The following is a 56,388-nucleotide window of genomic DNA, read 5'->3' on the forward strand; positions in this document are numbered from 1 at the left end:
ACGTCCCTCTTTCCACACACCCCTTACCCTGGGTGACACTTCGCGTTCTCGTGATCGGCACAACCTTGATCAACGGAAGATTTGGCACGTCGAGCGTCCGGATCCTCCGTTGTCCCGAAAGTGGCTGTCGCGACACGGCCAGATAACCGCAGCCTGCCGGTACTCTGCATTCGGACATCGGAAACTCTGCCCCAGAGGTTCACATGACGACGAGGAAGATGTTGGTCTTACTGACTTGTCTGGTGATACTCGCCGTCGCGGTCGGCCTACTTTGGTACTACGTTTGGCGTGAGCCGCCGCCCAGAAGGGTCTTCGTGTGATCCTTCAGACGACCTCGAAGTTCGCCATCATCGCCATGTCCTCGTGTTCGGCGTTGTGGCAGTGGAAGACGTACCGCCCGCGGTAGCCGTCGAAGCGCGTGATCACCTCGACGGACTCGCCCGGGGCCAGGTCCACGGTGTCCTTGATGCCGCCGTCGAACGGACCCGGTTGACGCCCGCCGCGCGAGAGGATCCGGAACCCCACCAGGTGCAGATGCACGGGGTGGTGGATGTCGGCGACGAACCGCCAGATCTCCGCGTCGCCGAGACGCGGGCTCGCCGACATCAGGTCCGGCGAGAACGGTTCCCCGCCGATGACCCAGCCCGCGCGACCGTGGACGGTGCCCGCGCGGAACGAGAAGTCGCGCGTGACCGTGGCCTGCTCGCGAGTGAGCGGCGGGATCACACTGAGTTTCGCGGGAACCCGGCTGTCGTCCGGTGCGCGACGGGCGACGACGAACCGCATCACCTGGGCGGTCGAGCCGGAGCCGAGCCGGTTCACCAGGGTGACCTCGGTGCCGACCGGATACCGGCCGAAGTCGACGACGACGTCGTACCGTTCCGCGGGCCCGATCGGAAGATGGTCGTGTTCGCGCGGCGCGTCGAGGAGGCCCTGGTCGGCGCCGATCTGGACGAAACCGCCCCCGCCGGGCGGTGGCGGGTCCAGCGCCAGGTCGTAGCGGCGGGCGTTGGACCCGTTGAGGATCCGCAGCCGGTACCGCGCGGCCGCGACCTCGTGGACCGGCCACGGCGCGCCGTTGACCAGGATGACGTCACCGAAAACGCCCTCCACGTAAGCACTTTCCACTCCCGGCGTGGTCCGCAGCGTCCGGTCGAGGGACGGATACGCGAAGGCGCCGTGCTCGTCGAAGGAACGATCGGCGATCATCAGTGGCAGCTCACGGTCCCCGGACGGGAGCCCGAGCGAGTCTTCCTCGTCGTCGCGGACCAGGTGGAAACCGGCCAGGCCCCGGTACACGGCGGGACCGGTGAAGTCCATGCGGTGGTCGTGGTACCACAGGGTCGCGGCCCGTTGCCGCAACGGGAAGACGTAGTCGCGCTCGCCGTCGGAGATCCGGGCGCGGGCGTCGACCATCCCGTGGCCGGCGTGCCCGGCGTCCCAGCCGGACTTCGGCAGGACGAGGTCGGTCGGATACCCGTCGGAGTCGGCGGGCGTGTGCCCGCCGTGCAGGTGGACCACGGTCGGGACGGGAAGTTCGTTGCGGTGGCGCACCACGGTCGTCCGGTCACGCCGCGATTCGATCGTCGGACCCGGGAAGATCCCGTCGTAGCCCCAGATCGGCGTCCGGACACCGGGCAGGATCTCGGCCGTGGCCGCCCGCTGCGTGATCGCGTAGTGATCCGCGTCCGCTGTCCTTTGTGGACGCAGGACCGGCGGGATGGGCAGCGGGACCTGGAACGGCCGCGGCAAGGGGAGTCCGCTGCGCAGCAGCTCGCCGGTCCCGGGCGAACCCTGCGCGATCAGCCGGGGCGCGGCGATGCCCGCGGCGACGAGGACGCCGGCCCCGCCGACGAGGCCGAAGAAGGTCCGGCGGGGCATCGGGCGGCTCATCGGCTCGCCCGCCAGGTCTGCGGCCGCCAGACGGCGACCGTCGTCAGCACCATGCCGGTGACCAGGGCGACGCCGAGCGGGATGTGCAGATCGAGCGCGCCCGCCAGCCCGGCGAAGTACTGCGCGGTCTCGCCCGCGGCGAGCAGCAGGCTGACCCAGAACAGCCAGCGTGGCCCGCGCACCAGCCAGAGGGCCAGCGCCGCGAAGAGCTGCGCGTACGCCACGAACGACACGGCGTCGGCGCCCAGGCGATGCAGCGAGAGCATGTCGTAGGCGCCGCCGAGGTAGCCGCCGGCGAACACCGGCTGGCCGATGATCGCGACGGCGTGGATGCTCACGAGCACCCGGTTCACCACCAGCGTCCCGCTCGCCTTCCGGCTCGGGCTGGTCAGGGTTTCACTCACGTGACCGAACGTAAGAGCGGACGCCTTATGCTGTCCAAGACAAGTTCGGTTATCTGTTCATAACAAGCGAGGTATCAACGGTGGATCTTCTGGCCCTCCGGTACTTCCAGACGGTCGCCCGGCTCGAACACGTCGGCCGCGCCGCCGAGAAGCTGCGGGTCGCGCAGCCCTCGCTCAGCCGGACCTTGGCCAGGCTGGAAAACGACCTCGGCGTACCCCTGTTCGACCGGCACGGCCGCCGGATCCGGCTCAACCGGTTCGGCGCCGCGTTCCTCCGCCGCGTGGACCGGGCGCTGGCCGAACTCGACGACGCCCGGCAGGAACTCGACGACGCCGCCGGGCTGGAACGCGGCACCGTCACCGTCGCGGCCGAAAGCCTGCTCGTCCTCACCGAACCGCTGCGCACCTTCGTCCCCGGACATCCGCTGGTGGACGTGCGGCTGTCCCAGGCGTCGGGGGAGGGAATGGCGGAGAAGCTGCGGTCGGGCGACGTCGACCTGTGCGTCACCTCGCAACCGTTGTCCGACGACGACATTCGGAGCCAGGTGCTGCTCGATGAACGCGTGATGCTGTGCGTTCCGTCCGGTCACCGGCTCGCCGGACGCGGCCGCGTCGCACTCTCGGACCTCGCGGGGGAGCCGTTCCTCACCACGCGGCCGGGCTACTGGCAACGCGCTCTCGTCGAACGTCTCTTCGCGAAGGCCGGTCTGGACCTGCACATCGTCTGCGAGGGCGACGAAGCCGCCGTACTCTTCCAGCTCATCGACGCGGGTCTCGGCATCGCGTTCGTGCCTTCCCTGGGGCTGCGTGCCGACACGAGCACGACCGTGGTCTGGCTCGAGGTCGACGACCCTGAATGCCGGCGCGTGCTCAGCGTCGCGTGGCGTGAGGACACCTATCTTTCCGCCGCCGCCCGGCGTTTTCGCGACCACGCTGTCGAACACTTCCACGCGCAGGCCGAAGCCGGGTCCCGGTCGGAATGACCAGGACCCGGCCTCGGAGAGGTGCTTACGGGTTGAGCGCGACGCCGTAGGCGCTCATGGCCTCGCCGATCGGCTGGAAGTACGAGGTCCCGCTGCCCTTGCCCGAGGTGATGCCCAGGCCGACGCTGCCGGAGAACAGGCAGCCGCCCGAGTCACCGGGGTTGACCAGCGCGTTGGTCTGGATCAGCTGGTAGACCGAGCCCTCGGAGTAGTTCACCGTGACGTTCAGCCGCTGCACGGACCCCGAGGTGAGGCGGGTGGTGCTGCCGCTCTTGCTGATCCGCTGCCCGACGGTGGCGGATCCGGCGGAGGCGATCTTCTGAGTGGAGCCGTTCCACAGGGTGACCGCGCCGGGGCCGCTGCCGCTGGTGTTGCGGATCAGGCCGTAGTCGTTGTTCGGGAAGCTGGCGCCCTGCGACGGGCCGACGTTCCACTGCGACACCGCGCGGGTGCAGTGACCGGCGTCGAGGATGTAGTTCTGGCCGCCCTTGTTGGTGTTGAACCCGACCGAGCAGCGCGTGCCGCCGCCGGTGATGGCCTCGCCGTTGTAGATCGCGGTGTGCATCTCGCCGGTGGTCCGCTCCACCCGGACCCGGTCGCCGAGCGCCTTGGCGGCCTTCACGAGGGCTTCGGAGCCCTTGGCCGCGTCGGACACCGTCAGCACGACCTGGTTGGCCTTGGGGTCGAGGCCGATCGACGTGTGCGTGACCGTGGGCAACGCCTGCAGGGAGTCCTGCGCGCTCGTCAGCGCGGCGGTGGAGTACTTGACCACCCGGGCCTGCGCCCCGCTCGCGGTGACCTGGTCCGCCGCGGCCTGGTCGAGCACGTTCACCACCGGCTTGGCGGCGTCGTCGAGATAGCCGTCGGCGGCCCTGTCGCCGAGGGACGCGGTGATGTTCTGCAGCGTCGCGACACTGGCCGTCTGCGTCCGGAGGAACTCGACGGCGGCGGCCTGGCTGATCCCGGCGTCCGAGGAGAGGGACGTCACCGCCTCCTGCTGCACGGTGGCGGAGTAGCCCTCGATCGTCGTGGCGGTGGCCGTCGACGGCGCGAGGAAACCGACGGCCGCGGCTGCGGCCACCAAGGTGATGGCGGTACGGGCTAAGGGGTTGGGGCGCATACCGGTGACTCACTTTCGCGAGGGAGGATCCAGCGCGAAGGGTGGCCGCACTGGACACAGCGGGGTCGCCGGGCACGGCCAAGGTGACCCGGCACCGGTGATCCGGTGCCGATCATGGTGGAGCCGCGCGGCCGACGGGGGATACCGACTTTCGTTGGACAGGAAGAAAGATAGGTACCCCGCCGTTCGGCCTACCGACGTATTCGCGCACAGCAAACGGAGTTCGTCACGGTCAGGTTCACACACCTGGCCTAGCGCCTTGAGTGGCGAGAATGGTTTGAACCACCTGTACCACTCAAGAGGCCCACGTACCTCCGTCGCCGAAAGCGAGCCGCGTGAAGCGCTCCCCCATGAGCCGATGCGTGGCCGCGTCCGGGTGGAGGTCGTCGGGCAGGGGCAGTTCGACGTGGTCCGCCTCGCCGTACAGTTCGAGGCCGTCGAGGTAGTGCAGGTTCGGATCGGTCGCGCTTCGCTCCTTGACGATGCGCGCGAGTTCGCCGCGGATCGTGGTGAGCGTCAGCTTCCCGGCCGTGACCTCCGCGGGATCACCGGTGGCGATGAACCGCACCTTGCCTTCGCGCATGGCTTCCGGGTCGAACGAGCAGGGGCCCGGGGTGTGCTCGTGGATGGGGCAGTGGATCGGCGAGACGACCAGCAACGGCGTCGTGGGATGCCCATCCCGGATGGTGTCGAGGAAACCGTGCACGGCCGGGCCGAACGCGCGCATCCGCATCCCGTCCGAGTTGACGAGGTTGATGCCGATCTTGACGCTGATCAGATCGGCGGCCGTGTCCCGCATCGCGCGGGCGGTGAACGGGTCGAGCAGCGCGCTGCCGCCGAAGCCCAGGTTGACCAGATCGACCCCGGCGAGGGTCGCGGCCGTGGCGGGCCAGGTCCCGGTCGGGGTCGCCGCGTTGGAACCGTGGCTGATGGAACTGCCGTGGTGAAGCCAGGTGCGTCGGCCGTTCGACGGTGCACTGTGGACGGTCGCGTCGGTGCGCAGAGCGACCAGCCGCGTCGATTCGTCGTGCGGCAGCCAGATCTCGACGTCCTTGTCCTCGCTCGGCAGACCGGCGAAGCGCAGGGTGCGCACGGGGCCCGGCGTGGACTCGGCGGTGCCGGTGGACATGTCGATGGTGAGCGTGTCGCCCTCGGTCACGCTCGCCTGTCCCGCGAGCCGGCCGTCGACGAGCAACTCGTAGACGCCGTCGGGCCTGGGCGGCACGCCGACGTAGACCCGCTTGGTGGCGATGACGTCCAGTTCGACGACGGTGGCCGCGGTGCGGAAAGCCAGCCGCACGCCGGACGGCTGTGCTTCGGTCATGGCCAGCTGGCCGTCGGGGATCTGCCGCCTGGCTTGCGGCGGAAGCCGGTGGGGGAGCACGCCGCGTTCGGTGTACTCGAGGTCCAGGGCGCCGCGGACGAGGGCGGCGGTGATCGGGGTCGTGAGCATTTCCTCTGTCATTTCCTTCGGGGCCAAGCGCGCAGCAGGACGTCGAGCGCGTCGAGGATCTCGGTCCAGCTCTCCTGCGAGCCGGGGGAGCTGTGGCTGAAGCCGCCTGCGGCCTCCAGGCCGACAAAGCCGCTGAAGACACTGCCCAGCAGCCGGACCGCGTGCGTCTGATGCGGTTCGGCCAGGTCGTAGCCGCGCAGGATCGCGCGGATCATCTCGGCGTGCCGGGCACCGGCGCTGGTGGCGGCCTGTTCCGGCGCGAGCCGGAACCTCGCGGCGGTGAATCTGCCGGGATGTTCGAGGGCGTAGTCGCGGTGGACGTTCGCCAAGGCGACCAGCGCGTCCTTGCCCGCCAGGCCCGCCACCGCGGCGGCGGCGAGATCGGCGAGGTCCGCCAAGGCCAGCAAGGCGATCCCGGTCTTCAGCTCGTGGGCGTTCTTCACATGCGAATACAGGCTCGCGGTCTTGACGCCGCACCGTTTCGCGAGCTCCGTCGGGGTCACCTGTTCGAAGCCGATCTCGTCGGCCATCTCCGCGCCCGCCTGGATCACGCGCTCCGTGGTCAGTCCCGCTCGTGCCATGACCACCACGTTACCATAGTCCATTCTGGACTTGCCTAATGCTATTAGGCTTGAAACCTGGGTTCGGTAGCGCGGGCCGCGCCGGAAGCTGGACGTGATCCGAACGGAGGTGAGCGTCATGAACACGGTGGACCCGGAGCGGGCCCGGCACGATCGGCTCGAGCGACTGCGGGGAGACCGCCGTCTGCTCGTGGCCGCCGTCCTGGCGTCAATGGTCACCCTGGCCTGCGGTTTCGTGGCCGGACACGGCTTCGGTGAACTTCTCGAGCAGTTCCGGACCATGGCGATCGACAGCGTTTTCGACGACCGCGGTGACGGCGAACCGCCGTACGGGCCCGTGTGGGGGACCTTCGGTTTTCTCGGCTGCCTCGCCGCGGGCGGTCTCGCCGGTGCCGCCGCGCGGCGCTATCAGGGCCGGCCGTCCGCGCCTGCCTTCCTCGCGGTGCCTGCCCTCGCGGCCAGTACGCTCGGCATCTGGGAATCGTCGCGAGGATGGCTGCCACCGCTCGCCGTCGGCACGGCGGTCGACCCCGTCTTCCACGAAGACGAAAAGTGGGGGTTCGGGGCGTGGCTGATGTACTACGCCGACCGCTGGGCGCCCGCGCTTCTGTTCGTCTTGACGGCGCTGGTCTCGTGGTATGCCGTCCGGGCTTCGCGCCGGTACGCCGAGATGGTCCGGACCAGGGACCGGCTGCTGCGACACGGACGCCGGGCGCCCGCCGAAATCGTCGAAGTGAAGCTGCGCCTGACCGGGGACGAGTCGGGCACGCGTGTCGTGGGCGCGAACGTGACGGTGTCGTTCCTCGACCTCTCGGGCGTCCGGCACTGGGCGACCCGCCGCACCCGGGACACCACGATCGCGACCGCCGAAGTGCTGTTCGACCCGGTTTCACCCGACGACGACAAGAAGATCTTCGTGGCGCTGCGGCGCCACCCCACCCTCGGTGACTGGCTGCCCGCGGCCTGATCTCCGCCCCGAAAAGTCTGGAGACACGTTCATGTCGGCTGTCCGAAGAGCACTCGTACTCGTCCGCGGGTTTCTGGCGGGGGTCGTCATCGGGACGACGCTGTGCGCCTTCGTCGTGGGCATCGTCATCGAGTACGTCCCGCTGATCATCGCCGGGCTGGGACTTCCCGTCGTCTACGGGATCCTGCTCTACCTGGCCGGGGCGCCGCGGCGAGCGCGCGAGGCGAGAGTCGCCCCGGTGAACGCGCTCGCGAAGATCGAAAGCCTCCGGGCGGGCGGGACCGAGACCGGGGACATCCCGGTCGACTTCGTCCTCACCGTCGCGCCCGAGGGCGCGGCGACGCACCGCGTGCGGATCACTCACGGCGTCAACCTGGTCGACATCCCGGACTACCGGCCGGGCGGGATCCTCGTCGTCCAGTACCCGCCGGACCGGCCGTGGAAGGCGAAGATCGCGGAGCGGCTGTCCCCGGAATGGGAGCGTCGCGTGGCCGACGCCGTGATCGAGTCCGCTCCGGAGTCCAGCCTGATCCAGGAGCCGCCGGAGGGCTGCGCGTTCGGCGCGCTCGGCTTCCTCGGCCTGCTGCTCGGCGCGGCGCTCGTGTTGTTCCTGTTCCGCGCGGAACTGTTCGCGCCGGAAACGCCCTCCCGAGCGGAGGAAACGCAGTCCAGCGTGACCACTTCCTCGTCGGGATCCGCGACCGTGGACGTCGACAGGTCGCTGCTGGGCGAGGGGGAGTTGCGCCGGGCGATCGACGGGCTGGCGCAGGCCGCGGACGTCTCCCAGGTGATCACCGTTGTCGTCGAGGAGCGACGGCTGACCGTGGTCTTCGCGCCGACCGAAGCCAAGGTACCGCGGTTCGACCTCCGCTCCCTGGCTGTCGACCGTGTCCCGCCCCTGGTCCGGAGGGCGATGGCCACGATCGACGTCGGGTCGCCGCAGAGCTGGCAGGTCACGATCGTCCCGTTCGGGACCGTCGTGAGCAGCCGCGTGATCGTGACCGGTCCCGACGGCAGCGGTTCCCTCGCGGACGGAGGCTGAAGTGTCCAACGCCTGGCCCGCCGTTGAACAACTCGCCCTACGGCTGGACTTCCCCTCGCCCCACCGGTAGACCAGAACCCCGTGACCTCCGCCCCACGCCGCCTCGCCGGCGTCCTCGCCGCCCTGGTGCTCACGATGGCCGGTGTCGCCGCCCCGGCCGCCGCGGCCACGAATCTGACCGTGCTGAGCTTCAACATCTGGATGCAGGGCTCGCACGGCGGGATCGGTTCGGTGGTCGACCAGATCCGGAAGTCCGGCGCCAACGTGGTGGCCCTGTCGGAGACCGGCGGCGGCGCCACCGAAGCCATCGCCGACGCGCTGGGCTGGCAGCACACCGAACCCGGCTGGGACATCGACGTGATCAGCGCGCTGCCGATCCAGGCCACCGACTGGAAGTCCTGGAACGACACGGGCGCGCGGGCCATCACGGCGAAGATCGCCGGCGTCTGGGTCTACGCGATCCACCTCGACTACACGAAATACGGCCCGTACAACGCGTGCTTCGACAAGGACAGTGTCAGCACGATCCTCGCCGACGAGACGAACCGCCGCCGGCAGGCTGAACAGATCGCCGAGTGGACGGGCAGCAGCCCGGGCATCGTCGCGGGCGACCTGAACAGCCCGTCCCATCAGGACTGGACCGCGGCCGCCAAATCCCGGCACTGCGGCTACGAGGTGGCCTGGCCGACCACGAAGGCGTTCACGGCTCGTGGTTTCACCGACTCGTACCGGAAGCTGCGGCCGGACCCCGTCGCGGATCCGGGCGACACCTGGTCCCCGGTGGTCAAGGACAATCAGGGCAGGCCGGAACCACAGGACCGGATCGACTTCGTCTTCTACCGCGGCGGATCGATCACGCCCCAGAGCACGCGCACCTTCGGCGGCGGGACGGGCTGGCCGTCGGACCACCTCGCCGTGCTGAGCTCGTTCACGGTGTCCTGACCGGAGTTCTCGTCGGTAACGTGTGATCATGACCGACGAGATCCTGCCTGCCATCGCCGGAGAGATCCTCACCGGAGAAGCCGCCCTGTCCGCCGCCGGGCGGGACTGGGGGAACCTGATCCACGCCCGGCCGGGCCTGGTGGTCAGGCCCGCTTCGGTGACCGATGTGGCCGTGGTGCTGAAGTTCGCCGCTGCGAGGGGACTTCGGGTCGCCGCCCGCGGCGCCGGGCATTCGCCGTACGGCCAATCACAGGCCGAGGGCGGGATCGTGCTGGACATGACCTCGTTGCCGCCACACCGGGTGGTCACCGGTGATCTGGTGTCGGTGGACGCGGGCGCCCGCTGGCGCGAGGTCCTGGAAACGACCCTGCCGCACGGGCTGACTCCGCCGGTGCTCACCGACTACCTCGAGCTGACCGTCGCCGGCACGCTGGTGGTCGGCGGGATCGGTGGCGCGACCCAGCACCACGGCACGCAGACCGACTGCGTGGTGGAGCTGGAGGTCGTCACCGGCACCGGCGAGGTGCTCACCTGCTCCCGCGAGATCAACCGGGAACTGTTCGACGCCGTCCTCGGCGGCCTCGGACAATGCGGGGTGATCACCCGCGCGGCCCTGCGGCTGATCCCGGCTCCCACGACGGCCAGGCGGTGGAAGCTTTACTACGACTCTCTTCCGGCCTTTCTGGCAGACCAGCGAACAGCAGTCAGGGACGGCCGCTTCGACTACCTCGAAGGACAGTTGGTTCCCGGGGACGACGGCCGGCGGTACATGCTGGAGGCGGTTTCCTTCTCCACACCACCTGACGAGCCGGACGAAGACGCGCTGCTGGATTCGCTCGCTTTCGGCGAGTCCGAGAACGAGGAGACAACGTACTTCGGCTTCCTGAACCGGATGGCGGACGGGGAGGCGGCCCTGCGGGCGGAGGGAAGCTGGTTCCATCCACATCCCTGGCTGGACCTGTTCCTCCCCGATGACGCGGTCGAGGAGGTCGTCGCCGAATTCCTCGCCACCACCGATGAATCCGAATTGGGCGCGACAGGACTGGTCCTTCTTTATCCGGTGCGGAAAGACCGGTTGACGACCTCGCTCTTCAGCGTGCCGGAGGGTGAGATCTCCTGGCTCTTCTCCCCGCTTCGCACCGGCTCGCCGGACGACCCGCTGCACAACGCGCGCTTGATCGAGCTCAATGTGGACCTTTACCGGAAGGTGCGGGATCTGGGCGGGAAGGCCTACCCGACGAACGCGCTGCCGATGTCCACGGAGGACTGGCGCGAGCATTTCGGTCCTGTGTGGCCGAAGCTCGCCGAGGCGAAAGCCCGTTACGCGCCGGGGAACCTGCTCAACCCGGGGCAGCGGCTCATGGACGGTTGAGGCCGCACTGGTAGAAATGTCCGATGCGGGATTTCTTCAAGGGTTTCGGGATGTTCTGGCAAGGCCTGGGCATCCTGCTGCGGTCGCCGAAGCTGCTGCTGATCGGGGCGCTGCCCGCGGTACTGACGACGCTGCTGCTGCTCGGCGGAGTCGTCGCCTTGGCGTTCTGGATCGACGATCTCTCACTGGTGCTCACGCCCTTCGCCGACGAGTGGTCGCCGCGGTGGCAGGTGCTGATCCGGGTCGCGGTCGGGATCGGGGTGTTCGGCGCGGTACTGGCGATCTGCCTGATCGGTTTCACCGCGCTCACGATCGCCGTCGGCGGGCCGTTCTACGAGCACATCGCGGAGAAGGTCGAGGACGACCTGGGCGGAGTGCCCGGCGCCGTCGAGTTGTCGTGGTGGCGCCTGCTGGTGATGGGCCTGAAGGACGGGCTGGCGCTGGTGCTGCGCTCGCTGATGTTCACGATCCCGCTCCTGTTCGCGGGCTTCATCCCGGTGGTGGGACAGACCGTCGTCCCGGTCCTGCTGGCGCTGGTCACCGCGTGGTTCCTCGCCCTGGAACTGATCGCCGTGCCGTTCTACCGGCGCGGGATGGGCCTGAAACAGCGACGCCCGATCCTGCGCCGACGTCGCGCGCTCGCCCTGGGTCTCGGGCTGCCGGCCTCGCTGTTGTGCCTGATCCCTTTCGCCGCGCTGATCGTGATGCCGGTGGCGTTCGTCGGCGGCGTGCTCGTCGCACGTGAGGTCCTCGTGACGGACGCGGCGGATCAGCCGCTCCGAGCGGCCTGAGCCTCACGAAGGACGTCGAGGAGGACGTCGGCCGATTCCGCGCCGGAGACGCCGATGGTGCGGTCGATCACGAAGAACGGCACGCCATCGGCGCCCAGCCGCCTCGCTTCACGGGCGTCCTCCCGGACGGCGTCCGCGTAGTCGTCTCCGGCGAGGACCCGACGCGTTTCTCCGGCGTCCAAACCGATCTCGACCGCGAGGCGGACCAAGGTCTCCGTGTCGTCCAGGATCTCGCCGTCGACCAGCAGCGCGCGTAACAGCCGTTCGTGGGCGGCCGCTCCGAGCCCGTGCCGCCCCGCGAACTGCGCGACCCGGTGGGCGTCGAAGGTGTTGCACATGTACGCGCTGTCGAAGTCGTACGTCAGGCCTTCGGCCCTCGCGGGCTCATCGACCCTGGTGACCATCGACCGGACCTGGGCGAGGGTGCCGCCCATCTGGTCCATGAGAGCCTCGTAGAGCGGTCGCGCGGCGCCCTGGGGGTACTGCGGGGCGAGTTGGAAGCTGCGCCAGACGACCTCGACGCCGCCGTGTTCGAACCGGCCGATGGCTTTTTCCAGCCGTCGTTTACCCAGATAGCACCAGGGACACCCGACATCGGACCAGACTTCGACGCGCATTTCTTCCTCCCGGGGGCCTCTGTGGCGGAGACGATCTTCTTCACGAATGATCTGGGACTAACATGACGAGATGACGGACTCGGCGATCGGCGCGCTCCCACAGGGGCTGGAGGACAACCTCGGCTGGCTCCTCGGGCAGGTGTCCCGGGCACACGGAGCCGTCCTGGCGAGCGCGGTTTCCGAGCTCCCGCACGGCTTGCGTGGCTTCCAGGCGCTGTGCGGCGCGGTGCACGGGAGCGCGCGGAACCAGGCACAGCTGGGCAGGCAGCTGGACATCGACCGAACCGTGATGGTGTACCTGGTCGACGACCTGGTGGCCGCCGGTCTGGTGGAGCGCGTGGTGGATCCGGGCGACAGGCGGAACAAACTGATCCTGGGGACCGAGGCCGGGCGGAAGCTGCTGGAGAAGACCAAGGCCGCGATCCTGGCGGCCGAGGCCGAGGTGCTGGCCCCGTTGGCGCACCAGGACCAGGACCGGTTCCGGGAGATGCTGCGCGCCGTCGTCGCGCATAACCTGGGTGGCCGCTAGTGGGAGTTCACGCACGGGAAAGGGAATCCTTCCGTGCCGGGATGAGGACGAGCGCGGCGAGCAGGGCCAGCACGACGAACGCCGCGCTGCCCGAGTAGGCGAGCCGGAAGCCGGACGCTGCCGCTTCCCGTTGTCCCACAGAGGTTTCCGTCAGCGACGCGGTACGGGAGGCGGCGACGGCCGCCAGTACGGCGGTGCCCATCGCGGCGCCGATCTGGAGGGTGGTGTTCACCAGCCCCGACGCGACTCCGGAGTCCGACGGCGTCCCGGTCGACATCGCGGTGCCCAGCACGGCGGGTACCGCGGCGCCCATCCCGATCCCGGCCAGCAGGAGCGGCGGGAGCACGTCGGTGAAGTAGTCGCCGTCGACCGAGGCGCGGGTCAGTAGCGCGAGCCCCGCCGCCGCGACGAGGAGCCCGCCGGCGAGAACCGGCCGGGCGCCGAGACGGCCGATCAGCCGAGGCCCGAGCCAGAGCGCCACGACGGCGTTCGTGACCGGCGTCGGCAGGAAGGCGAAGCCGGTGGTGAGCGCGTCGAATTCGAGAACCTGCCGCAGGTACAGGGCGGTGAGGAACTGGAAGCCCATCATGCCCGCGACCATGAAGATCATGACGACGTTCCCGCCGGTCACCGGGCGGGACCGGAACAGGCTCAACGGAAGCAGGGGAATCGGCGCGGTCTTCTGACGGAGGACGAAACCCGCCAGCAGGAGCACCGCGAGCGCGAGCAGCGACCAGCGCCGGACGGGAGCCCCGGTGTCGACGATGACGTAGACCAGCAGCATCGCGCCCGAGGTCACCAGTACCGCCCCGAGCAGGTCGACGCCCGCTCGCAGGCCCGCGCCCTCGTCCCGTTCGATGAACACGAACGTCGCCAGGACGACGGCGAGGCCGAGCGGGACGTTCACGAGCATGGTCCAGTTCCAGCCGAGGCTCTGCGTCAGCACGCCGCCCAGGATCATGCCGAGGGACGCGCCGCCCGCCTGCACGAAACCGAAGAGCCCCAGCGCCTTGCCCTGTCCGGGTTGCCCGGGGAAGAGCGTGACGATCATGCCGAGCACCACCGACGAGATGAGCGCGCCGCCGACGCCCTGCACGGCCCGGAAGGCGATGAGCGTCGCCTGGTCGGTGGCCAGACCGCAGAGCAGGGACGCGGCGGTGAAGACGCTCAACCCGATCAGGAACACCCGCCGCCTGCCGATCAGGTCGCCCAGCCTGCCCGAGAACAGGAGCAGACCGCCGAAGGGCACGAGATAGGCGTTCACGATCCAGGCCAGATCCGCTGGGGTGAAGCCGAGATCGGCCTGGATGGACGGCAGGGCCACCACCACGATCGTGCCGTCGAGCACCACCATCAGCGACGCCAGGCACAGCACCACGAGTGCGAGCCGTCGTGACCTGCCGGGTTCTTCGAGCATCGTTCGGCCCCTCCAAAACTAATCTGTAAACCAGATCATCTGTGAAACAGACTATATTAGTGAGGAGGTCGTGTTGCCAAGGCCTTCGCGGTCCGCCGGGTTGACCGGCTGTGCAGGCTTCCTGTCCCGGCGTGTACTCAAGGCTGGCTTTGGCGTCGCGGACCGGCGAGGATGACCGCGTCGGTGACGAGAGGGAGCGCACGACATGGTCAAGGTGCACGGCAAGGCGGAGGCCGAGCGGATCCGCGACGAGCTGCGTGGACAGCGGGGGCCGACCGGCCGGGTCGCCGAGGCGGGCGAGGTCGCGAAACCGTCGGGCGAGGGCGCGGCGGCGATCGTCGCCGACGGTTCGGACCGCATCGAACTGGACTACGCGGAGATCGCGGACGCCCAGAAGAAGCTCGAAGAGCACCAGCGGAATCTCGAACGGCAGCTGGCGGACGCCCGGGATCTGGGGACGTCGCTGGCCGACGGCAAAGGCCCGGTGTCCGTCCCGATGAGCCGGTCCTTCGCTCGCCGGGGTGGGGTGGAGGAAGGCGGGGTCCAGTTCGCGCTCCGGTCCTACCTGGCCGAGCTCGCCGCCTTGCGGACCGCGATCGGCCTGGTCGCCGAGCAGCATCGTCGCACCGACGAAGCGGCCGCCACCGCCGTCGAAGCCGTCGCGAGGGGGACCGATGAGCGGTGAGTACTACACGGACAGACATCCGCTGAGCGCCCGTGCGCGGGCCAAGCAGCGAAAGCTGGTCCGCAGCCGCAAGGCCAACCTGAGGGACGACGCGCTGGGGAAGATCAACTGGGAATGCTACGAGCATCGCCAGTTGTGGGACATGATCAAATCGGCCGAGCCGCCGAAACTGGGCGAGCGGGCGCACAGCTGGGCCCGGCTGGCCGAGGAGATCGGCACGGAGGCCGCCGCGGTCCGCGAGATCGTGCAGAGACTGGTGCTGTCCTGGCACGGGCCCTCCTCGGCACAGGCCGCCGGCTCGGCGCACCTGCTCACCACGTGGGCCACGGAGGCCGCGAGTACTTCGCGGGAAATCGGCGACGGCCTCGACGCCTACACCTCGGCGGTCTCCGAAGCCGGCCGGAAGATGCCGGAGCCGGTGCACTACACCGCCGAACGCTGGTTCGAGCAGGGTTACGCGGTGAAGGCCCTCGACGGTCCCAACGGCGCGTACATGATGGACGACCTCCTCGACGACAAGCTCCCGACCAAAAAGGAGGCGGACCGGGCGAAGGCCGAAGCGGTTCGGGTCATGGAACAGTACGAAGCGGCGAGCCAGGGTGTCCGGCACCGGCTGCCGCCGTTGTTCTCCGCGGCGCCGAAGACAGCGGACGTCCAGGACCCGGCGGGACCGCCGTCGCCCGTCGTCCCGCCTTCCGATCCCGAACCCCCTCGGCGCCCGCCGGTGGAGCAGGGGCGGGAACCGGAACCACCGGTGCGGGACCCGGGTTCGTCGAACGTTTCCGGTCCAGGCACGGCGAATCACGAAGACGGCACCTACACGGCTTCGGCCGGGGTCATGGACTTCCCCGCCGGGGCCACGACAGGCTCCACCGGATTCGGTCAAGGCGCGGGACACGGCCCAGGACCGTCCTCTCCTGGCGGCGTTCTCGCGGGCGAAGACGCCGCCAGGAACGGGCGAGGTTTCGCCGGTGGCTTCGGCCAGGGTGGTTTCGGCCAGGGTGGTTTCGGGCAGGGTGGTTTCGGGCAGGGTGCCGTGGCGGCCCGGGGCGGCGCCGGGGGAGCCGGATTCGGCATGTACCCCCCGATGACCGGCACGCAGCGGGAAGAGGACAAGGAACATCGCGACCGCTACGGCAGCGGCTACGACCTCCTCGACGATCTCCCGCCCGCCTATCCGCCGGTGTTCGGCGAATGAGTGGCTACCGCGCCCAGCCGGACCTGATGCGAGAGCTGGCCCGGCGGCTGGAAGACGTGTCGGGAGAGCTGGGCGAAGCCGCGCGGCTGACCGACGGCGTCGCCGCGGGAAACCTGGGCTCGTCAGGGATCGCCTCGGCACTCGACGCCGTGATCGGCCCGTGGTCGGGGTCGATCGGCTCCGCCCACACCGAGCTCGCCGGTGCGGCGGCGGGAATCCGTACCGCGGCGAAGACCTACGAAGACACCGACGAAGATGCGTTCTGGACACTGCGACGCGAATTCGGGGATCCGTGATGCCCGAATACAGAGGACTCGGTTTCGACCCCGCGCCGGGTGACGCGGACGCGATCGCGGCCGCCGCCCGGCGCTGCTCGGAGGCGGCCGCGAAGCTCGACGCGGCGATCGCCGCCCGGATCGAGGTCCCCCGCGAGTGGGAAGGCGAAGCCGCTGTGACCGTCGCCGCCCGCGCCGCCGCGGCGAGGACGGCTCTCGAACCCGCGCCCGCCGTGCTGCGTGCCACGGCGGAGATCCTCACGTCCTGGGCGGGCACGGTCGTGGCCGGAACACGGCGAGCCGACCAGCTCGACCGGCGCGCCGTGACACTCCGGCGCGCGCTGCTGCAAGCGGCGGACGCCGTCGAGGTGGGGGAGACCGCCGTCCAGTTCGCCACCGGGACCTCGGCCACCGCCCAAGCCGATCTCGCGGCGGCGAAGGCACACCACGAAGAGGTGCGGCGCGAACTCGACCGAGTCCTGGAGCAGGCCCGCGCGCTGGAGACGGCGCACCGGCTCGACGCGTCCCGGGTCGAACACAGGCTGCGGGCGCTCGGCGACCCCGGCGCCGCGCTGGGCGAGGTGCCCGGCGGTGCCGCGCACCTCGATGGCGTCACCGACGGGATGGCCCGGTTCTCCGTGCTGGGCAAGGAACTCGCCGCCTCGCTGGCCCGCGCGCCCGGCCCGGCGGTCACCCCGTCGTCCGGAGCCGTCGGGGCGTTCGCCGCGGCCGTCTCCCAGGGCGGCCGGTGAAACTGACCGCCGTCCCGGGGATCACCCCGGTCTCCCTGTCCTCGGTCGAGCGGACCACGGCCGAACTGCACACGCTCCTGATCCGCCTCCGCGGTCCGGACGCCGAACGCGATCTCGGCCTGGAGACCGCGGCGATCCAGGCCGCCGAACGCGCCCACGAACACCGCGCGGGCCTGCTGGCGATCGTCGAGCACCGCGACGCCGACCCGGCCTTGCTGCTGGCCGGGTCGATTCCCGTCGAACGTCCGTTGAGCGTCGAGTCCGCGGCCGAGCTGAGCTGGTCCGCCGCCGAAACCGCGCCGGGGATCCGCGAGGTCAGCACCGCGAAGACCGCCCGCGGCTACCCGGTGGTGATCGTCGAGCGGATCGCCGTCGACGGGCCGGGCGCGCAGCTCCAAGCCGTCGTGCTCGACCCGGGACGGCCGCGGGCCGCGGTGTTCACGCTGCATTCGCCCGGCGGCCGCGGCTGGCTGGACGTGGCCGCGCTCGCGGGCACGCTCGTCGCGGGGGTGGATCTCAGTGAGCCAGCGCGCGTTCCCTGAACTCCCGGGGCGTCCGCCCGACAGCCTTCCGGAAGGTGCGCGAGAAATGGGCCGCGCTGGTGAAACCGCAGTCCTTCGCGATCTCGGCGATGCCCCGCGCCGCCTTCGCCGGATCCGACAGCAGCGTCTTCGCCCGCTCGACCCGCAAACCCTTGATCCGCTCCGAGATCCCCTGTCCGTCGTCGAACAGCTGGTAGAGCCGTCGGCGCGAGATGTACAGGGCCTCGGCAACCTGATCCGCGCCCAGCGAAGGGTCGGCGAGCCGTTCCCGCATGTACCGCACGGCTTCACGGCGACGGGTCGCGAGCGCGTCGGCACGGTCGAGTTCCGCCCGCAGGACGCTGCGCAGCACCAGTTCCGCGAGCCCGCGCAGGTGATGGGCGAGGCCGTGCGGGTCGAGCGCCTCGCTGACGGCGAGGACGTGGGCGATCGCGCTGGAGAACAACGCGCGCAACGAGGCGTCGACGAAGACGGGCCGGAACATCAGCGGCTGCAACTCACCGAAGGACAACGAGAACTCCGCCACGGGCAGGGTCAGCATGACGACGCCCTGCCTGCCCGGTGTCTCACCGTCGTGCCCGCCGACCGGCAGGACGTGCAGGACACAGCCGGCGAAGCCGAGCTTGGCGCCGTCCTCGGCGACCGCCCGCGGAACGGTGCACCGCAGGAGAAGCTGGATGCCGTCCGGGCCCGCCTTGCGGTCGCCGAGAATCGCCGCACGGGCGGCCGCCGCGCCGGAGGCCCGGACGATCAGCTGTCCGGTCGCGACTTCTGCTTCGGTCATGGGCGCCGTTCGCGGATTGGTCGGGGACATCTCGTTCATCTTCACTGTTCGCTCGGTATCGTGCCCGCCGGGTGGCGGAGCTAGGGGAGAGGTGGCCATGGCGCGGCGTTCGGCGAGTACGGCGGGCATCGTCCTGTCGCATCTGGAATTCGACCTGTTGTGGGCCGACCTCGGGAACGGCGAGTCACCGTATCCGCTCGACGTGCCCTCGCACGGCGAAACCGAGGAAGAACGGGACGATCTGGGCGAACGCGTTTTCGCCGCGCTCTCCGAAGCGGGCTTCGCCAGCGGTGACGAACTCGATCCCGGCATCGAAGACCTGTTCGTCCTGCTGGGCTCCCCGTCGCTGTCGGTGGACGCGCTGGTGCTCGGCGAACAGCCGTGGCGGATGCTCGCGGCGGTCCGCGGCGCCCGCGGGGTGCTGGCGGTCCAGGACGAGAAGGACCTGGTCCTCGAACCGCTGCGGGCGGCCGAGCTGATCGCCACGGTCGGCCGGATGCTCGGCGACGGCGTGCCCGGCCCCGGTGACCAGCTCCGGTTGCCGCGAGCCGCGTTTTCGGCCGCCATGGACGGTTTCGCGCGAGCGGGCTACGACGGATTCGAACGCGCGCTGTCCGGCGCCGGGATCACCGGACGGAGCGTTCGTCCCCTCGCGACGATGGTGACGTCGGTCCGCCACGCCGCCGGGCAGCTCGCGGTCAACGGTGACCGCGGCCGGAGCCCGGTGCTCAGCTGGTTCGACACCGAGGCCGGCCGCTACGCCGTCACCCACGAAGACGTCGGCGGTGACCCCTGGGTGATGGTCACCCCGGCCGACGCCGCCTGGCAGGCCGCCCGCCTCGGCCTGATGATCGACGACGTCTCGTGATCACGAACGCCAGGCGGGCGAAGGGAAATCTCCGGTGAGACCGTCCACAACGGACTCACCGGCGTCAAGGGCGGCGATGGTCGCCTCGGCGGCGAGCCGGAGCACCAGGGCGGAGAGCTCGCTCGCGCGCGAGGTCAGCGCGCCGGGCTCGAACCGCAGCTCGACCGGCTTCCCGTACAGGTCGACGACGACCGTCACGCCACCGTCGCTCGCCTCGCCGGTCACCGCGGCCAGGCGGCCGCTGTAGTCCGTGTCCGGGGCCTCGGCGTCTTCGAGCAAGCGCTCGACACTGCGTTCGTCGATACCGCGTTCGTCGATCACTGGACCCTCCAGGTCTCCGGAGTCGTCTCTTCGACCGCCTCGGCCAGTTCGGCACTCGTCCCGAGCCTCAGCGACTCCGCGTCGTCCAGATCGAGCCGTCGGCTCGCCTGTGCCGCCGCCCGGTCCACCAGGCCGAGGATGCGCCGGGAGAGCTCCCGCGGCCCGAGTCGCAACGCGGCTTCCTCGATCCGCAGATCCCGCAGCGCCCCGCCCGGTTCCACCTCGACCGAGGCCACACGATCGCGCGCTTTCCCGGTGATCACGGGCGCACCCCGCCGTAGAAGGTGGAACCCGACAGCGTGTGCGTGTTGCGGCGCACGGCGTCGCCCGAGTTGCCCTCGATCATCGTCACCTTGTTCCCCTCGACCTTTTCCACGATGCCGATGTGGGTGCTCGTCGACGGGCTCTGCGGCCCGGTCCCGAACAGCAGAACGTCACCCGGTTTGGCGTCGTGCAAGGAGTTCCGGCCGTACGCCTTCCCGTGCCGCTGTCCCCAGCGGTAGACGTCGCCGGTGAACGGCAGGATCGGGATGTCCACCCCGGCCTTGCGCCACATCGCGGTCGCGAACGACGAGCACCACGCCGCCGTCGGTCCGTACGGGTTCCGGTTGCTGCCGGGCGGGTTCTCCCGCGTGCCGAGTTCCTTGCGCGCCGCGGAAACGGCCTTCTGACCGCGAGAGGTCGCCTTGCTCGGCGTGGTCTTGTCCGGCTTGCCGTGCCCGGCGCCGTGGTGGTCGCCGACCTCGCGATCGGCGACGCCGTCGTGCCGCAGTTCCTTGCGCAGGCCCCGCAGCTTTCCGGCGGCGTCACCGAGTTCGCCGTTCACCTTCCGCAGGGTCGCGGCCGACTGTTTCGTGTAGCGCGGCGCGAGGTCGGCGGCCGCGGCGATCGCGGTGGCCATCGCGGCACGCGACCCCACCGCGGTGGCGTCGTCGAGGAGCTTCTTCGCCTTGGCGATGTACTCGTCGGCGAGCCGCTGGACGGCGGTGTGCCCGCCGTCCACAGTGGACGTCACGCGGGCGACGACCCGTTCGGCTTCGGCGCTCGCGTCGGCGGTGAGGCGGATGTCCTTCCGCAGCCGCGCCGTGGTGCGCTCGAACTCCTCCGAGGCCTTGCCCTCCCAGTGACTGAGCACGACGTCGGTCTCGCGCTTGTGCGCGTCGTGCTGGTCGTGGAGGGTTTTCGAGACCTGACGCAGGGCGAACTGGACGCGGGCGGCGTCCTCGGCCTTGCCCGCGAGCTTGTTCCGGTGCGCCAGGATGTCCGCGGCGAAATGCCGGGCGGTGGCGAGGGTGTCCATCGAGGTCTCCAACGCTGTCAGGCGAGCTGGTTCAGCGTCGCGGCGGACGAGGAATCGCGGTCGTGATAGGCCTTGCGCGCCTTCGCGGCGGCGTCCGCGAGCCGGTCGGCGGATCCGCCGACGGCCTTGACCTGGCTCTGCAGCGCGGCGCCGAAATCGCCGAGCGCGTCGGCGAACCCGGACTCCTTGCCGATCCTGCCGAAGCTGTCGTCGGCGATCGACCGGACGTCCTTGACCTGGTTCGCCGAGGTGGCGGTGAGCGCGTCACCGACCCGCCGGGTGCGCCGCACGAAGCCGTCCAACGTCCGGCCGTCGACCCGGATCCGCCCGATACCCGCCCCGCCGCCACCGGGCTTGCCGTGGTGTTTTCGCACGGCCTCGGCCGCTTTGCGCGCCTCCGGCAGGTGACGACGGTAGGCGCCGTTCGTGTAGGTCGACCACGGCGTCCACGAGCGGCCGTCGTCCGAGATCTTGTTGGCCGCCTTGGCGTTGGTGGTGGCGTCGAACAGTTCGGAGTTCGAGTCCAGGCCGAACTGCCTGCGCCGCTCCGGTCCCATCGCGCCCAGCATGTTGATCTGCCAGAGCCCGTACGAATTGTCCGGCGGGGTGGCGTTGTGGGCGCGGGTGTTCCCGCCGGATTCGGCGAGCGCGACCGCCACCGCCGTGGTCAGCCCGTCGCCGCGAAACCCGGCTTCGTAGGCGTGCCGGGCGATCTGCTCCGGCGTAAGCTTGGTCATGCACCGAGCTTGACCGCCTGTGCGTGCCGGAGGGAACCGGCGTTGCACGCGTGGACACGTGCGTTGCACAGGCGGTCAGGCGGCTCGGGCTAGCCGATCGGTTCGATCCAGATGTTGCGGAACCGCGGGTTCTCTCCGGGGTCACCGTGATCCTGCAGGCGGATCGCGCCCGGCCCGGAGTTCTCCGGGTTGCTGTCGCCCGTCCCGCCGTCGATCTCCACGTCGTTGTGGACCACGACACCGTTCCAGACCACGGTCACCCTGGCGTTGTCGGTCTTGTTCCCGGCCCCGTCGAACCGCGCGGCGCGGAAGGTGACGTCGTAGGTCTGCCAGGTCCCGGGAGCCGTCGCCATGTTCCGGTCGGGCGCTCGCTTCGAGTAGATCGCGCCCGCCTCGTTGTTGGCGAGCGTGGTGTCCCCGAAGGATTCCAGCACTTGCAGTTCGTAGCGTTCCTGGAGGTAGATCCCGCTGTTGCCCCGCTGCTGCCCGGTGACCTCCGGCGGATAGTTCGGCTCGTTCCACTCGGCGTGCAGCCGGAAGTCACCGAACTGCTGCTTCGTGCGGATGTCGCCCCCGTTGGACTCCATCGCGCCGCCGGACACCGGCCAGGTCGCGGCACCGCCGGCCCGTTTCTCCCAGGCGTTCAGGTCGGTGCCCTTGAACAGCTGGACGCGCTGGGATTCGGTGAGGGTGAGGCTGTCGAGGTTGACGTTGCCCGCGTCGCCCGTGTCGTAGCGGTAGGAGATCGTGTTCGACCCGGCTTTGAGGTTGAGCGTGTCGGGCTGCGTGTTCCACGTGTCCCAGTTGCCGGTACTGGCGAGCCGGACCTGTTTCACCTTGGTGCCGTTGACGTAGACGGTCACGGATTTGGTCCCGGGAGCCGGATCCGGGCCGTTCGAGTACCGCAGCGCCGCGTTGTAGGCACCGGCCTTGGGCGCGTTCACGGTGAACGTCGTCGCGGCGCCCTGGTTCCAGTAGCCGTCGACGAACCCGGTGCCCGTATAGCCCTTGTGGTTCGTGTTCGTCGCCGCGCCACTGCTCAGCGCGGCCCGCTCGGCCTCGTAGGTCGTGCTCGCCGGTGGCCCGCCGACCAAGGAGTTCAGCGTGTACCAGGCTTCCGTGCTCCACAGCGCCGCGCCGGACTCCGCGGCGAACGGACGCGGGGACCGGACGTGCACCACGTGGCCCGCCTTCAGGCCCGCCACCTGCAGCGTGACCTTCTTGCGGTCGGGCGAGAGGCTCGCGGAGGTGACGGACAGGGTCTGCTCGTCGACCTTCGGCCCGCCGTACGCGGGAGTGGGCTGGTAGCGCCACTGCTGTGCCTGGTACTTCGCCGCGAGGTTCTGCGCGGTCGCGGCCGACAGAGGCTGGGTGTACTCGAGCTCGAAACCGCCGGCGACGGCCCGCATCGCGCGGATGTCGAAGGCGTTCGTGCCGTTGGGTGTCACCTTCTGGAGGCCGTAGGCGAGCTTGCCGGGCTGGCCCCAGTTGCCTCCGCCGTCGATCCCGCCGGTGTAGATCGCGCCGTCCGGCCCGAGGCTGATCCGGCTGACGCCCGATTCGAGTCCTTGGGTGAGCCGGAAGACAGCGCCCTGGTACTCGCCGTTGACCTTCTCCAGGAAGGCTCGCTGGAGCCCACCGTAGGTCACGTCGCCGTACACCATCTGCCCGGCGAAGGGACCCTGCGAGAGCATGACCATGTTGCTCGGTGAGTTCGCGATCTCGTTGTGCGGCAGCCACAACACCGGCGCGGTGACCGGTTTCGCGTCGAACGGGCCCGGGGGATTGGTGTAGTGGTTGAAGAACCGGTCCTGTTTGACCCGCACGAGCTTGTTCGCCGGCAGCCAGCCGCCCTGGTTGTCGGTGACGAAGACGTCGCCCTCCGGTCCCCAGCCGATGCCGTGCGGTGTGCGCAGCCCGCCGGCGATGTAGGACACCTGACCGGTGGCCTTGCTCACCTTGATCGTGGTCCCGCGGTTCGCGGCGGGCTGCGGATCGGTCGTGGCGCCGCCGTAGTTGATGGCCACGGAAAGGTTGGCGTAGAAGAAGCCGTCCTTGTACAGCAGGCCGAACGCGAACTCGTGGAAGTTGCCGCCGAACGGCCACGTGGCGACGGTGCGGTAGTCGTCGGTCACGCCGTCGCCGTTGGTGTCGTTCAGTTCGACGAGTCGCGTCTTCTCCGACACGTACAGCTTGCCGTCGACGTACTTGACGCCCATCGGTTCCTTCAGCCCGCTGGCGACGCGCTGGGTCCGTACCTTGCTCGGGTCGGTGTTCCCGCTGACGTTGCTCAGCAGGTGGACCTCGCCGAGGACCTTGTCGGACCCGCCCCAGGTGGCGATGGCGAGCCGCCCGTCGGGCAGCCAGTCCATCCCGGTGACCTGCGGCTGGAAACCGTCGGGACGCAGGTTCGTCAGCGTGAAGCCGGGGTGGACGGCGTTCAGCGGCAGGCCGTCACCGGGCGAATCCGCGGCGCCCTCGCACTCCTTGCGTCCCGGCGAGGTCACCCGGACGACGTCGGCGTCGGTGCTGAGCACCGAATTCGGCACGAGCGCGAAGTCGCCCGCGCCCGGCGGCCGCCATTCGAGGGTGACCTGCTGGTCGTTGGTGTTGTCGAAATGATCGATCCGCAGCGCGTGATACCCCGTGCTCAGCTGGACCGAGCCGGTCGCCGGCGTCGCTCCGTGCAGGCCGTCGTGGTTGATCACGGTCTGGCCGTCGATGCTGAGCCGGGAGCCGTCGTCGCTGGTCAGCCGGAATTCGTGCTGCCCGGCCGTCGCGATGGTGATGTTGGCGATGACCTCGGAGACGAACTGCTCGTTCAGCCCGAAATCCGCCGTGCTGGTCCAGTTGATCGTCGGCATCAGCTTGTCGACGTTGGGAGTCTGGCCGGATTTGATCGTGCAGAGCTTGGTGATCTCGCGTTGCAGGTCGTACGTGCGGAGCGTGACACCTGGTTGCTGGGGCGGGACGGCCGCTTCGGCCGGAGCCGTCACCAGCCCTGACAGGCCCGTGACCAGCGCCAACGAGGCGATTATGGACCGGTTGAAGCGCTTGCGGACAGACGGAAGCATCGTTGCCCCTCGGGTCGGCGGCGGAGCACCTCTGTGATGTCCGCTGAACCTAAGAGGACTTTCGTATCAAGTCAACGAAAGTATGTACAACTCGGACGAAAGTTACCCCGAACGGTCGTGCCTTCGATCTCAGGCGCGCGCCGTCGCACTGCTCTCTCGAAGGATGGGCGGGTAGAGGGTGGTGGCACCGCCCCTGCGGTAGAGGGCGGCGGGGCGGCCGCCGTGCCGGGTGGTCCGCCTGCCGGTGGGGAGCAGGAAGTCGTCGACGCTGGTGACCTTGCGATGGAAGTTGCGGGGGTCCGGGGCATGTCCCCAGACGGCTTCGTACACCGCCCGGAGATCGGCGACGGTGAACTCGGGTGCGCAGAACGCCGCGGCGAGAGTGGTGTGCTCGAGGTGTCCGCGTGCTCGCTCCACGCCGTCGGCGAGGATGCGCGCGTGGTCGAACGCCATGGTGTTCCGCTTGTCCAGCAAGCGATTCGCCGGTTGCCACGACGCGGCCCGCGCGTCGCCGCCCGGGACGGGCTCGGGAAGGTCGGGCAGGATCGCGAGGTAGGCGGTCGTGATCACGCGCAAACGGGGATCCCGGTTGGGGGCCCCGTAGGTGCGGAGTTGTTCGAGGTGCAGGCCTTGTGGGCGCAGTCCCGTTTCTTCGGCCAGTTCCCGCGCGGCCGCCGCGTCGAGATCTTCCTCTTCGGTGGCCAGGAACCCGCCGGGGAGCGCGGGCTTGTCGCGATCGGGCTCCTCGGCCCGCTCGATGACGAGCGCGTGCAGTCGTTGCTCCCGGATGGTCAGGATCACGAGGTCGACCGACGTCGCGACCTTCGGGATCACCCACTTCTCGGCCATGTGTGCAGCCTAGCTTGACGTCCATCTGACGACAATTCGCGGATCCCTGAAACGTATCTTGTGCATGCTGCGACCTAGGTACACACTATCGACTGTAATCGTCAGGGTGACGATAAATGGCCGCACGGGAGCGTCGCATGATCTTGATCTTGACCGCGCTGGAGCTCGAAGGCGACGCGGTGCGGGCACATCTGAGCGGGCTGACACGACACCACCATCCGGCGGGCTCGGTCTTCGAAGTCGGTCATCTGACCGCGCGGCCCGACTGCTCGGTCGCGCTCGGCGTGATCGGGATGGGCACGGTGAACGCGGCCGCCGTCACCGAACGCGCGATCGCCGAATTCCGGCCCGACGCCGTGGTGTTCGTGGGGATCGCGGGTGGACTGCGGGACTGGATCCGGCTCGGTGACGTCGTGGTCGCCACTCGCGTGTACGCCTACCAAGGCGGCCGGATCGACGGCGAGGAGTTCGGCGCGAGGCCGAGGGCTTCGGAAACCGCGCATCGGCTCGTCGAACTGGCCAGGCAAGCCGGCCGTTCCGGCGCCTGGCCCGGTGCCGCGAACAGCACGGCCACGATCCACTTCGAGCCGGTGGCCGCCGGTGAAGTGGTCCTGAACTCGTCCACCGCACCCGAGAACGATCGCCTGCGGAAGCACTACAACGACGCCGTCGCGGTGGAGACCGAGAGCTCCGGGGTCGCGCTCGCCGCCCATCTGAACGACTCGACCCCGACCATCGTGGTGCGGGGGATCAGCGACCGCGCGGACGGAACGAAGGAAGTGACCGACAGCGGTGGATGGCAACCGGTGGCCGTCGCGACCGCGGCCGCGTTCGCCGTCGGTCTGTGTGCCGTGATCGCGGAGGCGTACCGGAACACCGCGCGGCCCCAGGAGATCGAGCGCGTCGTGCCGGGGCCGGTCACCGTCACCGGCGGCAACGCGGTGGGGTCGGTGTACGCGACCGGTTCGGTGCGGATCAGCCAACGGGTGGTCACCAAAGCGCAGCGGCACCCGGTGGTGGCGATCGCGATCGTGACCGTGCTCTTGTCCTTGCTCGGATGGGGTGGTTACGGGATCGGCAAGGTGGTGCTCGGTGGCGGCACGAGCGCGTGGGCCGCCGTCGTCTCCGAGGCGATGAAGCCCGCCTCGTCGGGTAAAGAAACCTTGGCGACCGGTACCGGGACCGCGTGCGGAGTGCGTGCGGACCGCACGGTCCTGTGCTGGGGCGACGGCGGAAAGGAACGAGTACAGCCGGAAGGCCGGTTCGCCGCGGTCGCGGTGGGCGACAAGGCGGCGTGCGGACTCCGCGAGGATCAGACCGTCCTTTGCTGGAACACGAACTCGTCCGCCCAGGAAGTCCCGTCACCCGAAGGCCGGTTCCAGGCGATCACCGACCAATGCGGAATCCGCGTCGGCGGGGAGATCGCTTGCTGGGTCGGCAAAGTGACCCCGCCCCCGGGCCGGTACAAGGCGATCTCGCTGGGCCGAGGTGATCTCTGCGCGGTCAGGGACGACGGCGTCGTGAACTGCTGGGGCCTGGACCTCGGCGAAGCCGCCGTCCCGCCACAGGGGAAGTTCACCGCGGTGTCACGGGGAAGTCGTCACGCGTGCGCTCTCCGCGAAGATCGCGCGGTGGTCTGCTGGGGAAGCGACGACGAGGGGCAGTCGTCTGTTCCGGCAGGGACGTACACCGCCGTCTCGGTCGGTGAGGAGCACTCGTGCGCACTGCGCGCCGACTCGGCGCTCGTCTGCTGGGGACGTGACAAGGGCGGTCAGATCACCCCGCCACCCGGTTCTTTCACGGCCCTCGCGGCAGGTGCGCGAGCGGAGTACTCCTGCGCGGTCCGCTCGGACGGCACGGCCCAGTGCTGGGGACGCGACGGCCGGTTCACGGCGCCTCCCGGGAAGTTCGCGGCGGGCCGATGACGGTCCGCCGGACGAGGACGAAGAGAAGAGGAACGACATGGATGTGCGAGCCGTGGTCGAGGTGCTGTCCAGACGAACGGCCACACCGGGGAAGGACGGCCGCGCGGTCGACACGGCGTGGGCGGCCATCGCGGCCCGGATCGGCGAGGAATCCCTCGTGGCCAGGGTGCGTGCCGAGGCGAGCCGGTCGGGAGCGCCGTCCCCGGCGAACCGTGACGAACTGATCCGCCTGCTCGGGGAGGCCACCGCGCGGGACCCGCGGTTCGCCCGCGACCTCGATGCGGCGGTCGGCGAACTCGCGCCCGGGAACGCCGTCACCGTCAAGGACGGCAACTATCTCGGCTCCGTGGTCTCGAACGGCGGCGGAGACGTCCGGATCAAGCAAAAGGTCGTCAAGCACGTGCGTGGTCACCCGATCGTCGCGGCCACGGTGGTGGTCGCGCTGCTGGGTGTGCTCGGAGCGGGCGGATACGGAGTCGTCGCGGCGTTCTCCGGGCCGGGTGAGGAAAACGTCGCGGCCGCTTCCCCGCCCAGCGGCGCGGCGACAGCGGGAAATGCCCCGGTGGACCGTTCGACACCCGAGTCGACGGCCGCGGCTTTCGCGTCCGCGCTGTCCCGGCAGGATCGTGCCGAGGCCGAACGCGTGACGTGCGCCGAGGAACGCCGTCGAGTGGAGGATCGCTTGCGGGTAGTGGGCAGCGGGTCGTTTTCCGAAGGCGGCTACTCGGTCATGGGAGTGACGATCTCCGTCCGGGTTCTGCGAGTGCAGCAGCGTCCGGAGCCTGTCGGCGCCGTGACCCACTCGGCTCGGTTCGCGTGGGTGGTTTCCGACCTCCCGGCCGATGCCCCGCCGGTGATCAGGGAGGCGGCGGCCAAACAGGACGATTGGGGAATGGGCCTGCGGCAGGAGCCGGACGGGAAATGGCTGATGTGCTGAATCCTTCCGGTCAGGGCGCGGTCCGGTCTCGGATAGAGTGAAAGCCGGCGCGAGGGGAGGGCTAGTGACGACGGGATCGAGCGAGCCCCGGCTGCGTTCGGCCGTCATCGCCCAGGCCTGGGCGAGCCTCGACGGCGTCGAGGTCCTCTCGGCCGCCGACGGCGGTCCGCTGACCCGGACGATCAAGAAGATCATCGACCCGCTGGTGATCCGCACGGCGGCGCGCCCCCGGCTCGGTCGCCCGGTGCTGGACCAGGTCGCGGCGGCGGAAGTGACGGACCTGCTGCTGGCCGACGCGGACAGGCTGCGCGCGACGGCCGCGTGGTTCGTCCACCTCAAACGTGGGCGCCGCGCCTTGCGCATCACGGCGGGCAACGTCCAGGACGTCTGCTTCCCGCTGGCGTACGAGCTGGCGACCGGTTTCGGCGAGCCCGGGCCGGAGGCGGCCGAGATGGCCGCGGCGGCGTTGCGCGATCTGCACGGCGACGGCGAGACGGCGGGCGTAGATCAGCTGGCGGGGTATCTCGCGGATCCCCGGATCTCGGCGGACCTCACCCGGGAACTGGAGCGCCGCTGGCACGCCGAGGCCGCCCCGGCTCAGGACACCGCACCGCTTAAGTCCTTTGTGGACGAACTCTCCGATCCGGCCTGGCGCGCGCTCGCCGGTTCGGCCGCCGGACACGCTTTCGGGCTCGCGCTGCGGCAACCGGACGGCGCCCGCGCCTTGACCAAGACGGTCCGGGAGATCTCCGGACTGCCTGTCCCGGACCTCGGTCTCCAGCGCGGCGATCGCACCGCCGTCCCTCCGCTGAACCGGCGCGACGAGTCCGGCGCCGAACTCCTCGAACGCAGTGTCGAACGGCGGGTGCGCGCGACCTTGCGCCGTCTTCCCGCGGACGAGCGGGCTCCGGTCGCAGACCTCGTCGACGACGAACTGGCCCGGGTCGCCGCCGGATTCGGGCTCGGTGTGCCCGCGCTGGCCGCGTGCTTCGCGCTCGGAGTCGTCCTCGCGCCCGCGCTGCGGCCACTCGACGGCGCCACGCCCGCGGGCGTCCCCGAATTCGCACGTCAGCTCAACGCCCAGGTCGCACGGGAGGGTTACGTCCTGCATGCTCGCCGCGCCCTGGCCGGATCCACCCCGCTCCTCCCGAGGCCCGACGCCGAACTCCTGCGCGATCTGCGCGAGTTCGCGAAGCAGTTCCTCAACCGGCTGTGGGTCCGGCTGCACGGCTTCGACGTCCGCGGCGACCTGCCCGCCGACGCCGCCGATGTCCGCGACCTCGTCACCGGTGTGGTCCGTTCGACCTCGCTGGACCTGCGGACCAAGGTGCGTCGGGCGCTGGTCGCCCGGCTGCCCGATCTGGAGGCCGTGTCGTGACGCATCCGGTGCACACACCCGTGGTCGCGGCGGACGGCGGCCTGATCCGGTTCACCCTCGCCGAGCTGCTCGCCGGCCGGACGACCTCGATGCGGCTCGAACTCAGCGACGCCGGGGCCGCCGAACCGTGGCTGACCCGGCTGATCGGCGCGGAAGCGAGCCTCGCCGTGCTCGGCCAGGGCCAAGCCGATCTCCCGGCCGTCCCGGAACTGGGCAGGCTCGCCTTGCTGCTGTGGCTGCGTCGCTGGTGGCCCGCGAGCCCCTCGCTCGGGGTGCCCTCGCTCGACCCGGCGTTGCTGGACCTCGAAACGGCGGTCGCCACGGCCGACGTGGAGGACTTGGCGGAGGGCCTCCTCGACGGCTTCGAAGCCTCCCCGGCTGAGTTGTTCGACACGGCGATCGCGGACGGTGCGCTCGTGGCCGCCGCGACGCCGGTCGCCGACGAAGTCCGAGGACTGTGCACGCGCCTCGCGGCCTGGTTCGACGACCAGGACGACGTCGTGCGCGCCGAAGCCGCGGCCGAAGTGTCGGCAGGCCTGGAAAACGCGGCACCGGGTCAGCGCGCGTACGCGCTGGCCGCGGGCACGGATCCGGGTTCGAGCAGTGAAGGCGTCCTGGCGAGCGGACGGGCGAGCGTCGACTGGGCGCGGGTGCCGCCGGGGATCCTGGACGCCGCCGAGAACACGGTGACCTGGCGGATCGTCGCGGCCGCGACCGGCGCCCGGCTCGACGTCGAGGTCGCGGGCGCGTTCGCCGACGCCACGCTCACCGCGGTCGCGGCCGACGACGGCGAGCCGTTCGCGGAGGTGTCGCTGGCCTTGGGCGCCGGGCGGTTCACCGGCACGGCCGACCTGGACGACGCCGCGACCCGGCTCGCCACCGAAGTCCACAGTGGACGGGTCACGCTGGTCGTCGGGGCGGCAGGAGAGGGTGTCGCCGGGACCACTCCCGAAGACCGGGCTCAGGTGGTCGCGCTCGTCCGGGCCCGCCCGCCGGAGGTCAGGACGCTCGCCGAACGGGCAGCGGCCGTTTCGGACGACGAGGAGTTCTGACGTGCTTGTCGGCATGCCGCCGCCTCAGAACCCGCCGGACCGTCCGCTCCCGCCCGAACTGAGCGCCGCGACCTCACATGGCTACAACTGTCGTTGTGTCGCCAGGTATTTCGGTCTCGACCCGGCTTCGTACGGTGAGGTACCGGCCTGCTCGCTGTCCGAGAGCAAGTATCGGAAGCTGCTCATCGAAGCCGCCAAAGTCCAGGACCAGGCCAAGCAGCTCGCCGCGGTGCGGAACGTCGCCGGTGCGCACCGGAAGTACGCCCGGATGCGGGAGATCGCGCAACGGCTCGACCGGACCGATCTCGAACTCGCCGCGGTCAGCGATCTGGCCACGGTCTTCTATTCGGCAGGGGATCTGCGCAACGCGCGGCAGTGCGCCGAAGCCGTGCTCCACGTCTTCAAGGTGAGCACCGTCGCCATCGTCCACTTCGGTCAGTACGCCGAGGTGCGGATGATCGAAGGCTCCCGGGAGGTCGCCGATCGCGTGCTCATCTCCCTGGCCACGGAGGAAGGCGACGTCGTCAAGGCGCGTGAGCTGATCGCCGGGCAGCGCCGCCGGGCGGCGTTCCGCAAGGACGCGGGGCCGGAGCAGTATCCACCCGAGTTGCTCGACGTCCACGGCGTCGACGAGCTGGAACTACGGATCTTCGACGTGCGCGTCCAGATCGCCGCCGGGGATCTGGCGGGTGCGCGGGTTGCGCTCGAAGAGATCCTGGCGGCGCTGGACGCCCTCGCGGAGATCGACGAGGTCCGCGAGCGGGTCAGGCATCAGCAGTCCATGGTCAGGGCCGAACGCGCGCGGCTCCGCCAGGCGGGCGGTGAGGACGCGGACGCACGGGCCGACCTGCTGAGGTTGAGCGCTCAGCACGCGGGGGATCCGATGGCCGCGAAGGCCGGCATCGGGCTGGCGGAAGCTCGCGCCCTGGCAGGTGATCTCCCCGGCGCGGTCGCCGCGATCGTCGCCGCCCGCGACGAACTCGCGGCGGCGGGCTTGACCGGCGACGTCGCGGAGGCGAGTTACGCGCTGGGCACGTTGCTGCTGTACACGGGCGACGTCGCGCAGGCCAGAGCGCAGTTCGAACACGCGAAAACGATCCGGACTGCCAATGGCGACGTTCCGGGACTGCGCCTCCTCGACACGGCACTGGCCCGCTGCGCCGCTGCGGAGGGGGACTGGGCGACGGCGGAGGACCACGCGGCCCGTGCCAGGGAATCGGCGCGGGCGTCGGGGGACTGGGCGGATCTCCTGCACACGGATTTCGTGGCGGCTTCGATCGGGTTCGCCAGGGGGGAAGATCTGCGGGCGGTGCTGGATCTGCTGCTCCCGCTGACACTCGCGGCGGCGGAGTACCGCTTCGAATTCCTCTCGCCACAGGCGCGTACGGCGTGGGCACGGGACATCGCGGCTCCGACGATGGGGATGGCGCTGGCGTTGCTGACCCAGTTGAGCGAATCGAGGCTGGCGGCCGAGCTGATCGAGCGCACCTGCGCGGTCGGGGCGTACACGGGAGTGGAGGGGCCGTCGCTCGACCTGACCGGAACATTGCCCGCCCTCGAACTGCTGCCGTCCACTGAGGACGACCGGCTTCCGTTGGCGGCACTGGGTTCCGTCACGGCGTCGCTTCCGCTCCGGCTCGCCCCGCCGCCCGCCCTGCGCTGGTCGCCCTCGTCCGGGATGGAGCTGGACCGATGGCTCGATCTCGCTGCCGAGCGGTACCGGCTTCCCTGCCCGGTCACCGAAACCGTCGAGACGTGGCCCGCCGCCCGGCCGGGTCGGGAGACCTTCCTCCTGCGCTTCGCCGACGCCGGGCACACGTTCCTCAGCTGGCGGACCACCGAGGACCTCGACACCGTCCACACGCATCCGATCGAGTTCGCCCTGGTCGGGACCGCACGCCAGTTCCTGGACGCCGCCTCGCCGACACCGCACGAGGGCGAGAGCGTGGCCGACGCCGTCCGGCGCTCGCTGGGCGAAGACGCGTTCGGCAGCTTCGCCGGTGAGCAACGCCTGGCTCGCGTTCTCGCGCTGAACCTGCTGCCCGCCGACCTGGTCGCCGCGCTCCGGCGTGCCGCCGCCGACGGAAACCGACCGCTCCTGCGGATCCAGCCGTCCCCGAGCCTCGCCGGTGTCCCGTGGGGACTGCTGGCGCTGCCCGACCGGCGGGCCGATCATGTCCTCGAGATCGACGAGATCGGCACCTGTTTCGACGGCGACGAGCGCGTCCTCGACATCGCCGACGTCTCGCTGCTCGCCCCGGCCGCCATCCCGCGCCGTCCGCCCGCCGCGGACGGCCCTCCGGTCTACCTGCTCGACCCGCGCATCCCCGGCCAGAGCGCCTTCGGCGAACTGGGTTCCGTGCTCGGCAAGCAGGACACGACGTCGCCGCTGATCCGCCATCTGGACGCGCGGCTCGCCGAGGGCCCGGTCCTTCCCGCGGCCGCGCGCGGGCTCGATCTGGTCCGCCGCACCGACACCGACCGCCGGCTGCTCGCCGAACTCCTGACGCGGCCCTGTTCCCGGCTCGTGTTCGTGGGGCATGTCAGCCGCGTGCGCGACGAGTACGGCGCACAGACCGCGCTGCACCTGTCCTGTCCGGCCGATCTGCCCGGTACGGCCGCGCCGATCGGACCGCACCGCCCGTTCACCGCCGCCGACCTCGCACTGTCCGAAGTGGATACGATGCCCGCGCGGGTGGCGCTGATCGGCTGCGCCAGTGCGGGCGATTTCGGCCTGGCCGAACCCTTCGGCGTGCTGCTCGCCGCCGTCGCGGCCGGGGCGGGACTGGTCGCCGCCACGGTTTGGGCATTGCCGACGTCGGCGGCCGTGCCCGGTTCGGACCCGATGTCCGAACTGGTCATCGCCGTCGACACCGCGCTCGCCGGCGAGGATCCGGTCACCGAGCTGTGCGCATGGCAGCGGTCCCGGCTCGCCCGCTGGCGCGAGAAGCCCGAACCCGCGTCCTCGCCGGTCTTCTGGGCGCCTCTGACCTGCCTCGACGCGACCGACGACGGGAAAACCTGGGTTCGGTAGCGGGACGGCCCGCCGAAGCTGTGTCCATCGAGAACGACACAGCGAAAGGCGGCACCCGATGTTCAAGAAGATCCGCGACAAGATCAACGACGCGACGCAGCAGGGCATGGCGCGCGGCCAGCAGGACTTCCAGCGGCACGCCGAGCAGTTCCGGCAGGCAGCCGCCGCGCAGGGACACGACATCACCCCGCAGCTGCCGACACCGCAGCTGGCCGCCCAGGCCTTCCGGAACCTCAACGCCGACCCGGACATGGCGGCCTTCCTCGCGCTGCCGATGGACGAGCAACTGCGCCAGCAGCAGGAACTGCAGGCCTACGGCACCGAACTGCGCCGGCTCTACGACACGTGCGAGCCCGCCACCCTGGTGATCCGCGAGCTGGAGCCGACCGGACGGAAGATCGCCGGACAGGCGCAGTACACCGCGACACTCGAGGTCACCCGCGCCGACGGCAGCACCTACGGGACCGTGACCTCGCTGATCGCGCCGCTGGCGACGATCCAGCAGTACGCGCCCGGAACCCGGCACGAGGCCCGCGTCGACCCCGCCGACCCGGCGAAGGTCGCCGTGTTCGGCCCGATCGCGTAGGGGGCGAAGATGTTCCCGTCGTTCGAGTTCGGCCTGCCGGAAGACCCCCGGCAGGCCCGCCGTCCCGGCCTGCGCCTGTGGCTGCTCGGCGTGCCCACCACGCTCGCCTGGGCGGTCACGGGCTGGTCCGGTGCCCTCGGGCTGCTGGACGGCTTCCGGTTGATGTCGCTGAACCGCGTCGACGCGTGGGGGGCCGACGCGGGCCCGGCGGTCTCCCTCGTCCTGATCTTCAGCGTCGCGATCACGATCGCGTCGTCGCTCGGCTTCGCGATGCTGTGGAGCGGCGGGATGTCACTGCGCGGAATGGGCGTCGGCTTCCGGGCGAGCAGCCTGGCCGCGTCGCTCGGTATCGCGGTGGGCACCGGCGTCGCGATCCCGTCGTGGACACCGCCCGAGTCCGTGGGGACACGGCTGCCGGTCGGCCACGGCGCGGCCGAGCCGTGGACCGACGTCGACTGGGTCGTCTACTACGAGCCGTATCTCGTGCCCGCGGTGGCCGGGGTGACGGCGCTGGTCATGATCATGGTGCTGGGGCGGGCGTTCGTCTCCAAGGCGGAGGCCGACGACAGGGCGCAGGCGCTGGCCCAGACCGGCGTCCAGGTGATGGGACAGGTCATCGGCGTCGAGTTCACGAACGTCTGGGTGATGGGGAATCCGCGGTTCACCGTGCAGGTCCGGTTTCCCACCGAAACCGGTGATCGGACGGTCATCGCGACGATGATCACCCCGCCGCTCCAGGCCCCGGCCCGCGGTTCGACGGTGAAGGTCACCTACGACCCGCGCGACCCCGACGTGGTCCAAGTGGATCCCGATCCCGCCGATCGGGCCGCCGGTGGGAACCTCGGTGCCTTCCTGCCACCGCTGTTCTGACCCCCTCTACACTCCCGCGGATGGACGAACAGACGGCAGAGGTGTCCACCGCGCAAGCGGTCCGTAAAGCGATGATCCGGCTGGTCCCGTTCCTCGGGCTGCTCTATCTGCTCAACTATCTCGACCGGGTCAACGTCGGGTTCGCGGCGCTCACCATGAACGCCGATCTCGGCATTAGTTCGGCCGCCTACGGGCTCGGCGCCGGCCTGTTCTTCGTCGGGTACTTCTTCTTCGAGGTGCCCAGCAACGTCATCCTGCACAAGGTCGGCGCCCGGATCTGGATCGCGCGGATCATGGTCACCTGGGGCATCGTCGCCTCGGCCACCGCGTTCATCCAGGGCGAGGTCAGCTTCTACATCGTGCGGGTGCTGCTCGGTATCGCCGAGGCCGGGTTCTTCCCCGGCATCATCCTGTACCTGACCTACTGGTTCCCGCGGAAGGTGCGGGCCAAGATCGTCGCGCTGTTCTTCCTCGCGGTACCGCTTTCGTCGGTCCTCGGCAGCCCGATCTCCGCTCTGCTCATCCAGAACGGCGAGGGCGTCCTCGGCTTCGACGCGGGCTGGCGCTTCATGTTCTTCGCCGAAGGCGTGCCTTCGATCCTGCTCGGCGTCGCGGTGTTCTTCCTGCTGCCGAACAAGCCGAAGGACGCGAAGTGGCTGACGCCGGGACAGCGCACGGCGTTGCAGTCCACCCTGGACTCGGAAGACACCGCCACGGTCACTCACGAGGTGAGTACGCGATCGGCGCTGACCGACCCCCGCGTGCTCGCGCTGAGCGCCGTCTACTTCGGAATCATCTTCGGCCTCTACGTCCTCGCGTTCTTCCTCCCTCAGGTGATCAAGGGCTTCCAACAGCAGTTCCAGACCACCTACAGCATCGTCGAGATCGGGCTCATCACCGCGATTCCCTACGCGATCGCCGCCGTCGCCATGGTGCTGTGGGCACGGCATTCCGACCGCACCGGCGAACGCGCCGGGCATGTCGCCATCGCCGCGTTCGTCGGCGCGGTCTCGATCGCCGCCGCGCTGTACATGGGGTCGCCGTTCCTGGTGATGGCCGCCGTGACCCTCTGCGCGGTCGGCGTGTTCACCGCGGTCCCGGTGTTCTGGCAGCTGCCCAACGCGTTCCTCACCGGCGTCGGCGCCGCCGCCGGGATCGGCCTGATCAACTCCTTCGGCAACTTGTCCGGTTTCGTGGGTCCCTATCTCGTCGGCTGGCTGCAGGGGCTGACCGGCAGCTTCCGCCCAGGTATGTGGTCCGTCGCCTTCTTCATGGCGATGGCGGGCGTCATCGCCCTGTTCTTCCGCCGCAAGGAGAAGAACGCGGTCAGGTGAGGTGGTCGAAGTCGCCGCTGACCCACCGGATGTGGGTCTCGGCGCTTCGGCGCACCACGGCGCGGGCGTCCCGGTCGATGGTGTCGCCGCCGAGGGTGTAGAGCCGGTCGTAGGTGAAGTCGTCGAGCCGGTCGACGATCCGGCGGACCACGGCCGCGGACATCGGGATGTGCTTGGGGAAGTTGCGCTGGAACGACACCCAGTCCGGCGCGAGCCCGCCGGTGATCGTGTCGCCCGCCAGGATGCTGCCGTCCGGCGTCCTGGCCACGGCGCTGCCGCGCATGTGCCCGCCGAGCCGGACGAGTTCGAGGCCCGGCAAGGGTTCGGCCCGCTCGTCCCAGAACTCGAACGCCGGGTCGGGCGCGGGGAGCCACTCGCGATTGCGTTCGTTGACCAGCACCGGGACCCCGCCCAGCGCGCGGCTCCAGCCGAGCTGCGCGCCGAACATGTGCGGATGGCTGGTGGCGATCGCGGTGACGTCGCCGAGACCGCGCACGACGTCGAGCACTTCGGTGTCCAACCAGGACGGCGGGTCCCAGAGGAGGGCGCCCGCCGGAGTCACCGCGACGAAGGACCAGTGCCCGATCGCGAAATGCGGCTCCCGTTTGATGCTGTGCAGGCCGCGGCCGTGATCGCGGTGCAAGGTCTTGTGCGGCGCGGAGATCAGTTCCTCGTGCGTCCACCAGCGTCCGGTGTGCGCGCCGAGGTCACCGGCTTCCTCCATGCCGACCTCACCCCGGTCGAGGACGCACCGGGGTGGTTCCGGGCTCGCCGGATGTTCGATACCGCACCTGTCGCAAATCCACATGATCGACAGCTTGCGACCTCCAGTGCGCTGGAGGTCAAGACGCGTCTTTCCCCCGGCTCGGGCGAGCCGGGGGAAAGACGGGGAATCAGCTGACGGTCGTCTTGCCGAGAACGGCGTCCTGGTCGGGCGGGTCCAGCGTGAGCTGCACGTCGAACTCGCCGAGCGAGCTGTCGGTGATGATGTGCGAGGTCGCCGCGGCGTCCACGCTGCTGGTCGCCTCACCGGCGGGGGTTCCGGCCGGGATGGTGAAGTCGACCTTGCCCGCCGCGGAGAACTTCAGCGACCCTTCGGCGGGCACTTCGGTGTCCGGGATCGGCAGCTCGATGGGGATCTGCACCTTCTGATCGCCGAGCGCGACGTTCACCTTCGAACTGATCGTGCCGGAGAGCTTCTTGGCGCCGACCAGCCGGAGCCCGTCGCCGGCGGCCTGGCCGGAATCGACGTCGAGGGTGAACGGCACCGAAATCGGCGTTCCGGCCTGTGCGGTCGCCGGGATTTCCGCCTTCACGACCACCGCGACCTGCTGGTCGCCGATGATGGGGAAGCCGCCCTTGTACGTGAGGTTCTTTTCGACGGCGGCCGCGGTTCCGGCCGCGGTGAGCATCACGGTTCCGGCGACCGCGGCCGCGATCCCGGCGGCGCAGAACCGGCGAACACCCTTTCGCACCAGGGTTTCCGTCATGTCAGGTCCTTTCGTCGTTGAATGGGCTCGCCGCCGAATCTAGGTGGAAAGTCACCAACGAGGAAAGGGAAAGCGCGCTTGCGTTTTCTTTACTTGTCGATCTTGTCACGCGTATGTGGAATAGCGCGTTCGTGAATTGTCACGCGAAGGCGGAAAGGGGAAATGCCCGCCGTTTTCTTGTCACCCGGGTGACAGGTGCTCCCGCCGGGTGACGAACGACTACTGTCTGGGTCGTGACCGACCGACCCGAGCCGTGGCACCTCCGGACCCGCAAGTTCCTGCGCGCGACGGACCAGCGTGGCGAGCTGGTGCGCGGCGCGCGGTTCCTCCGGGGGCTCGTCCCCGGGGAGAACGATCCTCTGGTGCCATCGACGGGCCGCTCGTCCGACAGGCTCGCCCGGCTGCTCACCGAAGCGGGAGCCGACCGGCCCAGCGCCACCCGTGAGCTGGGCCTGGCCGCCGTCCAAGCCTGGCAGGCGGTCCGGCGGCCCGGCAACCGGCCGCTGGCGGCGAACGGCATCACCGTGCTGTTCACCGACCTTGTCGGCTTCTCGACCTGGGCGCTGCACGCCGGTGACGAGCGTGTCCTGGAGCTTCTGCGTTCCGTCTCCAAGGTGACCGAATCGGTCGTCACCGGGCATCGCGGCAGCGTCGTCAAAGGGCTCGGCGACGGTGTGATGGCCGTGTTCGCCGATCCGGACGAAGCGGTGAACGCCGCCTACGAGACCTGCTCCGCCGTCGGCGTGATCAAGGCCGAGGGCTATCTGCCTCATCTGCGCGCGGGGCTTCATCGAGGGAATCCGCAGCGGGTCGGCAACGACTATCTCGGTGTCGACGTGAACATCGCGGCCAGGATCATGGCCGCCGCGGACGGCGACGAGGTGCTGGCCAGCGCCAGCGTCGTCGAACAACTCGACCAAGACGCCTTCACCGTGCGCCCGCGCCGGAACTTCCGGGCCAAAGGCACGCCCAGGGACCTCCGCGTGTTCCGGGTCGTTCCCCGCTACACGGCGAAGGGCTGACCGATCCTCCTCGGACCGGCCAGCCGTCGCCGTGGCCTAGCCGGGCATGTCCGAAGGCTGTGAGTCGAGCCCGGACCGGGGCTTCGACCAGGCGCCACGCGTGAAGTCCGGCATCGCGACCGGTTTTCCGCCGCGGGCCAGCGAGACCACGCTCAGCGGCACGGGGGAACACCAGGCCGCGGAGTCGTAGACGTCGATGTCCGGGACCAGCCCGGAACGCATCTGCTGCACGATCCGCCACTGCAGCACGTAGTCCATGCCGCCGTGACCGCCGAGGTTCGGGTCGTCCTTGAGCTTCTTCCACAGCCAGTGGTCGTGGCGCTCGCGGTACGGTTTGAAGTCCTTCCACGCGTGGCCGGTGTGATCGGGCTCGACGTAGATCCGCTCGGGGTAGTCCTCCACGATGCCGCGGCTGCCCGCGAGGCTGTTGATGCGGCTGTACGGCCGCGGCGAGCTGACGTCGTGCTCGGCGCGGATGATCCGGCCCTGCTCGGTCTCGATCAGGCAGGTCACCAGGTCGCCGTTGATGTAGGTCTCTTTCCACGACGGGTGACCCGGCGGCATGTGGCGCTTGCGGTAGTCGGCGAGGCCCTTCGGCTCGGTCGCCGTGGCGCGCAGCGTGGCGAACCGGTCGCCGCGGTTGACGTCCATGCAGGCGGCGATCGGGGCGAGACCGTGCATCGGGTAGAAACTCGCGGTGCTGCGGGTGTGCCACTTCCGGCGCCACGCGTCGGTGTAGTACGTGTCGGAGAACAGCAGTTCGCGCAGGTCGTGCAGGTAGCCGCCGTGCCCGTTGGTGATCTCGCCGAAGACGCCTTCGTGCGCCATCTTGAGGATCGCGAGTTCGTTGCGGCCGTAGCTGCAGTTCTCGGCGAGGAACAGGTGCTTGCGGGTCTGCTCGCTGGTGTTGACGAGGTCCCACAGCTGGTCGAGCTCGGTGGCGATGGGCAGCTCGACGCCGACGTGCTTGCCGGACAGCAGCGCGGCCTTGCCCTGCGGGTAGTGGAACTCCCACGGGGTGGCGATGTAGACGAGGTCGATGTCGTCGCGGGCGAGCATCTTCTTGAAGGCGTCGGCGGATCCGCCGTACTCGGCCGGACGCGCACGCCCGTCGGCGGCGAGCTTGTCCGCGGCGGCCTTCGCGCGCTCGGCGCGGATGTCGCAGACCGCGGTGACCGCGGCGCCCGGGACCGCGCTCCACCCGCCGATCATCGACATACCGCGGTTGCCGAGACCGATCATCCCGATCCGGACGGTCTGGTGCCGCTCGAACGGCACCCCGATCATGCTGCGCTGACCAGGGCGGCGGGGTGCGCTGTCGGCTCCGGTGATCTCTTCCGCGGCGGAGGCCGTCGTCGGGATCGCGGCGAGCGCCCCGGCGGCGAGCGCGCCGCCGAACAGTGTCCGCCGGGAGACAGAGGGCAGGTCGGCCATGAAGAACACTCCTTCGTGTCGCCTTCGGTTGCCCGACTGTGTCCAATCGCCGCCGGATATGTCAAGAGATGCGTCAAAGCGAGCATAAAACTGCACTAACGAGCAGTTTGACTGCTTGTTTACCGTCGCTTCGCGCAACCCGGGTGCGCGCGCACCCGGGTCACGCCTGGGTTCAGCGACGGATCAGCACCTGGTCGATCGACTTGCGCACGAGGTTCGGCACGACGCAGTCGTCCGCCGGGTAGCCGACTGGGATGACCGCGAACGCCTTCTCGTTCTGGGGCCGCTCGAGCAGCTCGCCGAGGAACCGCATCGGCGACGGCGTGTGCGTCAGCGCCGCCAGCCCGGACAGATGCAAGGCCGTGAGCAGCATGCCGACCGCGATGCCCACCGACTCGTCGACGTAGTAGTGCTTGTGCTTGGTGCCGTCCTCGTCGAGGAAGTAGCGCTGCTGGAAGACGACGATGAGGTACGGGGCGTCGGTGAGGTGTGTCTTGACGGCGTCGGTGCCCAGCGGGCGCAGGGCGGACAGCCACTCGTCGCCGAGCCTGCCCTCGTAGGAAACGCGTTCCTCCTCTTCGGCGGCATCGCGGATCCGCTGTTTGGTCGCGTCGTCCTTGATGAGCGCGAAGGTCCACGGCTGCTGATGCGCGCCGCTGGGCGCGGTGGCGGCCACCGCGATGGCGTCGACGAGCACCTGCTCGGGTACCGGGTCGGTCGAGAACATCCGCACGGTGCGGCGGCTGTCCATGCGGCTGCGCAGATCGGCGGCGGTGGCCAGCGATTCTTCCGCGGAAACGCGGGCCGGGCGGTAGGGCACCGGCTCGAAGGGGTCACCGTAGGTCGGGGTCCACTGTGCTGTGGTCATGGTGCCGATTCTGGCGTGATCGGTGCCTGATCCGAAACCCCTCGAGTCCAGGCTATGTCCCTAAGGTTATGCCACCATTCGTCCCCAATGGACGGACATCGATCGGGCCATTCGGCTTGGACCGACACCGACGGCATGGCCCGGGTACCTGGAGCAAACACCTAACGGTGGCCGAGGCGGAAAGATAGGTACCTTCCACACGACTTTCGAGGGTGTCCGATTTCCCTTGCCGCGTCCCAGAATCAGCCCATCCTTCCCTCGGTACGCGGCCCTGTTCCTCGCCGCAGAAATGAGTCGGAACCATGCGATTGCGCTCCTTCGCCCTGATCGCCGGCACCGCCTTCGCGGCGATGCTCGGCGTGACCGCCCCCGTGGCGACCGCCGCGGAACCCACGTCCGACGTCCAGCCGATGATCATCGGCGGCCAGAACGCGTCGAGCGGCCCGTGGGCGGCCAGGCTCTTCGCCAACGGCCGGCAAACGTGTACCTCGACGATCATCGCGCCGCAGTACATCCTGACCGCGAAACACTGTGTGGCCGGCGGCGGGACGTTCACCTTCCGGATCGGCAGCCTCGACCAGCAGAGCGGTGGCACCATGGCCACCGGCTCGACCGTGACCCGCCACGCGACGGCGGACCTCGCGATCGTCAAGCTGACCACCTCGGTCAACGCCACCTACTCGCCGCTGGGCACCACCGCCAGCGTCTCGAACGGGCAGACCGTGCAGGTCTACGGCTGGGGCGCCACCAGCCAGTGCGGCTCGGAGATCAACTGCCAGTCGCGCTACCTGAAGGTCGCGAACGTCCGGGTCACGTCGGTCTCCTGCCGTGACTACAACGGCGGCGTCGCGGTGTGCGCCAGCCGCGGTGACGGCATCACCGCCGGTGGAGACTCCGGCGGCCCGATGTTCGCTTCCGGCAAGCAGGTCGGCGTCGCATCGACGAGCGACCGGCAGACGACCACCGCGTACACGAACATCACGCGGTACCGGCCCTGGATTCAGCAGGTGGCCGGCGTCTGACGTCTGGTTGTCGCGGGGCCCTCCTCGGCAACTGCCGAGGAGGGCCCCGCGTTGTGTATTTGCCGGTCATGGCCAATCGAGTGCCGAACTTGGGGTGTTCAAGCGAAATGGGGCTCAAGTCCCCCTCGAACACCGCGGGTTCAGGGTCTGGGACACCTCGGCTGACCTGGCTCGCCGCACGACCTCGACGTTCGCGAAGGCCCACGACTGACGTGCTCTGCTCGCTGGACAACGGCGCCTCCCGCGTGGACACCGTTTCTTCGCCTCCGGTTCCCGGGCAGAGTCCTCCCCGGAGTCGGAGGGGCAGGCGCCCGGGACGGTCGCAGGTGCGGCATCATGAAGCAGGTGACTTGGCTTGACGATCGTGAAAGACTCGACATCGGGGCCGCGGCGAGAACACTTGGTCTCAAGCCTTGGCAAGCCGGGTGGTACCACTGGCGTCGTCGCTTCTGTTCGCCGGCCGGTAGTCAGGGTCGCCGCCATTACTGGTACGAGAACGATCTGTTCAAGTGGGCTGCGTCGACAGGTCTGCGAAAGCTTCTCCGGCAGACTCCGTTGAGATACTGGTCGGATGCCAGGGAGAAGGCGGTGTACGGTGGGAGCAAACAGGTCGCCGATGCCGTGGTTCAGGAATGGATCACAGAGTCCGGCGTTGTCGCGGTCTTCTGGCCGCTTGGCTATCACAAAGGACCGCTGGCGCATGAGGCGGCAGCCCTTTTCCCGGGAGCCGATGCGCTCGTCAGAATAGCGTCGGACTTCGGCCGAGATGGGCCGACTGTAGGTACGGCGCAACCCGGAAACGCCGATCCCGAGTGGCAAGATTTTGCCGCTCGATGGGGAGATCTTTCGCGAGTTCTGGGCCGTCCTGCGCCTTACTGGCCGCTTTCCCTTCGGGTTCCTCATCTTATGAAAGAATGGGAACCTGATAGTGCAACGGTGACGTATCTGCCCAATCCTGATATCGATGTGACGCCACTTCTGCGGATGGTAAGCGCGCTTACCGACGACGAGCCGGCGCAGAAAGTACTCCTGCGTCTGGCCCGAGTGGCTCAGTGCCGGGTGACAGAAGCAGCTTACCGCGATCTCGAATTCGTGGAAGAGGCACATGAGCGGGTTGGCAAACCAATGGAGCTGACCACTATGGTCGCCGCGCGGCCGATAGAGTTTCCGGAGCCGCTGGAAATAAATCCTTCTGATGCGCAAACTGGCTGGCACGAAATCCTGTCCCGCAGCGACCTGCTGGCGCTCGAGTGTGTCCAGACTGTTCGCGCGTGGGATGGTGGAGCGGATTTTCACTATGCCAGCACTGAGACGGTTCGTCCTGATCGTCGTTACGGTGCGGAGTGGGCAAAGAGGCTGAGGCCGGCTAGTGAGCCCACTGCTTATCATGAATATCTTGGTCCCCAAGGGGAGCCGCTGGTGGATCCTGTCAGTGGAGCACCGGTCGTCCGGAAATCGGATGGGACCTTGACGGTTGCCGTTCCCCAACGTCTCTCAGGAGAAAACGGTAAACTGATCGAAGTCATTCTGGACGAGCCGATCTGGGTGCGGACCGAGAACGGTGTCCTCCAAGTGGCGCCCCAGCACTACTACTACGGAATCAACTGGGGATACGGCGGAAGCGGGCCCGGGTCGCTCGCGCTCCTGATCCACAGGCTCCTCGACGACATCACAGCACCTGCGGCGGATACGATCATCGGCGCGCCGGACGGGCTCGACGAGCTTACTCAGCTCGCATGGCCGCTAGAGCAGGTCCTCACCCGGGAGACACTTGAAGCAGCCAGGCAGGGGCGCGCCTATCGGCGCCCGACTCCGCGTTCCAAGGAAGACGGCGCGTGAACCCGCGTCCTCGAGGCCGAGCGGTACTTCTCCTGTCTTCGGCAAGCGTCGTCGCGGGCGCGGCAGTCGCCGGCTGGGCGGCGAGATCTTGGTGGGGCCCGCTGTGGGCCTGGCTGGCGGCTTGGTGGGCGGTTCCGTTGTCGATGGTTCTGGTGGTAGCGGGCGGCGCCGGACTGGCCAGCCACACTCGCCGAGATTCCGACGACGAGCCGAGCGATCTCCGAGTCATCTCGGTTCGGAGTATCGCGGTCGGCGGAACAGTTCTTCTGGCGATCGGTATAACCGCAATAATCGTGCTACTGCGGCTCTATGGCGGGACCGGTCCCAGTGTGCAATTGGACGCCATCCGGACAGCGGGAACGATCGTCGTGGGGACCGGTGGGGCGGCCGCGCTGCTGCTGGCGGCCAGGCGTCAACGCTCCGCCGAGTTGGCCCTGACCGACCAGCGCTCTGTGGCAAGGCAGACCGAACACGACGCGGCTGAGCGGCGGATCACCGAGCTGTACACAAAAGCCGTTGAGCAGCTTGGAGCGGACGCGGCGCCAGTCCGCCTGGGTGGCCTGTACGCCTTGGAGCGCTTGGGCCGGTCTTCCGATGCCCAGCGTGAGACCATCCTCGACGTCGTATGTGCGTATCTGCGGATGCCGTTGCCCGTCGATCGGGAAAACGTAGCCGAAAATGCCGGCTGTTCTTCAGGCAAGCCGACACGCGACCAGACAGAAGAACGCCAAGTTCGCCTGGCTGCTCAACAAATCCTTCATCGGGCCCGTCGGCCTGGGCCGGACTTGTGGCAGGTCGGGCGGATCAATCTGCGAGGCGCGGATCTCGCGGGTTCGGATTTGAGCGGCATCAACCTGACGTCGGCCATCTTGAACGAAGCCAATCTCGTCGGCGCGGACCTGAGCGGCGCTGATTTGACCAACGCCGACCTCGCCGATGCCAAGTTGGACGGCATAGTTCTCCGCCGGACGACGCTGACAGGCGTTGTCCTCGATCGGACCGACTTGAGCGAACAGGCGCTTCCCGGGCTGAACCTTGTGGGGGCGCACCTCGAGGGCACCAACCTCTCCCGAGCCGATCTTGCAGGTGTCATCCTTCGTGATGCTGTGCTCAGGGGAGCCAACCTGACGGAAGCCGATCTCACCGGCGCCGACTTGAGGAATGTGACTTTGAGGACGGTCGATACCACGCGAACGATCTTCGGTTCGTCCCTGTCGCGCGAACAGCTTCAGGAAGTCACAACTTCGGGCTTGGTAAACGATCCCGAGTGAAGCGAACGCTCGATACAGGACTGTCGAGCCTCACGAGATACGAGTCGGCGGCATGTCCTGCGACGAGCGGCTTCGATGTGTCGGAGCTGTTTCGAAGACCGCTTCGATGATTAGCGTGCAAGATGGCCTTCGGAGACGCACGTACGGCCTTTCGTCGATAGGAGTGGTGCTTGTGATGCGTGCGCTTCAAGCTTGGTTACCTTGCGGGGTATATGCTGTGGCTCGGCGTGCCCGGTGGTTGGCCACGTTGACACGGTTTCCGCAGAGCCCTGGCATGCAATAGCGCCGCCGTCCGGGGCGCGTGGTGTCGATGAACGCGCCTCGGCAACCGGCCGCGCTGCACACGCGTAACCGTTCCGCGCCGAGAGCCCGGACGACACCGAGAATCCCGACGCCGCAGACCAGCGAGAGACTGTCGGAGACTGTCGCTCCCGGCCGGAGGGAAACAGTCCATCGAGCATGGCCAGAGGAGACGTCGAGGGTGACGTCACCGATCGCAGACGTCAGCGCGGTGGCGCCGGTGACAAGGCTCGCCTGGTCCGGATGATCGATCAGATCCCGCACCGTCGTGCGCAGCAGGCGAACGGCAAGCAGATCGCTGGGGCGGGTGGCCGAAGGTATCGAGTGAAGCTCGGCGAAGGCGGCGAGAGAGGCCTGGTCAGGCAGGTGGTCTTCGCCGTGCCAGACCTCAGGCGCTGTGTTGACCAGGTCGGTAGCGACGCCTGCCGCCCAGACGTAAGCGTCTAACGCCACTTGCATCCCTTACCAACCTCTCGTACGTTCGCGGTTAACCGCTACTTTAACCCTTACCGGGAGGTTGCTCGTGCAGATCGACGCCTTGGTGTTCGACATACTCGGCACGCTCGTCGACGAACCGGCCGGGATCCGCGCGGCCGTCGGGCAAGCCGAGCCGGACGCCGACGCGGATCAGCTGGTCAGGCAGTGGCTCGGCCACGTCGCAACGGAGCAGCAGCGCATCGTCGACGGCGAAAGGCCGTACGCGCCGAGCGACGTTCTCGACCGCGAAGCAGCTCAGACAGACGCACTCGCAAGTGCGGGCCGCAGGATGCCGCCCTGGCCCGACACGGTCGAAGGGCTCAACAAGCTGGCCGAGCACTACCCGCTGATCGGCCTCTCCAACGCCAGCCGGACGACCCTGCTCCGGATGAACGCCTACGCAGGCCTGCGCTGGCATGAGGCGCTCTCCGCCGAAGAGGCCCAGTCCTACAAGCCGGACCCGGCTGTCTACGAGCTGGCCGTCGAACTGACCAAGACAAAGCCGGAGCGGCTCCTGATGGTCGCCGCCCACGCGTGGGATCTGAGGGGAGCGCAGAGCGTCGGTCTGCGCACCGCCTACGTCGCCCGGCCCATCGGGGACCCGCCGTCGGAGACCGACCGCTTCGACTTCTACGCGGACGACCTCGCCGATCTGGCGGCTCAGCTCGCAAAACTTCGGATGTGATCAAAACTGTCGGTGCCTCCCGCTAGGTTCTTCCCAGTCCCCACCGAGGCACCCCGCAAGGAGAAGATGCGTTGTCAGACTGGGAAAGAGCGAGCACGGCCCGGGTATTGCCACCTGCCCGCCCGCGCAAGCTCGCGAAGGTTCCGTTCGTCGAACTGGCCGACGGACGGGTGCAGGGCGTGGTGTCCAGCGGATCGGACATCGGGCGAGTCTACGTCTCGTCGGTCGCGGCGAGCACGTACGAATTCGCCTGTAGTACCAACAACAATCGGCCTTGCGGCGGGGCACGGGGCATGTTCTGCAACCACATCCTCGCTCTGCTCAACGAATCCACCCTCCAGTACGGCGCCGAGCGGGTCGCACGATACCTACGTGTGGACGTTCCGGAGCCGACCGCGCAGGCCATTTCGCAGACCATGAGCGCGACGCGGCCGTCGCAGGGCGACAGCACCGCGGCCGCGTCCGTGTTCAGCCAGTTCTTGCGGCACTTGGCATATCTGGAATTCGAGGCGTCGACTGCGCCGGTGCCGGAACTCCAGTGGTTCCCGCCGACCAGGGCGGTGGTGTGATGCGCACCGATCTGCTCACCGACCCCAACACCGGTCTCGACGAGGCGTTGGCGGCTGTCGACGCGTTCGATGACGTGCTTGTCGCCGGACTGCTTCGTCCTCAGAAGGTCGCCGGCCTGACCGAGCTGGCCGATGCCGTCGCGGGGTCGCCGCTGGCGGCGCGGGTCGCCGAGGCGGCCGAGAAGACGGCGGCCGGAGCGGCGGGGGAGGAGCACTTCGTTTCCCTTGCTGTGGCGAGGGTCGCGGTGTTCGGCTCCGTACACGACGCTGTCCTCGCGCGCATCGCCGAGGCGACCGGTCGGCCACCCGGTGAAGAGGCAGCCGGGCAAGCGGCCGGGGCGGAGTCGCCGAATCTGCTGGCCGCCGCTCGGTCCTGGCTGTCCGATCTGGCCCGTGCCGGCTGGCAAGGCATCGACCACGACCTGATTTCGGCCTCGGCTCCGGTGATCTCCGCACTACTCTCGGAGCCGAGCTTGCGCCGGTTGGCGGTCCTGCTCGACGGGTTCGCGGCGGAACTGGCGGCGTCGTGTCCGGGCGCGGCGCTGGAGCGCGTTCCCGTCCGGCGCTGGGGTGACCTGTGGTCGCGCGGGATGTTGCTGACCCTGCCCGGCGTGGCGGCGGCGCCCGCGATCGGCACCGTCACCGGCCGACTGTTACCGCTGGGCGTCGACCTGCTCGAACATTCGACGGCGGCGCAGGCCCAGGTCCATGCGGTGCTTGAGCCCGAAGACGGCACGGCGCCGCGCCTCGTGCGTGCGAGCGTGACGGTGCCCAAGCCGGACACGATCATCGGTGCCGGGATCTGGCAATTGCTGCGCCCGCATCTTTCCCTGCTCACGGCTGTCAGCGAGGGCCGCTCGATGGATCTCGCGGACATGCCGGTCACCGCCGAGGGCGACCTTCTCTGGCAGGACGACCATGCTCGCCTCGGCGAGCCCGCGGACGCGTTCTCCACCGCGCGTGTCGTCCTGCCGAAAGCCACCGCGCCGGTGGTCGCGCCATTGGACCGGCATCCGGTGCGCGTCGCGGTCCCTGTCTTCTTGGAGGGCTACGGCATCGAAGGCGACGAAGACGCGCCTTCCTTCACGTTCGCCGGGAGTCGGCTTCCCGTCGAGACCGATCGCATCCCCGCCGCCGGGCCGCTGACCCCGAAGGCGGTCGCGACGTCCGGCGCGTGCATCGGCTTGATCCGGTGGGATGGCGAGTTCCGGCTCCAGCCGCTCGCGGTGGAGACCACCGTGCGCAAGAAGACCACTGCCGTGCACGCCGGAGCCTGGGCCGGAGGCACCACGGACAAGGCCGGGGTGAAAGCCGAGAAGGCGGCCACCGACGCCGCGGCCGTGCTGCGCGAGCGCGCCGGAAGGTTGCTGCGGAAATGACCGAATCCGAGGACAACCGCCGCCAGGTCCTGTACTGGCGGCTGCTCGCCCGGCTCTTCGACGGCGAGGAGCAGGCCGCGCTCGAATCGGCGAGTGTGGCCGTGGTCGAGGACATCGGCCTGCCGTCGGCGTTGCTGGACCCGAACGTCGCCGTGGACTCGGTCGTCCAGCGGCATCCGGAGCTCGCCGCCGAGTTCGACGGGCTGATGGTCCCCGAAGCCGAGGACAGCCGGGACAAGGCCGCGGAGGTACGGCGTGCGGCGCTGGTGTCGAAGGTGCTGCTCAACGTCTTCGCCCCGGCCCCGCACACGGTGACGGCCGGGCAGTTGTCCTGCTGGCAGGCCGACGCGGGCTGGCTCGAACGCGCGCTGGGATGCCGTCCTGGTGAGCTCCGCGGTGGCAGGCCCGGAGGTGCTCCGACGGGTCTTGGTGGCACCGGAGGCGGCGGGGCTCCCGACCTGAGCACGCTCCTCCCCGCGATCGGGCCGGACCTCGCCGGCATCGAAGCGGACCTCGTCAAGCGGATGCACCTGCGCGAGGTACTCGCCGATCCCACGCTCGCGGCGAAGCTGAGCCCGAGTATGTCCCTCATCGAACAGTTGTTGCGGGACAAGGACAACCTGTCCGGAGTGGCGCTGGCCAACGCCAAGTCACTGATCCGCCGCTATGTCGACGAGATCGCGGAGGTCCTGCGCACCCAGGTCGAGAAGGCCTCGACGGGCAAGGTGGACCGCTCGGTCCCGCCGAAGCGCGTGTTCCGCAACCTCGACCTCGACCGCACCATCTGGAAGAACCTCACCAACTGGAGCCCCGAAGAGGAACGGCTCTACGTCGACCGCCTCTACTACAAACAGACCGCGAAGAAGACCACTCCGCAGCGGCTCATCGCGGTGGTCGACCAGTCCGGTTCCATGGTCGACTCGATGGTCAACTGCGCCGTGCTGGCCTCGATCTTCGCCGGACTGCCCAAAGTGGACGTCCACCTGATCGCCTACGACACCCAGGCACTCGACCTCACACCGTGGGTGCACGATCCGTTCGAGACCCTGCTGCGCACCAACCTCGGCGGCGGCAACGACGGCATGGTCGCGATGGGGCTGACCCAGCCGAAGATCGCCGAACCGGCCAACACCGTGGTGGTGTGGATCTCGGACTTCTACGAGACCCGTGTCGAGCAGCTCTTCGAGAGCATGGCCGCGATCCACCGGTCCGGGGCGAAGTTCATCCCCGTCGGCTCGGTCACCAGCGCCGGCCGCGGCAGCGTGAACCCGTGGTTCCGCGAGCGCTTCAAGGACCTCGGCACACCGGTGATCTCCGGCCACATCACCAAGCTCGTCCACGAACTCAAGACTTTCCTCACCTCCTGAACCTCCCCGAAAGGCACGAAATGTCCGACGTCTTGCGCGCCCCCGCCGAACTCAAGTACGCCGAAGAGCTGGACTGGCTGGAATCGGTCGACGACAGCCCCAAACCGTTCGCGTGGCGCCTGTCCCCGAAGATGATCCGTCTGTTCGTCCTCGGTTCCGAGCGCGCCGACGGCCTCGACCGCGAGATCTCGCAGAAGTGGTTCGGCGACCGGAGCATCGTCGAGCGGGCCATCGTCACGCTCGCCTCCGACCGCGGTCTGCTGCTCATCGGCGACCCCGGCACCGGCAAGAGCTGGCTCGCCGAACTGCTGGCGGCGGCGATCTCCCGCAACTCCACGCTCGTCGTGCAGGGAACCGCCGGCACCACCGAAGACCACATCAAGTACTCGTGGAACGTCTCGATGGTCATCGCCAAGGGCCAGTCCCGCGAGTCCATGATCCCGTCGCCGATCATGACGGCGATGGAGGCGGGCTCGATCGGGCGGTTCGAGGAGCTGACCCGGTCCACCAGCGACGTCCAGGACGCGCTGATCTCGATCCTCTCCGAGAAGTACATCTCGGTGCCGGAACTGGACAGCGACGGCATCGTCTTCGCCAAGCCCGGCTTCTCCGTGATCGCCACCGCCAACAGCCGCGACCGCGGCGTCAACGACCTGTCCTCCGCGCTCAAACGCCGGTTCAACTTCGTCCGCATCCCGGTGGTGACGAACAAGAAGAGCGAGGCGGAGATCGTCCGCTTCCGCACCGAGGAACTGCTGCGCCGCCATCAGATCGAGCTGGACGTGCCGCCGACGCTGCTCGACGTGCTGCTGCGCAGCTTCGGCGACCTGCGCGCCGCGGCGGCGTCCGCGGGCAGCGACGACGAGAAGCTGGAGTCCGCGCTGTCCACCGCCGAGCAGATCGGCGTGCTCGAAGACGCGGTACTGCACAGCAACTTCTTCGGGGAACGCGAGCTGACCGCCCGCACGCTCGCGTCCTCGCTTGTCGGCTCGCTCGCCCGCCGCGAGCCGGAGGACCTGGCGATCCTCAACAAGTACCTGCACGGCGTCGTCGAACCGCGCAGCAAGGACGAGGGCGGGGACTGGCCGGAGTTCCTCGACGGCGGCCGCGATGCGATCGCCACCCTCTCGTGAGCGGCGCCTTCGAGGCGTTGCGCGGCCAGTTGCAGGAGGCCGCGGCCGCCTTCGCCGACGGGCCCGGCGCTCTGGAGGGCATCCTGCTCGGGCTCGTCGACGACGTCGACCGCGCGGTACAGGAGCCTCTGGAGATCTTCCCGGTCTGCCACCATTCCCCGGCGTCGGCCGTGGCGATGGCGCGGCGGCTGCGGGAGAAGCAGCCGAAGGTGGTCTACCTCGAACTGTGCGAGGACATGGCGCCGCTGCTGACCGAGCTGCGCAACTGCCGTCTTCCCGTGGCGGTGCAGGCCTTCGCGACGGACGTGAAGGGATTCCCAGCCGAGTGGGCTCCGCTGTCCGTGGTCGCGCCGATCACCGAGGCTTCGGCCGAGTACCAGGCGATCGCGTACGCCCTCGACACCCCGGGTGTCGAACTCGTCCTGGTGGACCGGTCCGCCGATCACGTCTTCCAGTGGGACGAGCGTGAGCCTTCGCCGGATCCGGACGCGCCGCCCGCCGAGGAGGAGGCCGCGTTGCACGGTGACGCGGTGGGCGTCGAGATCGGTGATCTGCGGCCCCGTTTCGCCGAGCTGGAGGAGCACCTGCTGCGGCACGGGCGGGTGCGGCACTGGTCGGAGTGGTGGCACCAGTACGTCGAGCTGCCGCTCGGCGACAGCGACCACGACACTTACCGCCAGGTCATGTTCCTGATCGGCAGTCTGTTCCGCCGGCTAGCGCCCGGGGACACCCGCCGCGTGCGGGTGGACGAAGACCGCGAGCGCTACATGTGGACCCGGATGCGCGAGCACCTCGCCGCTTCGGGCGCCGATCCCGCGGATTGCCTCTACATCTGCGGCGCCTTCCACGCGGCCAGCCGGGTCGCGGAGTTCGGCGTCGAGGGTACGGACGGGTTCGTGATCAGCCCGCGCAGCGAGAGCACCTGGCAGTACGGGCTGATCCCGTCGAGTCACGCGTCGATCGAGGCGCAGTTCGGCCTCGCCGGGGGATCGGTGTCGATCGCCGCGACCGAGTGGGCGAAGAACCTCAAGCGCACCAAGGTGAAGCAGTTCCAGCTGGAAGGACAGGTAGGCGGACCGAAGCGCAAGAAAGCCGCAGAACTGCCCGCGCCCACCACGGATCCCGTCGCATCGGATCAGCTTTCCGGCTTCCTGCAACGACCTCCGGTCCTAGACCGGCTGGACGAGGCCGAGTTGCTGGGCTGGTCGGTCGAGATCGTGCGGGCGGCACGCCGCAACGGCTACCTGTCCTCGACGGCCGACGCCATCGCGGTGTTCGAGACCTCGATCCTGCTGGCGGGCCTGCGCGACCGGGCGAAGCCGACGCCGTACGACTTCCAGGACGCGGCGGTCACCTGCATCGAGAAGGACGTCGTACCCGGCAGGCGCGACGTGCGGCGCCTCGTCGAGATCATGATGGGCGGCGACCGGATCGGCCAGGTCGGCTACGACGCGTTGCCGCCGCTGGCGCGCGACGTCCACGACAGGCTGGAGCCGCTGAACCTCAAGCTGCAGCAACGAGGTGTGCAGCGGGCGTTGCTCGACATCGCTTCGCGGCCGGAGTTGGAGCTGTGCTCTGACCTGCTGTGGATGCTGAGGTATCTGATGCCGCACGGCGCGGCGCGGCCGATCATGGGGGAGCGGCGGCTCGGCGAACGGCCGATCCAGGAGTCTTGGGATCTGGCGCTGGGCACTCACCAGCGAGCCCTGATCGAGCTGGGTTACGAGGGCGTCAGCATCGAACAGGTGCTGGAGCAGCGGCTTCGGCGCGCCGCCTACCACCCGCAGGCGACCGCGGCGAAGGTGCTCGGCGCGGTCGAGGACGCGACGCTCTACCTGCGCAGCGCCCGGCTGGCAGGAGAGCTGGGCACGCGTGCTCTGGAGGTGCTGGCCACCGAACGCAGCGTCGACGGCGCGCCGGAAGTGCTGCGGCGGGTGCGGCGGCTGCTGGCGCACTACCGGACCACCGAGCCGGTGCTGCCGAAGTGGATCGAGGACTTCGTCAGGACGGGGTACGCGCACTACTGCACGCTGCTTCCGGCGGCCTTCGCCGACGAGGAGGCCGGTGTCGAGCAGGTCGCCGCGATGCTGGGCTTCCTGTTCAGCATGGAGGCGCTGGCCCTGTCACTGGGATGCGACCGTACGCAGCTGGAGCTGGCGATCGCTGGATCGCATCCGCAGGAGCCGTCGAAGGTGGCGCTGCTGTGGGCGGCACAGGTCCAGCTCGGAACCCTCTCGCGCGCGGAACTGCGTGAGCGATGCGCCGAACTCCTGGCCAACCCGATGGTGCTGCCCGCCTATCCGCGCTACCTCAGCGGGTTCGTCCACGCGTTGGAACCGGCGCCGGGGCTGGCCGACTTCGTCGTCGAGGCGGTGTCGAACGCCTTCGCGGAGCTGCCGGACAGGTTGCTGCTGCCGTGGTTGCCGACGTTGATCACCACGCTCCGGTCCCGGGGCGCGGATCTGGTGCCGCTGCTCGTTCGTGAAGCAGGCCGGATCTTCCCTGGCAGGCTCGCGGCGCTCGACGAATGGGTCCCGCCCTGGAAGGACCAGCCGGAGCCGCTCGCATTGACGAGGAAGACCGGGGGTGGCGGCCTCGCGTTGCTGGCGGCCCATCCGGCGACCTGTGACGCCGTGGCGGGTCTGCTGGGCTGCGATGACCCGTGGGGGAGCGCCGCACCAACCGGTTTGGCGCTGCGGGAGCGGTATCCGGACACCGCCGCGGCGCTGGAGGAGGTGCTCACCGGAGTGTGAACCGAAGGGCGGTCGCCGGGCACCCGGCGACCGCCCTGGCACTCAGTTGGCGACCCAGCTGCCGTGGAAGCCCAGCGGCACCGGCCTCGGCAGGTGGATGCGGGCCAACGGTTTCGCGGTGAAGTCCTGCGCCGAGAGGATCACCAGATCCGACGCGTTGCGGTCAGGATTGTTCACGTACGCGAGGGCGTAACCGTCGTCCTCCGACTTGCAGCGCGCCGACGGCACGAAGACCGCTTCGCTTGCGTCGGCGCCGCGGCCGAAACGGTGCACTTCCGAGCGTCCGCTCCGCAGATCGTGCTTGATCAACGCGTTGCCGAAGGAGTCGGCGGGCTTGTCCAGGTAGACGTCGAACAGCTCACCCGGCGAGGCCGAGTAGCCGTACCGATGCCGTCGGGACACCAGGCTTTCGTTGACCCGCGGGAACTCCTGCGGCCGGTCGTCGAGGACGCGGCGCCGCACCCTTCCCTGCGCGAGGTCGATCGTCCAGCGCTCCAGCACCGGCGGGCCCGACGCCGATGGGCCGCCGAAGCCCTGCTTGCCCGCCACCTCGAACGGCGCCGGCATCGTGGTCAGGTCCACCACCACCGTGGAGCCCTGTTCGTAGGCGTTGAGCGTATGCGAGTAGAAGACCGGATCGACCCCGAACCAGCGGACCGGACCGCCGTCGCGTTTCATCACCCCGACCCTGGCCGGGTGCTCCGTGTTCCACTTGTAAGGCACGGTCTTGCCCGGCTGCGGGTCGAAGGTGACCGGTACGTCGAAGACGACCACGTAGTTCTCGGTGAGCCCGAAGTCGTGCATCATCGGGCTGTCGATGACCGGGATCCGGGTGGTCCGCACGACGCGGCCGGTCCGGTCGACCATCAGATGCCGCACGTGGTCCCAGGTCGGGTGGTAGGTCACCGCGTGCAGTTCGTCGGCCTGGGCGTCGAACTTGGTGTGCGCGGTGTAGGAGCCCTCCAGCGAGCCGCCGAAATCGAACGGCCCCAAGGTGTTCAGCTCGCCGTCGAGCTCGTACGGCGGCGCGCCGGACTCCTGCAAGGTGAGGATGCGGCCGTGGTGGGTGATCACGTGCGTATTCGGCGCGAAGTCCTCGGCGGGCACCGGCCACGGGTATCGCTCGCCCAGTTTCGCCGCGACTCCGGACGAGCGCACCCAGCGGTTGCGGTACCACTCGGCTTTCCCGTCGCGCAGCCGGACGCCGTGCACCATCCCCTCGCCCAGCATCCAGTGGTGAGCGCGTGGATCTTCGAGTCCGAGGACGTTCGGCCCGGTGCGCAGGTACCGCCCGCAGAGGTCCTTCGGAATGCGGCCGGTGACCGGCAGGCCGAATGCGGTCACCTCCTCCTTCACCGGCGCGAAAGCGCCTTCAATGAAAGGAAAATGCTCCTTCGTCGCGGTGGGTGGAAGAGGCTGAGCGGCGGCGGACCCGGTGCTCCCGTAGGTCGCCGCGACCCCGCCGATGGCCAGCGCGGCCGCCCCGCGGAGCACGTTCCGCCTGTTCGGTTCGGTCATGGTCGATCCCCCAACTCCTGATTTAACTGTGTATGGCATGAACAGTGTATGCCTTTACCTGTTTTGGATGCAACAATGCCCCGATGGACGACGTCAAGATCGAGTTGCTGCCGCCGGGCACCGCGCTGGCCTGGGGGTACGCCCCGGCGCCCCGGCGTGGGCCGAAGCCGGGATACAGCCTCGAACAGATCGTCGACGCGGCGATCGCGCAGGCCGACGCGGAGGGCTACGCGGCGCTGTCCATGCCGTCGATCGCCAAACGCCTCGGTATCACCGCGAACGCGCTCTACCGTTACCTGAGCTCCAAAGAGGAACTGCTCGTCCTGGTGGCCGAAGCGGCTTGGGGTCCGCCGCCGGAACCTTTGTCCGGTGATTGGCGCGCCGCGGTCACGGCTTGGGCTCGCGCGCTTCTCGTCCGCAGCCGCCGCCATCCCTGGCTGATCGATCTGCCGGTGCGCAACGCGCCGACCACGCCGAATCTGCTGGGGTGGCTGGAGAGCTTCCTGGAGGGGATGGCGGACTCAGGTCTGGGTACCAAGGACGTGATGGGCTGCGCCGTACTGGTCGACGGCTGGGTGCGCAGCACCGCTTCGTTGCTTCGGGACGTGAACGCGAGCCCGCCCGGGCAGGTCCAAGCGCTGAGCGGGTT

Annotated in this window: 52 protein-coding genes (1 of these 52 running past the window's edge); 32 read left to right on the plus strand and 20 right to left on the minus strand. The window is 69.3% G+C overall.

The genetic code is table 11. The features are described 5' to 3' along the window. Positions 1-324: 324 nt before the first annotated feature. Together B0293_RS05055 and B0293_RS05060 are read right to left on the minus strand one after the other, a co-directional pair. Positions 325-1,893, minus strand: coding sequence for a multicopper oxidase family protein (locus B0293_RS05055; RefSeq protein ID WP_039919094.1), 1,569 nt, complete (start codon positions 1,891-1,893; stop codon positions 325-327). After that, a complete protein-coding gene (locus tag B0293_RS05060) occupies positions 1,890-2,297 on the minus strand; it encodes a hypothetical protein (protein ID WP_005162873.1) in 408 nt (135 codons plus the stop codon). Before B0293_RS05060 ends, B0293_RS05055 begins: the two co-directional genes overlap by 4 nt. Positions 2,298-2,377: 80 nt before the next feature. Here B0293_RS05060 and B0293_RS05065 point away from each other — a divergent pair, with 80 nt between their 5' ends. Next, a complete protein-coding gene (locus tag B0293_RS05065) occupies positions 2,378-3,280 on the plus strand; it encodes a LysR family transcriptional regulator (protein ID WP_005162875.1) in 903 nt (300 codons plus the stop codon). A gap of 25 nt (positions 3,281-3,305) precedes the next feature. Here the strand turns inward: B0293_RS05065 and B0293_RS05070 are convergent, their stop codons facing one another. From B0293_RS05070 to B0293_RS05080, 3 genes are all read right to left on the minus strand, one after another. Next, complete coding sequence (locus tag B0293_RS05070) at positions 3,306-4,361, minus strand: S1 family peptidase (RefSeq protein WP_005162878.1); 1,056 nt, start codon at positions 4,359-4,361, stop codon at positions 3,306-3,308. Positions 4,362-4,695: 334 nt separating this feature from the next. Further along, the gene (locus tag B0293_RS05075) at positions 4,696-5,853 is read right to left on the minus strand and encodes a GDSL-type esterase/lipase family protein (protein WP_005162880.1); all 1,158 of its coding nucleotides are present in this window, start codon (positions 5,851-5,853) and stop codon (positions 4,696-4,698) included. An 8-nt stretch (positions 5,854-5,861) separates the two neighbouring features. Continuing rightward, positions 5,862-6,434: a TetR/AcrR family transcriptional regulator gene (locus B0293_RS05080; RefSeq protein WP_039919119.1), complete on the minus strand. Its 573-nt coding sequence runs from the start codon at positions 6,432-6,434 to the stop codon at positions 5,862-5,864. 118 nt (positions 6,435-6,552) lie between these two features. Between B0293_RS05080 and B0293_RS05085 the strand changes: the two genes are divergently transcribed. The 5 genes from B0293_RS05085 (at position 6,553) to B0293_RS05105 (ending at position 11,548) form a co-directional block, all read left to right on the plus strand. Next, positions 6,553-7,401, plus strand: coding sequence for a hypothetical protein (locus B0293_RS05085; RefSeq protein WP_005162892.1), 849 nt, complete (start codon positions 6,553-6,555; stop codon positions 7,399-7,401). 31 nt (positions 7,402-7,432) lie between these two features. Further along, entirely contained in the window at positions 7,433-8,443 is a 1,011-nt protein-coding gene (locus tag B0293_RS05090) for a hypothetical protein (protein WP_005162895.1), read from the plus strand. Positions 8,444-8,524: 81 nt separating this feature from the next. After that, positions 8,525-9,385 carry an endonuclease/exonuclease/phosphatase family protein gene (locus B0293_RS05095; protein ID WP_005162900.1) on the plus strand — a complete coding sequence of 287 codons (861 nt, stop codon included), beginning with the start codon at positions 8,525-8,527 and terminating at the stop codon, positions 9,383-9,385. 28 nt (positions 9,386-9,413) lie between these two features. Next, a complete protein-coding gene (locus B0293_RS05100; RefSeq protein WP_039919120.1) occupies positions 9,414-10,757 on the plus strand; it encodes an FAD-binding protein in 1,344 nt (447 codons plus the stop codon). A 23-nt stretch (positions 10,758-10,780) separates the two neighbouring features. Next, entirely contained in the window at positions 10,781-11,548 is a 768-nt protein-coding gene (locus B0293_RS05105; RefSeq protein WP_005162902.1) for an EI24 domain-containing protein, read from the plus strand. On the opposite strand, the gene B0293_RS05110 is transcribed toward B0293_RS05105, so the two are convergent. Next, on the minus strand, positions 11,527-12,165 hold the full coding sequence (locus tag B0293_RS05110; protein WP_005162903.1) for a DsbA family oxidoreductase: 639 nt from the start codon (positions 12,163-12,165) through the stop codon (positions 11,527-11,529). The two genes, B0293_RS05105 and B0293_RS05110, sit on opposite strands and share 22 nt — an antisense overlap. Positions 12,166-12,235: 70 nt before the next feature. Between B0293_RS05110 and B0293_RS05115 the strand changes: the two genes are divergently transcribed. Then, positions 12,236-12,694, plus strand: coding sequence for a MarR family winged helix-turn-helix transcriptional regulator (locus B0293_RS05115; RefSeq protein WP_005162906.1), 459 nt, complete (start codon positions 12,236-12,238; stop codon positions 12,692-12,694). Between the two features lie 7 nt (positions 12,695-12,701). Here B0293_RS05115 and B0293_RS05120 read toward each other — a convergent pair whose 3' ends face one another. Beyond that, the gene (locus tag B0293_RS05120) at positions 12,702-14,111 is read right to left on the minus strand and encodes an MFS transporter (protein ID WP_005162908.1); all 1,410 of its coding nucleotides are present in this window, start codon (positions 14,109-14,111) and stop codon (positions 12,702-12,704) included. A 205-nt stretch (positions 14,112-14,316) separates the two neighbouring features. Here B0293_RS05120 and B0293_RS05125 point away from each other — a divergent pair, with 205 nt between their 5' ends. From B0293_RS05125 to B0293_RS05145, 5 genes are read left to right on the plus strand one after another with little or no spacing between them, the layout of a single operon-like run. Continuing rightward, entirely contained in the window at positions 14,317-14,796 is a 480-nt protein-coding gene (locus tag B0293_RS05125) for a hypothetical protein (protein ID WP_005162913.1), read from the plus strand. Next, positions 14,786-15,994 carry a PPE domain-containing protein gene (locus B0293_RS05130; RefSeq protein WP_005162915.1) on the plus strand — a complete coding sequence of 403 codons (1,209 nt, stop codon included), beginning with the start codon at positions 14,786-14,788 and terminating at the stop codon, positions 15,992-15,994. Before B0293_RS05125 ends, B0293_RS05130 begins: the two co-directional genes overlap by 11 nt. Next, positions 15,991-16,290, plus strand: coding sequence for a type VII secretion target (locus B0293_RS05135; RefSeq protein WP_005162918.1), 300 nt, complete (start codon positions 15,991-15,993; stop codon positions 16,288-16,290). The genes B0293_RS05130 and B0293_RS05135 overlap by 4 nt, the downstream gene beginning before the upstream one ends. Next, complete coding sequence (locus B0293_RS05140; protein WP_005162921.1) at positions 16,290-17,021, plus strand: hypothetical protein; 732 nt, start codon at positions 16,290-16,292, stop codon at positions 17,019-17,021. The genes B0293_RS05135 and B0293_RS05140 overlap by 1 nt, the downstream gene beginning before the upstream one ends. Next, a complete protein-coding gene (locus tag B0293_RS05145; protein WP_005162924.1) occupies positions 17,018-17,563 on the plus strand; it encodes a hypothetical protein in 546 nt (181 codons plus the stop codon). The genes B0293_RS05140 and B0293_RS05145 overlap by 4 nt, the downstream gene beginning before the upstream one ends. Here B0293_RS05145 and B0293_RS05150 read toward each other — a convergent pair. Continuing rightward, on the minus strand, positions 17,538-18,347 hold the full coding sequence (locus tag B0293_RS05150) for a helix-turn-helix transcriptional regulator (RefSeq protein WP_039919123.1): 810 nt from the start codon (positions 18,345-18,347) through the stop codon (positions 17,538-17,540). The two genes, B0293_RS05145 and B0293_RS05150, sit on opposite strands and share 26 nt — an antisense overlap. 97 nt (positions 18,348-18,444) lie before the next feature. On the opposite strand from B0293_RS05150, the gene B0293_RS05155 reads away from it, so the two are divergent. Continuing rightward, on the plus strand, positions 18,445-19,215 hold the full coding sequence (locus B0293_RS05155; RefSeq protein ID WP_005162927.1) for an ESX secretion-associated protein EspG: 771 nt from the start codon (positions 18,445-18,447) through the stop codon (positions 19,213-19,215). Here the strand turns inward: B0293_RS05155 and B0293_RS05160 are convergent, their stop codons facing one another. The 6 genes from B0293_RS05160 to B0293_RS05185 all read right to left on the minus strand — a co-directional run bounded on the left by B0293_RS05160 (position 19,216) and on the right by B0293_RS05185 (position 25,496). Beyond that, positions 19,216-19,536, minus strand: a complete 321-nt coding sequence (locus B0293_RS05160) for a YbaB/EbfC family nucleoid-associated protein (protein WP_005162929.1) — start codon at positions 19,534-19,536, stop codon at positions 19,216-19,218. It lies immediately after the preceding gene. Beyond that, positions 19,533-19,799 (minus strand): hypothetical protein, encoded by a 267-nt coding sequence (locus B0293_RS05165; RefSeq protein ID WP_005162931.1) that lies wholly within the window; start codon positions 19,797-19,799, stop codon positions 19,533-19,535. The genes B0293_RS05160 and B0293_RS05165 overlap by 4 nt, the downstream gene beginning before the upstream one ends. Beyond that, positions 19,796-20,836, minus strand: a complete 1,041-nt coding sequence (locus B0293_RS05170) for a CHAP domain-containing protein (protein ID WP_005162934.1) — start codon at positions 20,834-20,836, stop codon at positions 19,796-19,798. The genes B0293_RS05165 and B0293_RS05170 overlap by 4 nt, the downstream gene beginning before the upstream one ends. 17 nt (positions 20,837-20,853) lie before the next feature. Next, entirely contained in the window at positions 20,854-21,573 is a 720-nt protein-coding gene (locus tag B0293_RS05175) for a transglycosylase SLT domain-containing protein (protein WP_005162937.1), read from the minus strand. 89 nt (positions 21,574-21,662) lie between these two features. After that, positions 21,663-24,647 carry a family 16 glycoside hydrolase gene (locus B0293_RS05180; protein WP_039919097.1) on the minus strand — a complete coding sequence of 995 codons (2,985 nt, stop codon included), beginning with the start codon at positions 24,645-24,647 and terminating at the stop codon, positions 21,663-21,665. A gap of 129 nt (positions 24,648-24,776) precedes the next feature. Further along, positions 24,777-25,496 carry an NUDIX hydrolase gene (locus tag B0293_RS05185; RefSeq protein ID WP_005162941.1) on the minus strand — a complete coding sequence of 240 codons (720 nt, stop codon included), beginning with the start codon at positions 25,494-25,496 and terminating at the stop codon, positions 24,777-24,779. Between the two features lie 137 nt (positions 25,497-25,633). Between B0293_RS05185 and B0293_RS05190 the strand changes: the two genes are divergently transcribed. The 8 genes from B0293_RS05190 to B0293_RS05225 all read left to right on the plus strand — a co-directional run bounded on the left by B0293_RS05190 (position 25,634) and on the right by B0293_RS05225 (position 36,612). Then, positions 25,634-27,421 carry a phosphorylase family protein gene (locus B0293_RS05190; RefSeq protein WP_005162943.1) on the plus strand — a complete coding sequence of 596 codons (1,788 nt, stop codon included), beginning with the start codon at positions 25,634-25,636 and terminating at the stop codon, positions 27,419-27,421. 37 nt (positions 27,422-27,458) lie between these two features. Beyond that, complete coding sequence (locus B0293_RS05195; RefSeq protein WP_005162945.1) at positions 27,459-28,358, plus strand: hypothetical protein; 900 nt, start codon at positions 27,459-27,461, stop codon at positions 28,356-28,358. Positions 28,359-28,422: 64 nt separating this feature from the next. Continuing rightward, positions 28,423-29,736: a hypothetical protein gene (locus B0293_RS05200; RefSeq protein ID WP_005162947.1), complete on the plus strand. Its 1,314-nt coding sequence runs from the start codon at positions 28,423-28,425 to the stop codon at positions 29,734-29,736. Further along, positions 29,733-30,788, plus strand: a complete 1,056-nt coding sequence (locus B0293_RS05205) for a hypothetical protein (RefSeq protein ID WP_005162949.1) — start codon at positions 29,733-29,735, stop codon at positions 30,786-30,788. Before B0293_RS05200 ends, B0293_RS05205 begins: the two co-directional genes overlap by 4 nt. Position 30,789: 1 nt before the next feature. Further along, complete coding sequence (locus B0293_RS05210) at positions 30,790-33,822, plus strand: hypothetical protein (RefSeq protein WP_005162951.1); 3,033 nt, start codon at positions 30,790-30,792, stop codon at positions 33,820-33,822. 58 nt (positions 33,823-33,880) lie between these two features. Further along, complete coding sequence (locus B0293_RS05215; protein ID WP_005162953.1) at positions 33,881-34,408, plus strand: hypothetical protein; 528 nt, start codon at positions 33,881-33,883, stop codon at positions 34,406-34,408. Between the two features lie 9 nt (positions 34,409-34,417). Next, positions 34,418-35,278 carry a DUF3592 domain-containing protein gene (locus tag B0293_RS05220; protein ID WP_005162955.1) on the plus strand — a complete coding sequence of 287 codons (861 nt, stop codon included), beginning with the start codon at positions 34,418-34,420 and terminating at the stop codon, positions 35,276-35,278. A gap of 20 nt (positions 35,279-35,298) precedes the next feature. Next, positions 35,299-36,612, plus strand: a complete 1,314-nt coding sequence (locus tag B0293_RS05225; RefSeq protein ID WP_005162956.1) for an MFS transporter — start codon at positions 35,299-35,301, stop codon at positions 36,610-36,612. On the opposite strand, the gene B0293_RS05230 is transcribed toward B0293_RS05225, so the two are convergent. Together B0293_RS05230 and B0293_RS05235 are read right to left on the minus strand one after the other, a co-directional pair. Next, a complete protein-coding gene (locus B0293_RS05230) occupies positions 36,605-37,420 on the minus strand; it encodes an MBL fold metallo-hydrolase (protein WP_245192020.1) in 816 nt (271 codons plus the stop codon). The genes B0293_RS05225 and B0293_RS05230 overlap by 8 nt on opposite strands. A gap of 85 nt (positions 37,421-37,505) precedes the next feature. Next, positions 37,506-38,102 (minus strand): DUF6801 domain-containing protein, encoded by a 597-nt coding sequence (locus B0293_RS05235; protein WP_005162961.1) that lies wholly within the window; start codon positions 38,100-38,102, stop codon positions 37,506-37,508. A gap of 233 nt (positions 38,103-38,335) precedes the next feature. On the opposite strand from B0293_RS05235, the gene B0293_RS05240 reads away from it, so the two are divergent. Next, positions 38,336-39,124: an adenylate/guanylate cyclase domain-containing protein gene (locus tag B0293_RS05240; protein ID WP_005162962.1), complete on the plus strand. Its 789-nt coding sequence runs from the start codon at positions 38,336-38,338 to the stop codon at positions 39,122-39,124. Positions 39,125-39,160: 36 nt separating this feature from the next. On the opposite strand, the gene B0293_RS05245 is transcribed toward B0293_RS05240, so the two are convergent. Both B0293_RS05245 and B0293_RS05250 read right to left on the minus strand, forming a co-directional pair. After that, positions 39,161-40,558, minus strand: coding sequence for a Gfo/Idh/MocA family protein (locus B0293_RS05245; protein WP_005162965.1), 1,398 nt, complete (start codon positions 40,556-40,558; stop codon positions 39,161-39,163). A 172-nt stretch (positions 40,559-40,730) separates the two neighbouring features. After that, positions 40,731-41,426: a nitroreductase family protein gene (locus B0293_RS05250; RefSeq protein WP_005162967.1), complete on the minus strand. Its 696-nt coding sequence runs from the start codon at positions 41,424-41,426 to the stop codon at positions 40,731-40,733. Between the two features lie 302 nt (positions 41,427-41,728). Here B0293_RS05250 and B0293_RS05255 point away from each other — a divergent pair, with 302 nt between their 5' ends. The 3 genes from B0293_RS05255 to B0293_RS05265 all read left to right on the plus strand — a co-directional run bounded on the left by B0293_RS05255 (position 41,729) and on the right by B0293_RS05265 (position 45,558). After that, a complete protein-coding gene (locus tag B0293_RS05255; RefSeq protein WP_005162968.1) occupies positions 41,729-42,448 on the plus strand; it encodes a S1 family peptidase in 720 nt (239 codons plus the stop codon). Positions 42,449-42,784: 336 nt separating this feature from the next. Then, positions 42,785-44,287 carry a hypothetical protein gene (locus tag B0293_RS42975; RefSeq protein WP_005162971.1) on the plus strand — a complete coding sequence of 501 codons (1,503 nt, stop codon included), beginning with the start codon at positions 42,785-42,787 and terminating at the stop codon, positions 44,285-44,287. Between the two features lie 143 nt (positions 44,288-44,430). After that, positions 44,431-45,558: a pentapeptide repeat-containing protein gene (locus B0293_RS05265; RefSeq protein WP_157376431.1), complete on the plus strand. Its 1,128-nt coding sequence runs from the start codon at positions 44,431-44,433 to the stop codon at positions 45,556-45,558. Between the two features lie 186 nt (positions 45,559-45,744). On the opposite strand, the gene B0293_RS05270 is transcribed toward B0293_RS05265, so the two are convergent. Continuing rightward, positions 45,745-46,311 carry a CGNR zinc finger domain-containing protein gene (locus B0293_RS05270; RefSeq protein ID WP_005162978.1) on the minus strand — a complete coding sequence of 189 codons (567 nt, stop codon included), beginning with the start codon at positions 46,309-46,311 and terminating at the stop codon, positions 45,745-45,747. Positions 46,312-46,381: 70 nt separating this feature from the next. On the opposite strand from B0293_RS05270, the gene B0293_RS05275 reads away from it, so the two are divergent. From B0293_RS05275 to B0293_RS05300, 6 genes are all read left to right on the plus strand, one after another. Next, the gene (locus B0293_RS05275; protein WP_005162979.1) at positions 46,382-47,020 is read left to right on the plus strand and encodes a haloacid dehalogenase type II; all 639 of its coding nucleotides are present in this window, start codon (positions 46,382-46,384) and stop codon (positions 47,018-47,020) included. Between the two features lie 71 nt (positions 47,021-47,091). Continuing rightward, positions 47,092-47,589: a hypothetical protein gene (locus B0293_RS05280; RefSeq protein ID WP_039919100.1), complete on the plus strand. Its 498-nt coding sequence runs from the start codon at positions 47,092-47,094 to the stop codon at positions 47,587-47,589. Then, on the plus strand, positions 47,589-48,968 hold the full coding sequence (locus tag B0293_RS05285; RefSeq protein WP_039919127.1) for a hypothetical protein: 1,380 nt from the start codon (positions 47,589-47,591) through the stop codon (positions 48,966-48,968). Before B0293_RS05280 ends, B0293_RS05285 begins: the two co-directional genes overlap by 1 nt. Further along, entirely contained in the window at positions 48,965-50,335 is a 1,371-nt protein-coding gene (locus B0293_RS05290) for a VWA domain-containing protein (protein WP_005162984.1), read from the plus strand. Before B0293_RS05285 ends, B0293_RS05290 begins: the two co-directional genes overlap by 4 nt. A gap of 20 nt (positions 50,336-50,355) precedes the next feature. Then, entirely contained in the window at positions 50,356-51,468 is a 1,113-nt protein-coding gene (locus B0293_RS05295; RefSeq protein WP_005162985.1) for an ATP-binding protein, read from the plus strand. Then, complete coding sequence (locus B0293_RS05300) at positions 51,465-54,221, plus strand: DUF5682 family protein (protein ID WP_005162986.1); 2,757 nt, start codon at positions 51,465-51,467, stop codon at positions 54,219-54,221. Before B0293_RS05295 ends, B0293_RS05300 begins: the two co-directional genes overlap by 4 nt. 42 nt (positions 54,222-54,263) lie before the next feature. On the opposite strand, the gene B0293_RS05305 is transcribed toward B0293_RS05300, so the two are convergent. Beyond that, positions 54,264-55,739, minus strand: a complete 1,476-nt coding sequence (locus B0293_RS05305; RefSeq protein WP_005162987.1) for a carotenoid oxygenase family protein — start codon at positions 55,737-55,739, stop codon at positions 54,264-54,266. Between the two features lie 83 nt (positions 55,740-55,822). Between B0293_RS05305 and B0293_RS05310 the strand changes: the two genes are divergently transcribed. Continuing rightward, positions 55,823-56,388: the 5' portion of a TetR/AcrR family transcriptional regulator gene (locus B0293_RS05310; protein WP_005162988.1), read on the plus strand. Its footprint extends 154 nt past the window's final position; 566 of the gene's 720 nt are visible here — the first part of the coding sequence; the start codon lies at positions 55,823-55,825; its stop codon lies off the right edge, out of view.

The organism is Amycolatopsis azurea DSM 43854, assembly GCF_001995215.1.
GTDB lineage: Bacteria > Actinomycetota > Actinomycetes > Mycobacteriales > Pseudonocardiaceae > Amycolatopsis > Amycolatopsis azurea.

What these genes read in the sequence shown, in the direction of transcription:
- B0293_RS05055 (WP_039919094.1), bottom strand. Translation starts at nt 1,893, where the DNA reads ATGAGCCGCCCGATGCCCCGCCGGACCTTCTTCGGCCTCGTCGGCGGG.
- B0293_RS05075 (WP_005162880.1), bottom strand. Translation starts at nt 5,853, where the DNA reads ATGCTCACGACCCCGATCACCGCCGCCCTCGTCCGCGGCGCCCTGGAC.
- B0293_RS05080 (WP_039919119.1), bottom strand. Translation starts at nt 6,434, where the DNA reads ATGGCACGAGCGGGACTGACCACGGAGCGCGTGATCCAGGCGGGCGCG.
- B0293_RS05085 (WP_005162892.1), top strand. Translation starts at nt 6,553, where the DNA reads ATGAACACGGTGGACCCGGAGCGGGCCCGGCACGATCGGCTCGAGCGA.
- B0293_RS05090 (WP_005162895.1), top strand. Translation starts at nt 7,433, where the DNA reads ATGTCGGCTGTCCGAAGAGCACTCGTACTCGTCCGCGGGTTTCTGGCG.
- B0293_RS05100 (WP_039919120.1), top strand. Translation starts at nt 9,414, where the DNA reads ATGACCGACGAGATCCTGCCTGCCATCGCCGGAGAGATCCTCACCGGA.
- B0293_RS05105 (WP_005162902.1), top strand. Translation starts at nt 10,781, where the DNA reads ATGCGGGATTTCTTCAAGGGTTTCGGGATGTTCTGGCAAGGCCTGGGC.
- B0293_RS05110 (WP_005162903.1), bottom strand. Translation starts at nt 12,165, where the DNA reads ATGCGCGTCGAAGTCTGGTCCGATGTCGGGTGTCCCTGGTGCTATCTG.
- B0293_RS05115 (WP_005162906.1), top strand. Translation starts at nt 12,236, where the DNA reads ATGACGGACTCGGCGATCGGCGCGCTCCCACAGGGGCTGGAGGACAAC.
- B0293_RS05120 (WP_005162908.1), bottom strand. Translation starts at nt 14,111, where the DNA reads ATGCTCGAAGAACCCGGCAGGTCACGACGGCTCGCACTCGTGGTGCTG.
- B0293_RS05125 (WP_005162913.1), top strand. Translation starts at nt 14,317, where the DNA reads ATGGTCAAGGTGCACGGCAAGGCGGAGGCCGAGCGGATCCGCGACGAG.
- B0293_RS05130 (WP_005162915.1), top strand. Translation starts at nt 14,786, where the DNA reads ATGAGCGGTGAGTACTACACGGACAGACATCCGCTGAGCGCCCGTGCG.
- B0293_RS05135 (WP_005162918.1), top strand. Translation starts at nt 15,991, where the DNA reads ATGAGTGGCTACCGCGCCCAGCCGGACCTGATGCGAGAGCTGGCCCGG.
- B0293_RS05140 (WP_005162921.1), top strand. Translation starts at nt 16,290, where the DNA reads ATGCCCGAATACAGAGGACTCGGTTTCGACCCCGCGCCGGGTGACGCG.
- B0293_RS05150 (WP_039919123.1), bottom strand. Translation starts at nt 18,347, where the DNA reads ATGACCGAAGCAGAAGTCGCGACCGGACAGCTGATCGTCCGGGCCTCC.
- B0293_RS05155 (WP_005162927.1), top strand. Translation starts at nt 18,445, where the DNA reads ATGGCGCGGCGTTCGGCGAGTACGGCGGGCATCGTCCTGTCGCATCTG.
- B0293_RS05170 (WP_005162934.1), bottom strand. Translation starts at nt 20,836, where the DNA reads ATGGACACCCTCGCCACCGCCCGGCATTTCGCCGCGGACATCCTGGCG.
- B0293_RS05175 (WP_005162937.1), bottom strand. Translation starts at nt 21,573, where the DNA reads ATGACCAAGCTTACGCCGGAGCAGATCGCCCGGCACGCCTACGAAGCC.
- B0293_RS05180 (WP_039919097.1), bottom strand. Translation starts at nt 24,647, where the DNA reads ATGCTTCCGTCTGTCCGCAAGCGCTTCAACCGGTCCATAATCGCCTCG.
- B0293_RS05185 (WP_005162941.1), bottom strand. Translation starts at nt 25,496, where the DNA reads ATGGCCGAGAAGTGGGTGATCCCGAAGGTCGCGACGTCGGTCGACCTC.
- B0293_RS05190 (WP_005162943.1), top strand. Translation starts at nt 25,634, where the DNA reads ATGATCTTGATCTTGACCGCGCTGGAGCTCGAAGGCGACGCGGTGCGG.
- B0293_RS05195 (WP_005162945.1), top strand. Translation starts at nt 27,459, where the DNA reads ATGGATGTGCGAGCCGTGGTCGAGGTGCTGTCCAGACGAACGGCCACA.
- B0293_RS05215 (WP_005162953.1), top strand. Translation starts at nt 33,881, where the DNA reads ATGTTCAAGAAGATCCGCGACAAGATCAACGACGCGACGCAGCAGGGC.
- B0293_RS05220 (WP_005162955.1), top strand. Translation starts at nt 34,418, where the DNA reads ATGTTCCCGTCGTTCGAGTTCGGCCTGCCGGAAGACCCCCGGCAGGCC.
- B0293_RS05225 (WP_005162956.1), top strand. Translation starts at nt 35,299, where the DNA reads ATGGACGAACAGACGGCAGAGGTGTCCACCGCGCAAGCGGTCCGTAAA.
- B0293_RS05230 (WP_245192020.1), bottom strand. Translation starts at nt 37,420, where the DNA reads ATGTGGATTTGCGACAGGTGCGGTATCGAACATCCGGCGAGCCCGGAA.
- B0293_RS05235 (WP_005162961.1), bottom strand. Translation starts at nt 38,102, where the DNA reads ATGACGGAAACCCTGGTGCGAAAGGGTGTTCGCCGGTTCTGCGCCGCC.
- B0293_RS05245 (WP_005162965.1), bottom strand. Translation starts at nt 40,558, where the DNA reads ATGGCCGACCTGCCCTCTGTCTCCCGGCGGACACTGTTCGGCGGCGCG.
- B0293_RS05250 (WP_005162967.1), bottom strand. Translation starts at nt 41,426, where the DNA reads ATGACCACAGCACAGTGGACCCCGACCTACGGTGACCCCTTCGAGCCG.
- B0293_RS05255 (WP_005162968.1), top strand. Translation starts at nt 41,729, where the DNA reads ATGCGATTGCGCTCCTTCGCCCTGATCGCCGGCACCGCCTTCGCGGCG.
- B0293_RS42975 (WP_005162971.1), top strand. Translation starts at nt 42,785, where the DNA reads ATGAAGCAGGTGACTTGGCTTGACGATCGTGAAAGACTCGACATCGGG.
- B0293_RS05265 (WP_157376431.1), top strand. Translation starts at nt 44,431, where the DNA reads ATGGTTCTGGTGGTAGCGGGCGGCGCCGGACTGGCCAGCCACACTCGC.
- B0293_RS05285 (WP_039919127.1), top strand. Translation starts at nt 47,589, where the DNA reads ATGCGCACCGATCTGCTCACCGACCCCAACACCGGTCTCGACGAGGCG.
- B0293_RS05290 (WP_005162984.1), top strand. Translation starts at nt 48,965, where the DNA reads ATGACCGAATCCGAGGACAACCGCCGCCAGGTCCTGTACTGGCGGCTG.
- B0293_RS05295 (WP_005162985.1), top strand. Translation starts at nt 50,356, where the DNA reads ATGTCCGACGTCTTGCGCGCCCCCGCCGAACTCAAGTACGCCGAAGAG.
- B0293_RS05305 (WP_005162987.1), bottom strand. Translation starts at nt 55,739, where the DNA reads ATGACCGAACCGAACAGGCGGAACGTGCTCCGCGGGGCGGCCGCGCTG.